Origin of the sequence: Providencia sp. PROV061, from assembly GCF_011045655.1 — a bacterium.
GTDB lineage: Bacteria > Pseudomonadota > Gammaproteobacteria > Enterobacterales > Enterobacteriaceae > Providencia > Providencia hangzhouensis.
On sequence record NZ_CP042861.1, the window covers coordinates 3,056,589 to 3,114,259 of the forward strand.

Genomic DNA, 57,671 nt, shown 5'->3' on the forward strand with positions numbered 1-57,671 from the left:
GAGCCTTAAATTAAATTTAAGGCCATTCTCGGTTTGCTTAAAATAAATAACAAAGAAGTTACTTAAATTGATTATGGCATAATTGGAGCAAGTGTAGGGTTGCGTTCATCATTAAAAACACGGCCAAAACGTGGGTTTCCTTGGTTCCATTCCTCAACAGCAGCATGAATATCAGCTTTAGTTCGACCAATAAAATTCCACCACATTAGTACAGATTCATTTAAAGGCTCACCACCGAGCAATAAAATATGACTATCTGAAGCTAGCTCTACAGAAATTTCAGTGATACTTTTGCCTAAATAAATTAATTCATTACTATTCACTTGCTGCCCTTCAATAACGGCACTTCCACTTACAACAAAAATACCGTATTCAAATTCAGAGCATAACGTTAAAACTTGTCGAGCGGTTTTCTTAGCAATAATATCGAGCCCGACCAAAGGGGAAAATGTCAGTGTTGGTGCTTTATAAGTACCATATTCCCCAACTAATAAGTTGAAATGCATTTCTCCTTCAGACCATCGAGGTAGCGTAGGATAATGGTCAAAACGTGGAGAAATATCTTTAACTGCTTCCGGTAAAGCGATCCACAGTTGTACAGCATGTAATTGGCGACTTTCTCCGTAGGTATCTTCGGAATGGCTGATCCCATAACCTGCCGTCATTAAATTGACCTGTCCTGGCCGAATAACCTGTTCATAACCAAGACTATCTCGATGTAATACTTCACCTTCAATCATCCAAGTGAATGTTTGTAAAGCGGTATGAGGGTGAGGTGATACCTTCATTCCCTCTGAATCTCCTTTAAAAACCGTAGGTCCAGCATGGTCAAGAAAGCACCAAGCACCTATTAGTCTACGTTCTCTTGTCGGTAAAACTCGTGCAACAGGAAGCCCACCAACATCTTTTGAGCGTGCTGTAATTAACTGTAAGTTAAGTATTTTATCATTATTTTGAATACTCATGCTGACCTCATCAGTAATTAGCAAATATTATTGGCGGATATCATTGTATTCAGGTGTTCTATCGAATATTGCTTTTGCAAAAGGGCATAACGGAATAATTTTTCGACCCTCCTCTCTCATTCGCTCAACAACCTTAGCAACTAGTAACTTTGCAATGCCTTGTCCTTTTAAGCTTTCATCAACTACTGTATGGTCAATAATCACCAGATCATCGCCAGTATAAACAAAGGTTATCTCAGCAATGCGAGTTTGCTTGTCATCAGATAAAATAAAAAAGCTATGGTGATCAGATTGGATATTCATCATAAATAACGCCCTCTAAATTAAATCAATTTAACTTAGAGTATGTGACGTATGCTAAAAAGACAATATTCTACAATTGTCGATGTGATCCAAATATTTTGAAGTTAGAATGTGGATAAAAGGAGAAAAAATGTTGCGACAGCGCTTAACTAGAGATTAAATTTAGTTTAACGCTGTTTTTCAATTGATTAATTAATGTTCAGCACATTAATTTTCAGAAAAATTACTTATCACTGTATAGGTTAATGAGTTTTCTGAACTATCGATAACTTTTAATTTTACATTTCGATAAGAAATAATATCGCTATTCTTGAGGTTATACTGAATAGTATCGCCAAACCCTTGATTCTCAATATTCGAACCTATTTTCTGATAACTAACATCAACAACATGGCCATTTATCCCGTTGAAAATTAAGGCTTCTTCAAATGAGTTACCATCAGTATTATTTAGTTTTACTTGTTCGATTTGTGCTTTATCACTACAAACAGCAACATTAACATCTGTTACGATACAAATCTCATTAGGAGTAGAGTCTTTTTTAATTAAAAGTGAATTCCAAGGCTGCCCTAAAACCTCAACAACGACCGAACCAGAGTCAACTATTTGGTCTGGCATATAAAAATCGCCTTTATCACTTGACCCCACTTTTTTGAATACACCTGGAATAATTTTGTAAGCCAAATCTATCTGTACAGGGTTTAATATTTTAATTCCGTCTATTTCGCTAATGTTGCCTTCTCTTACTAAGGGTTGCCCTACTGTAATATGGTTCACCTGACCTATTCGGGGTTCACTAATTTTCTGTGATTCAGGAACATAGTTATACTCAGTCACTGCACATCCAGATAAAGAAACAATACAAAAAACTGGAACTAATAATTTATTCATCTTGATAAAATCCATGGCATTAAGATATTAAATATTATCTTTATAAAACAATTTCAACAAGTTACTACTTATGTTCCTGCCAGCTAATAGATAGGAAACCTTCGGCTTATCATTCACTTTGAAATTTTTCCATTTTAATGAAGCCAACAACTATAATAATAGAACTGATACATTGCCCACAAATGATTATGATAATCATTTGTGATAATAAATTTACCTTAAGGCGTTAAAAAGAAAAAGAGTTATTGAATTTATAGTCCAGGCTCTTCCGTTGGCTGAATAGGGTTTGTTACAAATAATAAAATATTTATTTTTATAACTTGTTGAAATTTTTCTTTTACCTCATAGAGTTTCCCAATCATCCTAATTTATGTGATTTACAATTTCATTTCTTACTCAATCAAGAGGTAATTATGACTTCATCATGTCAACATTAATACTTCCGTTCATTTTCAAACTTTTCATATAAAAACATAAGATGATCCCCCTATAAATTTCATATTAATTTTGTAAAAAAATAAATCTCATTTCTCTTTAATAAAATTAAATAGATAATCAAATTAAATTATGTAAGAAAAATATATGAATATGTTACATACTGTAAAAAATTGATTTACATCACAGACTTTTCATACTTAATTTTCTTGAACAAGATTTATCTAGCGTGCAAAAATACTTATACTCATCATTATTCTGATAAAAAAATCGCCATATAAACTATGAATACGCATTATAAGATTATGAATGAAATTTTCAACTAAAACACCCCATGAAAATAGAATACATTTCAAACTAAATATCACGAAATTATATTCAAATAACAATTTACATGTTGATCCTAAGTTAAATTTGTATATTATTAACAAACTAAAAAATACAACATAAAAATTTGATAGTTTAAACACCTTTCTGGGAAAAAAATTCTTAACATAGAATCTGTTCTGTGTAGGGAACTGTATGCTCTAAATTTATTATTAATTTTTAATTTAGGCATTTGAATTTATGGAATGAAGTTATCGTATACTCATACAAGGAGATTCACTTAAATGAGTAAGAAAAATCTCGGTAGTGTTGCCCCTAAAGAAAGAATTAATATCAAATATACACCTAATACAGGTGGAGCTCAGGCTGAAGTTGAACTTCCTTTAAATATGCTGATTGTGGGTGATATGACAGGTAAAACTGAAGATACCCCAATAGAAGAACGAAAAGCAATTTCAATTAATCAAAACAATTTCAATTCAGTTATGGAAAGTGCAGGTATTAATTTAAATATCAACGTCCGTAATACACTTGAAAACACCAGTGATTCTGAGCTTAATGTCAATCTAGATGTAAAATCTCTGCAAGATTTTTCACCAGATAATATTGCTCGCCAAGTTCCTGAGTTAAACAAACTTCTTGAATTACGAGAAGCTTTAGTTGCATTAAAAGGTCCTCTAGGCAATGTCCCTGCTTTTAGAAAGCGTCTTCAAGAATTACTTGAAAATAAAGAAACACGCGAACAACTTCTAAAAGAACTCGATATTGCCGCTAATCAAAAATAATGTTTATAGAGGATTATTTCATGTCACTAAATACAGAAGCTCTAGGCCAACAAGCCCCAGCATCTAACGGCTCTCTTTTAGATGAAATCATGGCTCAGTCACGTATGTCACCTGAGACTGAAGCGTATGATATTGCAAAGCAAGGCGTTGCAGCTTTCATTAGTAATCTTTTCGCAAATGAATCAGAAGACCAACAAATCAATAGATTATTAATTGATAAAATGCTGGTTGAGCTTGATAACAAACTAAGCGCCCAAGTTGATGAAATTATTCACGCGCCTAAATTTCAAGAAATTGAAGCATCATGGCGCTCCCTGAAATTACTCGTTGACCGTACTGATTTTAGAGAAAATATCAAAATCAATATTCTTCATGCAACAAAAGAAGAGTTATTAGAAGATTTTGAATTTTCTCCTGAAATTGTTCAGTCTGGTTTTTATCAGCACGTTTATTCTTCAGGATATGGACAATTTGGCGGCGAGCCAGTTGCAGCAATTGTTGGGAACTATGCATTTAACAACACAGCGCCTGATATGAAGTTAATGCAATATGTCAGCACTGTCGGAGCGATGGCACATGCGCCATTCTTATCATCTGTTTCCCCTAATTTCTTCGGCATTAATAGTTATGCTGAATTACCTGCGATTAAAGATCTTAAATCTGTCTTCGAAGGCCCTGCACATACGAAGTGGCGCTCTCTGAGAGAAGCAGAGGATTCGCGTTACTTAGGATTAACGGCACCACGTTTCTTATTACGCTTACCATACTCCCCAACAGAAAACCCAGTGAAAATGTTTAACTATTCCGAAAATGTTAAACAAGACCATGAGCACTACTTATGGGGTAATACCGCATTCTTACTCGCAAGCTGTATCAATGATAGTTTTGCACAATACCGTTGGTGCCCAAATATTATTGGCCCACAAAGTGGCGGTACCGTCAATGACCTCCCTGTACACATGTTCGAAGCGATGGGTGAATTACAAACTAAAATACCAACCGAAGTTTTAGTTACTGATCGTAGAGAATTTGAACTGGCAGAAGAAGGCTTTATTACCCTAACAATGCGCAAAGGTAGTGATAACGCGGCATTCTTCTCTGCAAACTCAGTTCAAAAAGCCAAAACCTTCCCAAATACCCCAGAGGGTAAAATGGCAGAAACTAACTATAAGTTAGGAACACAACTGCCATACATGTTTATTATCAACCGATTAGCTCATTACATTAAAGTGCTACAACGTGAGCAAATTGGCTCTTGGAAAGAGCGCCAAGACCTTGAGCGTGAACTGAATATCTGGCTTAAACAATATGTTGCGGACCAAGAAAACCCGCCAGCAGATGTTCGTAGTAAACGCCCTCTTCGTTCAGCTGAAATTAAAGTGCTTGATGTTGAAGGTGATCCAGGTTGGTATCAAGTCGCAATTCAAGTTCGTCCACACTTCAAATATATGGGCGCAAACTTTGAATTATCACTTGTTGGTCGCCTTGATAAAGAGTAACAGTGATGTCATTCAATCATGGCTGGTCCCCTAACAGCGGAGCCAGCTTATTCGATCGAATTAAGAGGAAAAATGCGAGTTTTTCCTCTCGTTCACGCACAAATACACTCATTGAATCAATTAAACAAAATTTAAATTATGTCCTGAATAGTCGGCCGAATGGTTGCCAAGGCTCACCATGTCTAGGGATACCTGATTTAAATGATGCGACTCAATCTGCGGTTGATTTTAAAACCGAATTAGAGAATAGCATTGCAAGTTGTATCCTCACTTATGAACCTAGGATCACAAGTGTTGATGTGCAATTCATTGAAAATGATGCAGATAGTTTATCTTTACAATTCAGTATTAATGCTTGTATTGACTTAGATAATCAACAGCAACTCATTGAGTTTAATATGTATTTGGATAGTAATCGTAGATATCAGTTAAAGTAACACTCTTATGTCATCAAAAAACTATTTTACGAATGAATCAGAATACTTAAAGGATTTGGCAGAACAAGTTGCGCAAGAAAAACCGCAGCTTGTTAATCTGTTATCCAATAAAATTCAAGATCCTGATAGTGCCCGTATTATCGACGGATTATCATATTTATCGGGTAATTTACGGCAGCAAATCGATAGGCAATTCCCTGAATTAACCAATAGCTTAGCAAATATGCTATGGCCAAATTACGCACGTCCTGTGCCTAGTATGACAATTGTTGAATACCAGCCTAATTATTCTGAATGCCACCACGCGATAAAAATTTCAGCAGGCCAACTCTTTAATGCAACACCTATTTATGTACAAAATGAAAATACCAACCAAGAAACTTTATTTCAATGTCGATTTAGCCAAAGTCGTGATCTCTGGTTAATACCAGCGAAAATTACGCAAACTTTACAAAGAACAACCGCCATTGAAATAACATTTGAATTGGATGGAATACAACCTCTCGCAAACATTGGTTTAAATAAATTATGTTTTTATTTAAATGGTTCTCCATTTACAACAAATCAGCTTTATTTTTTATTAAGTCAGCATATACAGAATGCCTCACTAGTCACAGATGAGCATGTATTGCCACTTAACCAGTTTGCAGTGAAACCTGTCGGTTTTCAAAAACAGGATGCATTACTCCCTTACCCAAAAAATAGTTATGATGGCTACCGCATCTTACAAGAGTTTTTCTGTTTTCCTGAAGCCTTTCTATTTTTGGATATTCAAGGAATGGATGACATTCCCTTAGCTATCCAAACCAAGCAATTCAAACTTGTTATTAATTTTGATAAAGAAATCCCCGATGGGGTTATTCTTCATAACGATAGTATTAAACTGAATTGCACTCCCATAGTGAATTTATTCCGTGCTGACAGTGAAGCAATCAATCTCACAGGAAAAGATGAGGAATATGTATTAAGCCCTAATTACCAATACGCCCACTGTTTTGATATTTTTTCCGTTAATGAAGTTTATGGATTACGCTATCCATCTGAAGCTAAAGCTTACCCGGTCACCTATACCGCATTTGAAAGTTTTTATCATCAAAACCATCACGAGCAAAATGATGGATATTATCGTTTAAAAATAACTCAAAAAGAGCGTACCTATGGTTACGCCCATCGGCTTTCTTTTGTTCGTCAACACGAACACCAATTACAACAATGCGAAGAAACGGTTTCGATTTCACTCAATTGTACTAATCGCTATATCGCATCCCAGTTATCTACACGCTCAATTGATTTAGACCGTTCATTTATGCCTTATGGGCCTTTATCAGCTAAAAATTTATTCAAACCAACAGTTCCCTTATACCCACTGCTCGATAAAACGTTGTATTGGTCAGAGCTAACTAATTTATCCCTAAATTATCAATCTTTACTGAACCTAGATTCATTAAAAAAAATATTACAACTTTATGATTTACCTTCAGTTTATGACAAGCAGACCGCAAGGCAATCCCAAAAGCGTTTAGATGCATTAGTTGATTTACATTCAGAGCATATCGAACGTATCTACAAAGGGCTGCCAGTTCGTGGTTTAAAAACAACCTTGGTAGTACGTCAGAACGCTTTTCTTTCTGAGGGAAGCTTGTTCTTGTTTTGCACTGTTATTGCTCAATTTTTTACCTTGTATACTAGCATTAATATGTTCCATGAGTTAGAGGTTCTTAACCTTGATAATAAGGAAATTTATCAGTGGCCAGCACAAATCAACCAGCACATACTGAAATAATCGATCGCTGGCTGGAACAAGCAGGCCCATCGGTTACAGAGTATAATTTTTATCAACTTGTTGAATTATTAAATAAAATGATTCATCAAGACATGGATATCACTCGTGATAGTAGCGATATTATTCGCTTTAAATCACACTCTAATGTTGCGTTCCCAACGAGAGATGTCGTGTCTTTTGAAAAAAATGCCACTCATCAATATGAACTAGAAGTTGCTTTTCTCGGGCTACAAGGAAGCCAGTCACCACTTCCTGGTTATTACCTTGATGAATTTGCTTGGGAAGATGCACAGCAAATCCCAGGGATTTCTGATTTTTTAAATATTTTTAATCATCGATTGCTCTCATTGCTCTATCGTATCTGGCGGAAATATCGCTACTACATCTGTTTTGAGAATAAAGGCCAAGATTCCTTCTCCCAATATATGTTTTCTCTTGTTGGTTTAGGAAATGGAGTTAATCGCGGACGGATTAAAATCAATCACAGCAAAATGCTCGCTTATGCAGGGCTTTTAGCGAGTCCGAGCCGTTCAGCAGATGTCATTAGCAGTCTAATATCCCATTGTTTTGACTTAGAAAATGTATCGGTTATTGGTTGGGAAACGCGCCGTGTTCCTATCCCAGAATCACAACAAAATAAGTTAGGTATTATTTCTCATCAACCCGGACAAAAATCTCGCCCTCGAATGTTATTAGGTGAAAATTTTAGTCTTGGATCTCATATACATGATTGCAACGGAAAATGCACTATAGAAATCAGCGAGTTAACTATAGAGCGTTATATGCGTTTTTTACCTAACGGTAGTGATTTCGCTCCTCTCGTCGCCTTCGTTTCTTACATTTTTCATGAGCAATTAGCTTGGGATTTACGTCTTAGTATTGCCGAAGATCAAGCTGAAGGTTTCTGTTTAGGTAAAAAAAATCATAACCAATTAGGTTGGCAAAGCTTTTTAGGGAAACCGGCTAAAAAGCCAAGTGTCACCATTACGGTATTGGAATAAAAGACATGGATAAACATCAGCCAACAATTTCATTTAGCATAACGAATAGTGAACAACTAGAAAGTGGTTACCTACCGAGTGCAACATTGACCCAACATGGCGGCCTAATTGGTAGTGGCAATCAATGTGACTGGAAAATTCAAGACGGTGATGGTGCTATCTCTGCCAGCCAGTTTACTGTTTTCTGGAAAGATCAGCATTTTTGTTTAAAAGTAAACTCAGGCTCTGTTTACATTAATCACGCGATTATACCGTTACATCTTGATGCGGTGAAGCTTGCCCAAGGAGATCAAATTAGAGTGGGCAAACTGGTTATTACAACCAATATTAGTTTAACTGGGCAGCCTGTACAAAATATGATGGCAGCGACACCGCAATCTATTGTTGCAAAAGATCATAATCCTTTAGATTCATTATTTGATATTGATACAGTAAATAATGAAAACAAAGAGTCCCCATTTGTTCCAACTGTTCAAGGTGCTCTCACTACAGATCCCTTACAAGCACTAGAAAATGAAAATCTCAGTTTAATTTCTAAGAGTCAATCCGTCGTCTCAGAACCTTCTTTATTGAGTGACCCACTCTCTTATTCACCTGCCCTTGCGATATCAGATAATCAAGAGAATACCATGGTACAAGAATTTATTGATTTACCCAAAATTACACCTTTCGAAGATGAACACATGACCGATATTGATCATGTTGCAATTAACCCTCTCATGAATGGTTTAGGTATCCATCTTAATTTAGTGAGCTCTCAACAAGCTAATGACTTTCTCATAGAACTCGGTAAAACAATGAAAGCTGCTGTTGAAGGTTTACTCGCTTTGCAGCAACAGCAGGAGAGTTTACAGGATAAGCAACTTCGCCCTATTGAAGATAACCCGCTACGTCTAAACAGTAGTTATGAAGATACGATGAAATTGATGTTTACAGATGAACGTAGCCCTGTTCACCTTTCAGCACCTTCCGCCGTCACTGAAAGTCTGCACAATATGCAGTTACATTACCATGCAAATCAAGAAGCGATATCGACAGCTTTAGCAACAATGCTTGCGGCTTTTTCTCCAGAACATTTATTAAACCGTTTTTCCCAATACCGACGTGCTTCAGATAACACGCCAATGACTGATGGCTGGGCATGGGAAATGTACAGTAACTATTACAAAGAGCTTTCTTCATCACGGCAGCAGGGTTTTGAAAAATTATTCTATGAAGTTTATTCCCATGCTTATGACCGAGCATTAAGAAAAGGCCTAGAGGAAGCTTAAAATGCAGCTTAGAACTTTCTCAGTGTTACTGTTATTTGCCTCATTTTTCATTTTGAGTGGGTGCAGTAAAACGTTACAGACAGCGTCAAAAGTGGGGCAAATTCTATTGGACCCGTCGATTCCCGTTGGCTATCCAAAAGATCAGCCATCCACTGTTGATTTAACCATCCTCGCTGAACCCTATATTAATCCTAATCAGGAAGATGAAGCTGCACCGATAAATATCCAAATTGTTTATCTTAATGAAGATTCTTTATTTGGCTCTTTAGATCATGACCAGATAGAAGCTAAAGATGGGGACTTAGAGAAAGTTCTGAAGAAAAATTATATAGACCACCAAGATTACACTATCTTGCCGGGCCAATATAAGCCCTTCCCGACGATGACACTACAGGCATCTAATCGTTATATCGGCATTATTGCCTATTATTCAGACCCTGATAATGCGGAATGGAAAAAAATAGTTAAAGCCCGAGGAAAAGGACGACACTACTTTATTTTAGCTCACATTAGAGAAAACGAAATCGAATTTAGACAAGAAGAGGATGATTAATATGTCGACTAAAAATAGAGTAATTTGGCGTGAAGGGCTATTTATCAAACCTCAACATTTTCAGCAACAGCAACGTCATCAAGATTACGTTACTGAAAGTATTTTAAAGAGCTTTATCTCTCATTTTTGGGGATTCAGTACGTTATCGTTAAGTAACGATTTATATTCGTTAGGTCGTATTGGTATTCAAGAAGCTTCTGGCGTTATGCCAGACGGCACAATTTTCTCTATTCCAAACCAAGATTTATCACCACAACCAATTGATATAAAAAACATTACTGATAGTGATAGTAATGTCATCTACCTTGCCTTTCCTTTAGCTAATGGGAACGTTGGTGAAATCTCAAATGAGCATAATGGGAGCCGTTTACTTTCACGTTATAGTGAAAGTACAGAAAATGTTCGTGATTTACATACTGAAAATGGTGATTTAAGTACTATCCACGTTGCACGATTAAACCCTATCCTCAAGCAAGGTAAAAGTGGCTTAGACGCTTACGTGGCATTGCCCATATGCCGTATTAGAGAACGTAATGCCAACGGAAGCTTAACGCTTGATAACGATTATATTCCAAGCCTCCTGAATATTCGGGCATCGCTATTACTCAATGAATTTCTTACTGAGATTGAAGGCACTTTGTATGAACGAGGTAAACAAATAGCCTCCCGAATTGGTGCCCCTGGCCAGCAAGGTGTTGCGGATGTCGCTGAATTTATGATGCTACAAGTACTCAACCGTACCTATCCACTTTATTCACATTATGCGCAAGAGCCAGTCATTCACCCTGAAAAGCTTTTTCGGGATTTATTGGAACTTTGTGGCGAGCTGCAAACATTCACGAATTCGTCTCGCTTACCCGATACCATTGCAAAATATAAGCACTTTGATTTAACAGATAGTTTTCTCCCATTAATAAAAAGTATCCGTGAAGCATTAAGTGTTGTCTTGACGCCGCGTGCAATTCCTATTCCGTTACAAATCCAAGAACACGGTATTCGAGTGGCGACTATTCATGACAAACAACTGCTCCAAAAAGCGGAATTTATTATTGCAGTTAAGTCACAGATGCCACAGGAACAACTACGCCGGCAGTTCCCACAGCAAACTAAAGTGACCACGGTAAATAATATTCGTAGCTTGGTCAGTGTTCAAATACCGGGAGTCCCTTTATCCCCTCTTTCAACTGCTCCACGGCAATTACCTTATCATTCTGGGTATAACTACTTCCATTTTGATCAACAAGGTAATGAATGGAAGGGGATCCAGCAGGATGGCAATATCGCCTTCCACGTTTCTGGCAATTTCCCTGATTTAGATATTCAGTTATGGGCAATAAGAGATGGAGCACTCTATGACTGATAATATTTTGCTTAATCACGATGTTGATAGCGGTATTTCACAGAAGAATTACCAAATCCCACTTAGGGGTAACAACATTAACCCAATGATCGATGCTGCAACGCCACTTTTAGGTATGGTTTTACGAATGAAAGCGATGTCTGAAACGCCACTTTCAGAGAAACTTTACCAGCAAGTGGTCATGGACATCACGTCTATTGAACAGCAACTGCAAATACAAGGTTACGAGCCTGGGGCCATTGTTTCGTTTCGTTATGTCTTGTGCACTTTCATTGATGAAACAGCTCTTGGATTGGGCTGGGATCAAGAAAATGGCTGGGTAAAACAGTCATTACTTGTCCACTTTCATAATGAGTCATGGGGTGGCGAAAAGGTCTTTATCTTAATTGAAAGATTATTAGGTGAGCCCAAACGTTACCTCGACCTCATTGAGTTTATCTACCTTTGTCTCTGTCTTGGATACCGAGGTCGTTACAAAGTATCTGCGGGGCAAAATGATGAATTCAACCATTTGCTTAGACGCTTACAAAAACAAATACAACAACTTAAAGGCGATGCAAAACCGATTATCCTGTTTGAAAAAGGGAATAACAAGCAGAGCCGCTACCGTTTAGGTAAGCGGTTAGGCGTACGTTACATCATCATTGGTGCGGCAATATTAGCATTTATTATTTATCAGATTTACTCATCCCAACTGAATTACCAAACACTCAGAATTGTGGAACAACTTAATACTTTACTCGGCTAGGACGCATTATGATCCAAATTGATCTCTCAACACTTGTTAACCGATTACACCCGATTGCTAAGCATGCGTTAGAAAGCGCAGCAGCCTACTGTGTAAGCCATCAACAACCTGAAATTACGATTGCTCAGTTTCTTCAGAAACTCATTGAAACGCCATTAACTGACATTCGCCTAATCAGCCAGAAGAGCACTTTGGATATTAATAAGCTGTCAGAATTATTAGATATTCAAATTCCACCTCATCAAGCCATTACACAGAGCTATCCGAGCTTCTCTCCTTTATTGGTAGAGTGGATGAAAGACAGCTGGTTACTTGCATCGACAGAATTCAACCACAGTGAACTTCGCTCAGGTGTTCTCTTTCTCACATTATTACAAATGCCGTTGCGTTACCTCCCAAAACCGGTTGCAGACATGCTTTCACAAGTTAATCGAGAGCAATTAAAACTCAGTTTTGATAAGTGGACAGAAGGGTCTGCTGAATCGCCTTTTGACGAACAAGCACCTCAAAATAACGGCAAAATCGCGTCGGACTCATTGTTAGCAAAATTTACGCAAAACATGACCGAACAAGCTCGAAATAATGAGCTCGACCCTGTTTTATGTCGCGATCATGAAATCGACCTTATGATTGATATCCTTTGCCGCCGTCGGAAAAATAACCCTGTCGTCGTTGGGGAACCAGGCGTTGGGAAAAGCGCGCTTATTGAAGGCCTCGCATTGCGTATTATCGCCGGTGAAATCCCTGAAAAATTAAGAGGATGTGAACTTCTAACCTTAGATTTAGGTGCATTGCAAGCTGGTGCAGCGGTTAAAGGTGAATTTGAGAAACGCTTTAAAGGCATCATGCAAGAAGTTTCTCAATCTCCTCACCCCATAATTCTATTCATTGATGAAGCGCACACATTGATTGGTGCAGGTAATCAACAGGGTGGCCTAGATGTTTCCAATTTATTGAAACCTGCATTAGCGCGCGGTGAATTGAGAACAATCGCCGCAACCACCTGGAGCGAGTATAAAAAATACTTCGAAAAAGATGCTGCGCTAGCCCGCCGTTTTCAGTTAGTTCAAGTTAAAGAGCCCACATCTGCGGACGCAATTATCATTATGCGTGGTTTACGCGCTATTTATGAAAAAGCACACAATGTTTTTATCGATGATGAAGCACTTCGAGCCAGTGCTGAACTCAGTGAACGTTATATTTCAGGACGTCAATTACCTGATAAAGCCATTGACGTATTAGACACCGCATGTGCAAGGGCAGCGATCAATTTATCTTCGCTGCCAAAAATGCTCTCTTCATTAAAAACAGATCTCCAGCAAATAGAGATGGAGACAGCGATATTAAAAAGAGAACATCATCTTGGCTTGGATAATCACTCAGAACGCCTTGAGGAATTAGCATCAAAAGCAAATGAGATTGAGCAAAAAGCGTCCGATATACAACAAGCATGGGAACAACAACAAGCGCTTGTTTCGCAAATTATTACTTTGCGCTCAACGTTATTAGACGATGAGAATACTGAGCCCCAATCTGAAGAAACTTGCCAAGTTGATGAGCTGAAACAGGAATTGCAAACATTAGACCAGCAACTTGCTCAACTACATGAAACACATTTGCTTGTTTCGCCACACGTCGATAAAAAACAAATTGCAGCCGTTATCGCAGAATGGACAGGCGTACCATTAAACCGATTATCGCAAGATGCTTTATCTATTGTTACAGACCTTCCCAGCTATTTAGAAGAAAGCATTAAAGGGCAATCATTAGCAATACAGTGCTTACATAAACATTTGTTAACGGCACGCGCTGATTTACGCCGCCCAGGTCGCCCTCTTGGTGCATTTTTATTGGCAGGGCCAAGTGGTGTCGGTAAAACAGAAACTGTGATCCAAATTGCACAATTAATGTTTGGTGGAACTCAATACCTAACGACCATTAATATGTCTGAGTTTCAAGAAAAGCATACGGTATCTCGTCTCATCGGTTCGCCACCGGGTTATGTCGGCTATGGTGAGGGGGGGATATTAACAGAAGCTATTCGTCAGAAACCTTATTCTGTTGTACTACTTGATGAAGTCGAAAAAGCCCATCCAGATGTTCTAAATTTGTTCTATCAAGCGTTTGATAAAGGCGAGATAGCCGATGGTGAAGGACGAGTCATTGACTGTAAAAATATCGCATTCTTCCTAACGTCTAATTTAGGTGACCATGTGATTACCGCGTATGCGGACAAACCTGATGAGCTGCAAGATGCACTTTATCCTGAGCTCACCACATTTTTTAAACCCGCCCTACTGGCCCGCATGGAAATTGTCCCTTATTTACCTCTTTCGGCTGATATTTTACGGCAAATTGTTGATAGTAAGCTGACGCGTCTTATGATCTTATTGAAACAACGTTTTAATGCAAAAATCCAGTTAGAAGAAAGCGTCCCTAATGAAATTTTACGTCGAGCTTCTCGCGCTGAAAATGGTGCTCGTATCTTAGAATCAATTATTGACGGTGCCTTATTACCGCCTCTTTCTTTGTTGCTCCTTCAATTCAGTGCCCGTAATGAAACCATCTCCCATATTCGTTTAACAACGGAAAATGATGAATTTATTGCGGAGGTTAACAAAGAAAAATGAAAGCAAGACTAAAAAATGCACTTGCTCTTCTTGAGTGCCGTGACGTAGAAGCGCTAGCCGTTCAATTTTTGACATATAGTTTTTCGCGTAGCGTATTCAGCGGGCTAATTATTTCATTGGTCAATAAAACCGAAAATAGATTAGAAAGCTGGAACATTGACCACTCACTCCAAGTTCAAAGCCATTTTTTAGACACTGATATTACTGATGCCGATCACCCTTTAATTCAACTTGTATTAAAGGGTGAACCCACATTTTGGAAGAATTTACAGCAAGGTAGCTACATTAATAACGCGTCATTACGTGATTTTATTTCGCAGCTTCCTGTTAATACTGGGCTGTATAGCTTACCACTGCATGATCTGAACCATAAACCATGCGGTGCCATTATTCTTTTAGGGCAGGCCAAAGAGTTAGAAAATTTCGAGCAAGGCATTTTCCCTATTTATTGCGAGCTCTTTCATCAGCAATTAAAACGCATTCTTAAATTGGCAAATACGCAACAAAAAATTTCGCACTTGCAATATCTCAATCAGTTGCAGAAAGAAAAGGAAGTAAGCCTCAATGAGGCCTTAAACATATTAACGGCATCAATCACAAGTATGGAACCAATAACAAATAACCCAAAAGATATTAATGATTTAGAGGCTGCTGTAGAGAGCTATGAAAAAGAAATTTTATTAAACAAGCGGCGTGAGCTAAAGGGAGATATCAACGCAATGGCAGAACACCTCAACATATCTAAGCGTGCGCTGATATATAAATTGAAGAAGTACGGAGTATAAAATGAAAATACTGAAACTCTTTTTTTGCTCTTTGATGCTAGTTTTCTTCGCTTTGTCTGGAAAAGCTGAAAGCAATATTAGCCAGAAGATCGCAGAAGAACTCACCCAGTGTCGTCTAGAATCTTCTCAGCTTATTCGCTTAGATTGCTATGACAAAATAGCGCTGTCCTCGACGCCTGCAGCAAATACTTCACCTAATATTGCTCAAATGGGGAAAACTTGGCGCCAAGCTTATGAACACGAAATGAAACGTGTCGAAAATAGTGCGGGTTTCTTAGTCTCAGTACCTGAAAATGGTGATTACCCCGTCATTATGACTATCCCTGCCATTGGTTTTCAACCTCCGCGCCCTGTTCTCATGTTGAGCTGCATCGACAACATTACCCGTATGCAAATTATTTTACCCAATAAACAAGATGCAGGCAGTGTCATGGTCTCGACTGATAGAACGCAATTCACTGCAGAATGGTTTTTACGCGAAAATGGCTATGTATTGGAATCAAGCCGTGGTTTACCTGGCATAGATGAAATCAAGCGTTTATTAAATGGCGAAAAATTGACTTTAAAATTAACTAATAACGAAAAACTAACGTTCAATATTTCAGGGATGTCCCAAGAAATTAAACCATTAAGAGCCGCTTGCCACTGGTAAAAATAATGACAAACAATACCCCTTATTCTTGGAAAGAACAGTTACTTGCCCATCTTGATGAACAGCTGGTGTGTAGTGCTGTGAACGATAGTGACCCCGACTGGGAGTATATCGATAGTGAAATGATAAAATTCGGCTCTCTCAGTCACAGCCAATTAGATGTTAAAGAAATTCAACGTCGGTGTTTGCGGTTGCTTGAAACACAGACAAAGGATTTCCGCTTAATCGTTCACTTATTACGTACCTTACAGCATGCAGGTGAACCTAAAGAATTAGTTTTAGCAGCGCAGATCCTTTCTGATTTTACGCGCCAATATTGGCATGTCTGCTATCCAACGAATATTAAGCTCAAGTTACGCTTAGCGAACCAAATTATAAAACGCTTCGAATCAGTAAACGATATTTTTTGCCGTTCTGCTAATAGCAAAATGCGTGATGATATCCTGGGATCTTTTGCCTATTTAGCTCAATTTTGGCATGAACAGAGCCCCGAACTTTCTGAACAAATTGATGCATTGAGTCGAGGTTATCAGCGAATTGAAGAAAGCGAACAGCCCATAGTGTTAGCTTCAGCGCCAAAAGAAGCCGCAATGCCTATTACTGAAACTGTACAACCACCAGCAAATAGCTTTGTCATGCCAGCAATCAATATAAATCAGCATGACGAAAGACAATGGAAGCAAACGCTACTCCAAGTTTCAGAAGTTATTTGTTTACAAATGCCTGAAAGTTCAGTTGGTTATCGCTTACGACGTTATGCTATCTGGCATTCCATTACAATGTTGCCCCAAGCCGATCGTCAAGGTAAAACCCCCTTAGCGCCGGTTTCGATAGATCGCATAATGGATTACAAAGCCCAACTTTCTCAACCATCAAACTCCCTATTAAATAATGTAGAGCAAAGCTTATCACTATCGCCTTATTGGCTAGAAGGCCACATGCTCGCAGCACAAGCAGCAGCTAAACTGGGTTATTCAGAAGTCGCGAATGGTATCGCAGAAGAGTTACGTCTTTTTTTAGCTCGCCTTCCAAACCTCGTCAATTTGCATTTTTCTGATATGAGCCCTTTCGTCCCCGACAGCGTGAAAGAATGGTTAGAAGATTGTCGCCAAACAGAGAGTGGCCAATTATCTCATTCAAATACCACATTATTACAGCAAGACGTTTTACTGTGCTATGAACAACAAGGGCTTGAAGCCGCATTGAAGCTCATTGAATCAAGCCTTGTAACTGCAATAGAGCCTAGAGATAAATTTTATGGGCAATTATTGTCAGCGCAACTATTCGAGCTCTCAGGAATGGGCTATATGGCGGCCCACTTATATCAGCAACTTTATACCGCTACTTTACACTTTTCACTCGAGGATTGGGAACCCAGCCTCGTAAGACAACTCGTTCAAAAAACAGACAAAATACCAGAAACAACAATGACTATGGATAGGGATCTACAATAATGAAATTACCGTTTTTCTCCATTTCAAACATAACCAATTCGGTAAAAAAACTGTTTTTTGCTGATAGGCCAAAAATTGCCTCCTTTTTCCTATTTTTATTAGCGTTACTCCCTGCGCTCGTCATTGTGTGGATTTGGTGGTGGGGGCCGACATTCACTTATCAAGACTCAATGCCATTTAGTACACTCACCTCACGCTGGCTTGCTACGCTAATTATTATTTTGCTTGTCGTCAGTTGGATAGGTTTAGTTACATGGCGTCGAGTAAAAAAACTTGAAGCGTTAAAACTCGATGTTGAGTTAACCGTTGTTGACCCCGTTAGGCAGGATATTGACTTCCAAAATCGTTATTTAGACTATTGGAAATCTCAATTTACTCGTCACTTAAATGGCCATTCTAAGGCTGTTTATTTGCGCCCTTGGTATTTTGTTTTAGGTGCAAACCAAAGCGGAAAACATAGCTTATTGAAAAATACGCTGAATCCATTGGATATCGCGCCAAGTGACAATATCGTTAATGAACAAAAGCTGCCTTTAAATATTGAGTGCTTGTTGACGGATAGTGCCGTTCTTTTTGTTCCTAACGGCAAGCTATTGACTCAACCAAATGAACATAATGAGAAACCTCAACTCTATCATCGGTTGTGGGAAGAGTTACTTAATTGGATAAAGACTAATCGCTCAAGACAACCCATGAACGGGATTATTTTAACGGTAGATACCTTATCCCTACTCACCAATACGAAAGAGCAAAACAGCCAATTGATTGCTGACCTGCAAATGCGTATTGAAGAAATTAGAATGACTTTTAATAGTCAACTACCATTATATATCGTATTAACGAAGCTCGATTTACTACGTGGTTTCGATTCAATGTACCAGTCATTGGATGCGCAACAACGTAACCAAGTACTGGGTGTTTCTTTCGACCTTAAATCTCAAAAAGATTGGAAGACGGGTTTAACGCACTTCTGGTTACAGTGGGTTAACCAAATGAATAGCGCACTACCTGAAATGATGCTACAACGAGCAGAAGGTAATCAACGTAGTGATTTATTCAGCTTTGTACGTCAAATAGAAGGGTTACAGAGCCACGTTATAACATTAATTAATGCACTGTTGATTAATAACGAACAACATAACATTTGTTTAAGGGGTGTTTATCTCACCTCTGCATTACAGATTGGCCAAATAGACGATGTCTTTAGCCAAACGGCATCCGTGCAATACCATTTACCGACAGCCCCACTAACAACTTGGCCAATCAATGATAGCCACCCTTACTTTACACATAATTTATTTGACCAAGTCCTTTTCAGTGAGCCCAATTTAGCAGCTGAAAATCAATATTGGGTCAAAAAACACCGTTCTCGTCTCTTAGTCACAACACTGGCCAGTTTTGCCGGTTTAATTGCGCTTTGGAGTGGTTGGAATCACTATTATGATAAAAACTACCGCGCCGGTGAGAGTGTGCTTAATGAGGTTAAAGCCTTTAGAACGATAGATAATAACGTCCAAAAAGATACTGATGGTAGCTTACAACTTCCCGTCCTCAACCCATTGCGTGAAGCGACACTTGCCTATGGGAACCACCGCGATAAAAATGCACTGTTTTCTGATATGGGGCTGTATCAAGGCCAAAAAGTCGGCCCACAAGTTGAGCAAGTTTATCTGCAATTACTGACCGAACGTTTCTTACCCGCAATTATGTCAGGGCTTTTAATTGAACTTAATAATGCAGATAAGGGCAGTGAAGATAAACTCGAAATTTTACGCATTATGCGCATGTTAGAAGATAAAACAGGGCGCAATAATGGCATGGTTGAAGACTTTATGGCGAATTATTGGAGCCATCTCTTCACTGGGCAACGTGAAAAACAAATGCTATTAAAAGCACACTTACGTTATGCGCTTGAACACACGGATTGGAAAACGGAAAGAGACAACGGTCTGATGACTGCGATTAAGGCCTTCACGCCTTTTGCGACCCCCATTAAAAATGCCCAGAAAGAACTCAGTGTGTTATCGCTTTATCAACGTGTGTACCAGGCATTACGGCTAAAAGCCAACCAAGAACTTTCAGCGCCTTTAAATTTGCAATATCAGATAGGCCCAAGTTTTAATACTGTTTTTACCGCTATTGATGAGGATAAATTAGAAATCCCACAGTTTTTAACACGTTCAGGATTATTAAACTATTTTATTCGCCAAAATGACAAATTAGTTGAACTCACGTTGCTTGATGCTTGGGTGCTCAATCTCACATCAAATACCCAATATAGTGAGAATGACCGTAAAGAAATTCAACGTCAAATCAGTGAGCAATATATCAGTGATTATATCGCTCAATGGCGTAACGGAATGAGTAATTTAGAAATTCGTGAATTTGACTCAATCCAAGATGAAATCATCGCTCTTGAACAAATCATCAGCGGAGAACAGCCTTTACGTCGTGCCTTACAAGTTTTGCGTGATAATACGGTTATTCCATCCATTGATGAAAATTTACCTATTGAGAAACAAAAAGCCTTGATGGCAGAACCTTCTTACCGTTTATTAACTCGTTTAGATAGAGAATTCACGCCTCAAACAGAAATACTGGTCAGTAATCAAGGAGAAAACTTACAGAATCTCAATCAAAAATTGAATGATTTGCATCGATATTTGTTGGGAATACAAAACTCTCCAGTACCGGGCAAAGCGGCACTTAAAGCAGTTTCCATGCGACTCAATGATAATAATAAAGATGCCATATTTGAACTATCACAAATGGCTAAAACATTACCTGAACCGCTCAATCGTTGGGTAGATGAACTCGCTGAACAAGCCTGGAATGTTGTCCAGAAAGAAGCTATTCGACATATGGAAGTTGAATGGAATGAAAATGTTGTAAAACAATATAATACCTATATTGCTGGTCGCTATCCGTTTAATCCAAACTCAAAACAAGATGTTCCATTAAGTGAGTTCGAACGCTTCTTTAAACCTAATGGCACACTCGATAGCTTCTATCAACAGAACTTACGTTTATTTGTTGAAAATAACTTAGTCGATAATAGGGATAGTCAATCACTGATCCGCTCTGATGTTTTAGCGCAAATTGAAACTGCAAATCGCATAAGAGAAACCTTCTTTAATGCACAAGGTAATTTAGAAGCACAATTTGCAGTTGAACCCCTTTCATTAAGTGGCAATAAACGCCGTAGTATCTTAAATCTTGACGGTCAGCTTATTGATTATGCCCATAGCCGCAGCCATGTCACGCATCTCGTTTGGCCAAACTCGATGCGTTCAAATATTGAAAGTAAACTGACTCTAGTTCCGCTTTCCGGCGATAAATCGCCTCGTTCAATTAGTTTCTCAGGACCGTGGGCACAAATGCGCTTAGTCGACAGTGCGAAGTTAATGAATATCAAATCCAATTCATTCGATATTCGTTTCACGATTGATAGCGGAGATATGACTTATCGAGTACTCGTTGATGAGTCTAATAATCCTTTCTTCGGAGGATTATTCACAAAGTTCCGTTTACCTGAAACCCTTTACTAATGTGATTGCCTCCACTTTATGTGGGGGCATAGGATATTCAACGAGATGAAATCAGAACATTTAGTCATTAAAATCGGGAGCTCCCCTTTAGATACTCCTGAATTTATTGCTCTTAAAACAGAATTTAACAAGTTAAGTCATCCTGCACGTCCGGAGGTCAGTTGGACGCTTATTGAATCACTTTGTTTGTCTCTTTTTAAAAATCATGGTATTGACCTACAAAGCGGTGCTTATTACACAATTGCACGACTACAACGCCATGGACTCAGTGGCTTTACTGAAGGCTGCGAATTATTAGCGAGTGTTATTGTTACTCATTGGGATGCGTTATGGCCTGAAAAACCGAATCAACGAACAGAAGCACTCAACTGGTTTAATACAAAGGCTAGCGCCCTGCTACGCCAGCAAACCTATGAAACAAAAGACCTCCGTTTGGTTTACCGCTCAGAACGCGCGCTACAATTAATCATTGATAAACTGGCTAAAACAACGTGGGAAAAACTGCCTAAAATTGAAAACTTGTTATGGTTCTTTCAAAATTTAGCCAAACAACTTGAAAAACAGGAAGAATATGCAAAACAGAATACATCCGAATCTGTTACGCTCCCGCCTTTAGTGTATATCCAACAACCTGCTAAACAGGTAGAGCAACCATCACCAACATTTATTTTTGAACCCCCAGAGCCCGCATCAACATTAACAGTAACAACTAAAAAAATGAGCGCTATCCGTGGTTTTATATGGGGTTGTGTGCTTAGTAGTGCACTCTTTTTAGTCAGTGGATTTAGCGCCTATGTTTATTTTAAACATGAGATGGAGGCTATAACGTCCATTCCTGAAGGTGCTGTTGCCAAATGGTTATTTAAACCCGAAATAAATACCTATGAATATCATTTAGCTTTGCTCGAAAAGCGTTCCCCTCTCGCTAACTTGAAACTGATCGAGAACATGCAAGAAAAAGCAAAATCTTATTGGCCTGCGGATGCTGATCAGGCTTACTTCAGCCGAAATTGGCAAAACCAATATGAGGCGCGTTTAGAAAATATGCCTATTAATGATAGTTGGTCTGAAACAGCAATGTTGTTGCAGCAACTTTCAAATAAAATTATTCAACAAGAAAAAAACCGAGGTAGTTTTACATTATCCTATTTAAAAACTGCCATCTATGACATTCAAAAGCAGCACAATAAAGTGGAGCCTATTGAAGAAAAGCTCCGTCAATTATCGCTACAAATTAAAAATGGGCAACCGGTTCCCCCTGCCACACTCATCAATATTGATAATAAAATTAATGGATTATTAGCTCGTTACTATGAATTACAAAAACAAGCAGAGCAAAAAGGTTTAAAACCCAGCTCATATTCATCTTTTGGATTAAGTCATGAGTGAAATAAAATATATTAAAGAAAAGCAATACTTACAAAAGCTATACAGTGAATATGCAGATAAAAAGCCACATTTAGCTGATGTATTAGATCCTCAAGATCCGCAGACAAGCTACCTATTAGAAGGGTTTGCTTTTTTATCTGCGCGTTTACAGAATAAAATTGACGATGCATTTCCTGAAATTACATTGCCCCTACTGCAACGACTAGACTCCCAAGCTATAAAAGGGCTTCCAGCAACGACTATTGTACAAATTGACCAAAGTGAATTGCTTTCTTTTCCAGTAGAGATAAATAAAGACCATCTTGTCTTAGGTAATAATGGGGCTCGCTTTAGTTTTTGTCATGAATTCGTCGTAGCACCCTATAGCCTTCTCGCTAGAAAAGTGATTCAGCACCCAAATCGTTCTTGTATTTCACTTGAATTACAGTATCGAGGTGAAACTAAATTTCATTCAACAAGTTCACTTGATGTTTTTTTAGGAGCCAATAAAAAAACATCAGAAACCTTACTACTCGCATTTAGCCAGTATTTTGAAAAAATTGAAGTCGTCCATAATCATATTCGCTATGAGGGAGATCCACTTAACTACGCTTTCGAGCCCAAAATCGGAAAACCCTATAAAATATTCCCACAAGAAAATGCATCACTCAGCGCTCCACAGCAATTATTGGAAGGCCTTTATTTACCTCATGTTCATCATTTTGTTGAGCTCAATATTCCCCAAGTTGTCACTGAGTTAGATTGGGAGCAAGAAAGGCGTTTTACAGTTAACATCTATTTCAATCAACAGCTTCCTTTAACACAAGAGGAATGTGAAAATAGCTTTTATTTAAACTGTGCTCCGGCAATGGATACCGAAGCACAACACACCTTGCTAATTGATTTTAAAGAAAATAAATCAAGTTATTTGCTTCCTATCCCTAGCCATCACTACTTGGCTGACCTCTTTGAAATTCAACTTTCACTTGAGCCACATGAACAAGAGAGAGGCATATATTGTCATTTTTATCCTACGACAGAATTGACGGCATCTTCACGCCTTATGCCTCAATACCATAAAACCCTTTTTTACTCCTTAACGATGGAGAAAAATATCACGGGGCATACCCTTTATTATTTAAACTTTTTTGATAATAAAGGCGCCCCTATGGTAACACCGCCCAGCTTACATTTTTCATGTGTTTATATAGGCTTTGAACGTAACCAAAAAAACGAAATTGGCTTATTAAACCAACACAGTGAAAAAATGCCTGACGGAATTAAAACAGGAAATATCACATTATTGTCACCTTGCTATCCTCCCATCGTTAATAACCACCATTTTTGGCAATTACTATCCCATTACAGTGCTAATGCCTCAATGCTAATGTCGTTAGAAAGCGTAAAACACTTAATTGCTGATTATATTCTCTATCGAGATACAGATAGGCAAGTGACACGAAGATGTGAGCGATTATTATCTGGGCTCATTGAGCTGAAAACACATTTATATGACCATATCTTAAAAGGTAAACCCTACCGGTGCTTATCTTTATCTCTACTACTTGATAACGCTCAATATGAAAGCGAAGGTGAAGCCTTTGTATTTACCACTCACCTCTATCACTTTTTCCCATTTTGCCTATCCGCGAATATGTTATTAGAGATGTCGGTGACACTGAATAACGAGAAAAAAACAAGGTGGCATTTATCCCCATCCCCCCTAAAAGGACATAAGTCGATGATTTAACTATATCTTAATGAGTAACTAATTAAAGTATCCCAAAGACTACCTCAATATAGTAAAGGGGAGCATAAAAAGTGTGGCGCAAAAACGCTTCAATTGCATCCCCACCCCATGAATCTATGAGGTAGCGTTGCCTGCTTTTAAAGTTTCAAGGTTGCAGTGACTTGCTGTTGTAACGTGCTAATAATCCTATCTCTGTTTAATGGCTAGAATTCATAAAGCCCATCTCACTACAGCGAAGGTATTCTTGCCCAAACTCATTGTTCAGCTCGCAATCACAAGAACTCAGTCTATTATTTAATTTATATTATTTCAGTGAATATATTATTGTAAATAGAAATGTTATTTTAAATAAATTTGACTGCGGGTGTAATTATTTTCCTTAATTCTAATAAATAATCAATAGCATTTACTTTGTTAGACGCATTAAAATTTAATGTTTCTACTTTTTGGATAATGGGATCAAAGCAATAAATTTCATTTTCATTTAATGCCCCATGTTTTTCAACTAAAAAAAGAAAAAAGACCATATTGATAACGACTCCAGCCTTCATTTACCCAACAATTAAGTAAATTATCGGGTAAAATTGTTTTCCACTTTGCAATATACTCAAGTGAAACATAACGAGAGGCTGTTGCTTCACCAAGACTTTCAATTATTGATGAAAAATAAGAATCTCTCATTATATTTTCTCTTTGAATCTAAAAATTAATTTCATTAATTTCTGGTTCAGCCAATTGGGCTAAAATAGACAAATGAATACGCGCATCAACTTTTTGTATGTATTTAATATCAGGTTCCCCACCTAAAATAATCGCAGGTTCAAAACCAAATATTTCATTATCACCAAGAGGCCCAAGTTTTTTTACCGCTTTTTCAAAAAGACCTTCTTTACTATGTCTATCTATCTTAGAAAATGCAAATAGAGTCTCTATACTAATGTTTAAACTTTTTTCAGTATGCTGTTTTTTCAATTCTTTAGTTTGTACAAATAGAGTATTAAATGCCGTATTAATAACTACACACTGGCCAGTTCTTTCACCGCATAAATAGATATTCCCAAATCCATTAATGGCAATCGCATGAAAACTATCAATTTCCTCTAAATAAGTGTTTTCCAACCACTCATCGACAATATCCTCATAGTCATCAGGATCTACAATTGTAAATAATCCATTATAATAACTACTCCATCCTTCATTGTGCCAATAAGTCAAAAGTAATTCAGGTAACTTACCACGCCACTGGTTGATTTTTTCCTCTGAAACAAAACGAGATATAGTGGCTTCTCCAAATTTTTCAACAAATAATTCAAAAGCTTCATCGCGCATCTTATTTTCCTTTTCCTCGGCAGACTTCTATTAACTATAAGGCCTAACAATCTTATGCCATGCCGTCCCATCATAAAGGTCTACACTATAATCACCCGCTACCACTAAAATACCGTCACGCACATCCATATGACCAGACAGAAGAACGGTTTCATCACCATCCATCGAGCGTACCATTTCATTGCCGTCCCAACATTGCAAGCGGTAGTCGTCACAAGCCCAAACTTTATCTTCAAACCAGCGCAGCTGATTCAGTAAAATCGTCGAGCCACCGTGGTACAATTTTTCCCATTGAAATTTACGACCACGCCATAAGCTGCTGCCTTCACCACCGATATATACATAACCATCCAGCGCGCACAGCACACCATGCGCGAGCTGATGGCGGAGTCTATCAGCGGCTAAAGGGAAAGCTGAATGGACCTTAAAAATGAAGAAGCCAGAAGATCGAAGAATCTTCTGGCCATTCTTAATCATTTAATTAGTATGCTATCTCTAATTTCTCTAACAGCTGGAGTTAATTCAAAACAATTTTCTAATGATTCATCATCTAAAGACCAGTGTTCTATTAGTTGTAAATGAATTTGATGATTATCAGATAATAAAGTCAAAACTTTTATTATCAAATCATCTTTCTTACTATTTTGAAGCAATAAATCATTTACAATATCAAGCATTAATTCCATTAATTCATTCTTTTCAAATGTATTATATTTATCATTCGAGTATGCTTGAATGTATTTCTTTAGCCATTCTTTTGTTCGATATAGTTCTGGTAATTCATAGGCCCAATCTTGAGTGTATTCATCTCCCATTGGCAACCCTAAGTCCATAGCTAATTGATTGATACACATAAAATAAAACCTCCATTTAATTGGGATGAGATGAGCTATATGGAAACGATGTCCTAATCGAGCCATCAGGCTTTACAACTACTCTAGCCATATCCGGTTTTATTTCTACTCCATTAGGTAAATATCCACGACCGCTTATATTATTGGGCAAGGGGACATCATGTACACCAGGTCCTTTTTTAGCAACATCAGAAATAAAATTAGCAGCCGCATTATCATCTAAATACTGCCCTATCTGATGATTTTTAGCCCTGGCTCTATCCATAAGTTGCTGAGGTTTTAATTTTTGACCATGATCAATAAATGTATGTCCATAAGTTGGTTTGCTTTTAGGATTTCCCCACTTCAGCTTATCACAACAGTCTCCCGCCAACCCAAACGGATCAACAAACCCTGTCGGACAATGCACATACCCATAAGGATTAAACCCACCCAGTAGCCCTATTGGGTCAGGGGAGATATACTGCCCACTGTCCCTATCATAATACCGAAAACGATTGTAATACAAGCCAGATTCCGAGTCTTCATATTGACCCGCAAAACGAAAGTGGCACTCCGTATAATTGGGGTCATTGTCAGCAAGGCCATCGCGGGATTGCCAAAACTGCATCTGCCCCCACGTATTCAGCCGCCCTGCCCAACTCGCCTTGCCCGCTTCGGTAAAAATCTCTCGGGGCGTCCCTTGGTGGTCAGTCACCACATAATGCAACTTGCCATTTTGATAGCGCGCCGTCGGTGTGATTGCACCCGGTTCGTACAGCCATTGCACTTGCGAGTTATAAGCGATTGTCCCATCCGCATAAATCGGCGTTTCTTCCACCAGCTGGTCACCCGACCACAAATAGTGCCATGCCGTCACTTTGGGCTTAAGTTGGGGAAACAGTGGATTGACATAAGCCGCTTGGCTATCCACGGTTTGCGTTTTACTCAGCCTGCGACCAAACGCATCGTAGGTATAGCGCCAACAATCCCCTTTTGGTGTGAAACACGCGGTCAGTTGGTTTTGTGTGCTCCACAGATAGCGCCATTCCTTTGGGCGGTAACCATGTTCATAAACGATTTTCTTCTCTAGCCGCCCATTCACATCGTAGTGGTAAAGTTGATACCCCCTTGCCGTATCTCGCCGCGTGACACGCCCTGCTTGTTGCTGCTGGAACAACTGCAACATCGCCCCTTGCGCATCTGACGGTAATGTCATGTGTTCGGTGAGATTCAGGTTTGCATCATAAAGAAACTTTTCATCGCGATTGCCAATTTGGTTACTGTATTGGGTTTCGGTGATTTGGTCGTTCGCGTTATACCGATAAGTGGTTTGCTTCCAACGGTCATCTTCAATACGCACCACATTGTGTGCACGGTCGTATTGGTAAGAACGGTGCACATCGGTACAAAATGGCGGCTGCTGCGGATCCTGTTGCAGTGATTGCAAGAAGTTTTCACTGCCACGCCCCGCCCGTTGATGGGCGAGTAACCCGGTGGCGGTGTAATGGCTAGAGTTAATCGATGGACAAGGCTCACTCTCAGAAAAACCAGCCCACCGCCCGCAATTCACCTTAAAGGGCAGTGGCTAAAAGACGCAGTTTTTGAGACAGGCTTCACGTTCACAGTGAAAATCTTAAACGGCTGTTTGGTATTGCTCCCCAACAGCGAGGACACCCGAGCGATAAAACAACAAAACCAACAACAGCAAGCTCAACTGAGTGAGATAAAAAACTCAATGCGCGGAGTGATGGCGGAGTATGTTAGCGACTAAAAGATAAACTAGGCGGCTCTTAAAAATAAGCCAGAAGTATATTTCTGGCTTATTAGATCAACGTTAAGTAATTATCTTCTTTGTGATTGTATATTCGTACAAAAATCACAAAAAGATGGTGCTATATCAATGATGTTATTTAAACAATCAATATCTGTAGACTTAGTATATTTGATTTTTCCCGTTTCAAGATTAATCCAATAATCACTATCCCCTGCATCTCCAGCAAAAGGAATATGTAATTGAGAAAAATCAAGAAAAGCCTTAGAGACATTACATCTATATTTCAATACATCGGACACTGAAAGCAAATAAGGAGAATCGACATCATTTATTGGTATAAAATTAAATGATTCAATTTCCATCAGGTTGTAATCATTATCTTCTATTTTATAAAAATTATCACGATAGATAAAAGCACCGCCATAAAAATAACCACCGTTGAAGTGCTCATAAAATTCAATAAAGAAATTCTTTCCACTAAAGTCTTGAGGAATAAATGTATTTATTTCCTCTGATGTTAACCCGTGTAGTGATTTTTCAAATTTTAAATGAGGATCTGTAAAAAATTTACTCAACGTTTTATCCCTCCAGGTTTGCAATTCAATATGGCACTATTTCGTTTAGTTGCTTCATCGATAGCATCTTGAGTTCCATATTTATGTCCAGTTTTTTCCTCAAATTGATGAGCACCTCCAACATGAGGGTGGCTATGATATTCAGGATTTACCAATTGCATTGTCATCTCATTCGTTGCTGGATTATAGCTTACATGGTGACTAATCCATTTACGTGAAGGATACTCATCTATACCAGCCGCTTTATATAATGCTAACTTATCATCCGCATAGCTACCTGTAGCTTTTATTGTAAATAACCCTTCAGGATTTTGAGCTGAAACGGTTTTAGGGTGTAGTACATCACCACCGTCAGGTAGGAAAATAATAGGCTCTTTCGCCAATCCAAACGGATCAACCCACCCAGTCGGACAATGCACATACCCATACGGATTAAATCCACCCAGTAGCCCTATCGGGTCGGGACTAATATACTGCCCACTGTCCTTATCATAATAGCGGAAGCGGTTGTAATACAACCCCGTTTCTCGGTCTTCATATTGACCTGCAAAACGGAAGTGACATTCGGTATAAGTTGGGTCATTGTCAGCAAGACCATCGCGGGATTGCCAAAACTGCATCTGTCCCCACGTATTGAGCCGCCCTGCCCAGCTAGCCTTACCCGCTTCTGTGAAAATCTCTCGGGGTGTCCCTTGGTGGTCGGTCACCACATAATGCAATTTGCCATTTTGATAGCGCGCCGTCGGTGTGATTGCACCCGGTTCATACAGCCATTGCACTTGCGAGTCATAAGCGATTGTCCCATCCGCATAAATCGGCGTTTCTTCCACCATTTGGTCGCCCGACCACAAATAGTGCCATGCCGTCACTTTGGGCTTAAGTTGGGGAAACAGTGGATTGATATGAGCCGCTTGGCTATCCACTGTTTGCGTTTTACTCAGCCTGCGACCAAACGCATCGTAGGTATAGCGCCAACAATCCCCTTTTGGTGTGAAGCATGCGGTCAGTTGGTTTTGAGTGTTCCACAGATAGCGCCACTCTTTTGGTCGATAGCCATGTTCATAAACAACCTTTTTCTCTAACCGCCCGTTGACATCGTAATGGTAAAGTTGATACCCCCTTGCCGTATCCCGCCGCGTAACACGTCCTGCTTGTTGTTGCTGGAATAACTGCAACATCGCCCCTTTCGCATCCGACGGCAATGTCATGTGCTCGGTGAGATTCAGGTTCGCATCATAAAGGAACTTTTCATCGCGATTGCCAATTTGGTTACTGTATTGGGTTTCGGTGATTTGGTCGTTCGCGTTATACCGATAAGTGGTTTGCTTCCAACGGTCATCTTCAATACGCACCACATTGTGTGCACGGTCGTATTGATAAGAACGGTGCACATCCGTACAAAATGGCGGCTGCTGCGGATTCTGTTGCAGTGATTGCAAGAAGTTTTCACTGCCACGCCCCGCCCGTTGATGGGCGAGTAACCCGGTGGCGGTGTAATGGCTAGAGTTGACAAAACCCGCCTCACTGCGGCGAAGGTATTCTTGCCCGACCGCATTGTAGCCGAATTCCAGTGGCGCATGCTGATTGATTTGCAGTGAGGTGAGTTCGCCGAGCTGCCCAAAGGCATAATGAAGTTCACGATCACCGAAAGTGGTACGCGTTAACGTCGAATGGTCGCTGTCCCAATCATGTTTGATTTCTTGACCATTGATTCGCTCACACGTTAAACGCCCCTGCGCATCATATTCAAATTCAACCACTGAATCGGGGTTGGTGGCTTTCACCAATTGCAAACGTGCGTTGTACTCATAGGTCGTGGTCGATAAACATTTATTTTCAACGCCATTATCCAGCCATTCACTTTGTTCAACAACCAACCCAGATACATCATAACGCCAACGTAATTCGTGTTGGTCTGGATAACGTGTTGCTATTCGGCGACCTAACTGATCATAACGGTGCTCTTGCACTCGCCCTGTAAAGTCGGTTTCACGAATAATTTGCCCTGCGCGGTCACGCTCGTAGGTGTATTTATCCCCTGTAGCGTTAATCACCGCTTTTAAACGCGTCAAAGAGTCATATTCAAAACGGACTTCTGTACCGTCGGGACGTACCATCGCCAGCAGTAAATCAAAGGGGCCATAACGATAACGGGTGATTTTGCCTTCACCGTCCGTGACAGCAACCACACGGCGTTCGCTGTCGTACTCGATATGTTGATGAACACCGTCAGGTAAAAGAATATCACTGACACTGCCGTTTTCACTGGCATGCTCTTGGCTATAGTGGTAACGCGTCGTGTGTTTCAGTGCATCGGTATATTCTTGCAAGCGCCCCAGCTCATCAAACTGATATTCGGTGCTATTTTGGTATGGATTCTTTGTTTTGATTAATTGATGGGTGCTGTTGTATTCATATTGCCACTGCGCCCCATTGGGGTGAATGGCTTTAAGCAGTTCACCGTGTTGGCTGTATTCGTAGGCTTGAATGTGACCCTGAGGGTCAGTGAGGGTCGTTAGGTTACCTTGAGTGTCATAATCAAGCAGCCATTTTTCTCCCGATGGCGACGTGTAGGAAATCAATTGCCCCAGCTCATTATAGTCATAGTAAACATGACGCCCATCGGGAAGGAACAGGTAAGCCAATTGGCCATCAAAATGATAGCCATACTCTGTCTTTTCACCTAATGAATTGATTTCTGAGATTTTTTGACGCTGCTTCCACTGCGTATGGGTTTCACGCCAAAGAGGGTCAATCACCCGAGTAACTAGATTATCTTCATTATAATAATAGCGTGAATACCCGCCCTCTCCATCAATATAGGTGGTCATTCGTTGGGTATCATCATAGATAAAACGATCATGCCAATACCCTGAAGAGGAGTGAGTTGTAATGACACGGCCTTTATCATCATAAGTGAGTGTTAATTCAGTTTGATCGGTATCCCCCCACTGAACCATTAAGCCATCAGTGGTATAGCGGTGCCAAAGGTGATTTTGTTGATAGGCCTCACACTCCGATAAATACCCTTGGGGATCATACGCACACACAGCAAAAACATGCTGCTCATGTTTCTGTTTGCCTCCAATGATGCGCTGCAATTGACCTTTTTGATATTCAAGCTCTAAAAGGAAGCCATCATTTCTTCTTATTTCGACTAGCTGGTGAGTGTCATTATAAATAAAATGAATGCTATTTTGGTTCCGATCCGTGATAGCACTTAAACGGCGATAGTCACCGTCAATGTGAGCAAAAGATAAGGTATGTTGCTGTATGCTATCAAAAATCGTCAATGATTCATTTTTAGACCCCGTCAACAAATAATGCGGTGCGTGAGTATTTCGGGAGCGAACAGTATTTTCTTTAGCAATAAAATCAAATTGAGCGCCATCGCTGTCTTTAAAAATAATTTTGTCGTTGTCAATTCGTAAACAACGTGACCATTCATCCGTCCATTTTGGACCAAAAAGACCACTGGCAGCAGATGTTGACTGATATGTTCGATGCAAGATAATGGGTAATAACCCGGGAATACGAACAACTTGCCACTGCTGAATAAAATCCCCTGTTGCAACATTAACAGGTTCACCTTTACATGTTGCGCCAGCAGTACAAGTCCCCCCTACATCATCACTTTTCTTCGGTGCGGGGTTTTCAGCTTTCACATCGGTGTTTTTAGGTGTCCCTAATGGTTTTTCAGCTGCAGCCTCAACCTTCGGTGAAATACGGGGTCCTGGCGCAGGTAATGCTCGTTCCGCATCTTTCGCGATCTCAGTGATTGCTTGAATTGATTTTTCAGCAACTTGCGCCTCTTTTGCGGCAATAGCGGCCTCAGCCGCTCTTAGCTCCTTCAGGGTTGTAATGCCTTTTGACGTATCCGCCACCGCGTCAAGAGCCCTAGCCCCTTTGATGGCATTTATACCTTCCCCAGCTTTACCTACCGTACCTGCTTTGCTCGCAGGTAATAATATTGTCGCAATTTCTAATATTCCTCGGGACACGATCTCCGCTTTATCACTGGTGCCTTTATCCCATTTATTCTCCAAACGCTCCATCGCGTCACTTACTGCTTTTTTGGTATTTTCCCATGCCTCTTTAGCACTCTCAGACATACTTTCTTGGCAAACATTGCCTAAACGAGTATTTTCGAGAAGGATTAAAGCATCTAGTGTATTTTCAGCATTTTTAACCATTTGAATGGGGTTTATTGGGATAGCATCAGACATATGTACTAAACCGATACCCGTGTCTTTCACAAGCCCTAGCGTAGCCCGCCTTGCTCCATCTCTAACATCCCGATAAAAATTAAACGCATCCCCCGCCCATCCCCATCCTTCAACAGGCTCAGACCGAATACTGTCAATTTTCTCATCAAGATATTTATCCGCCTGATTAACCGCATTCTCTTTTGCAACTATTGCTTGACTGACAAAGCTTTGCTGTAGCGCTTCTTTTTCCGTGACCAAGTTTCGTAATAAATCAGAAATTACTGGGGGGTCATTACACGGTATTTTATTACTTTCAACAGGATTACCAGGGGACGCTTCATTCGTGATTAATGTCCCTAACGTATTTTTATTGTTCATGGCGACAAGCGAACCATGCATCGCCGCTGGCTGCCCCTCAATACGTACGGAAGTACTACCCGTCAGTATTATGCAGTCACCACTCCCTTGAGATGTGCCAGACATCACTCCTGAGCCCGCATTACTTTGAGAGCCTGCAATGATAGAGCCCACATTTAACGTGAGAGCTCCCCTAGCTCTAACGGATGTTGCAAATTTTTTGATATGATTGAGGCTTTGATAGCTATCAAACGGCACTACGGCATTGCCCACCTTACAAACATCAGGCGCACTACTGACTGCTTTAAAACCGCCTTCTGCATCACCTATGTGTTTATCCGACATGACATGCTCCTTTTGTCTGTGAAGGGACAACAACTGAAATGACAGCTTGTTTTATGGGGTATTCAGCAGGAATGCGCACCCGACGAACGACCGAAATAAATCGGTTATCAAGGTCAATGGTTAACGTGTCGAGTAAAGGTGTAACAGGAAACAACTCCCCCTCAATATCCTGAAGCAATACAAGGTACTGGTAATCGGGCAAAGCTGTGACAACCGTTGAAGATTCGGGTAACAACCCTTCCAATAAAATGGGTTCATTACCCGCTAAGAAACCGGGGTAACGTAAATGGACAGGTGCAGAGTTAAAAAATTGCTCATCAAAATCATCAGGATAAAAAGGGAACCGCGTTTCTTCCCAATGTTTGTCATAGGTTCCAGCATACTCAAGACGCCCCATCCACCAACGGGATACTGGGCCAGAACCCAATGTTAATTGCTCTTCATTAATGACGTGATGTTCTCTTGGTGTCGTTATAGTGTCCTCAATAATTTGCGGAGCTGGATATCGCTTAGATTTATCTAATGCGGAAATATCAGGATAAAAACCTATTCCAACCGGATTTGCTGCGTAAGCGTCAGTTTCTCCTTGGGTATTTATCCAACGACCACCATATGCCATTTCATGGCGCAAACTTACTCCATCAGTCAATAAAGGAGCGGTTAACTGCCAATTATCTTTTTCATATTGCCAATAGGATGGGCCCGTTAAAGTCCATGTACGAGAAAAATCCTTGACTCTGATTCCCGCTCTCCATTGTTCTGTAGGAATACCATCTTTAGGTTTTGCCACACCGCGAATGTGAATATTGGTACAAGGACGCCCAAGGACTAAATCAGTTTCATCAATAAGGCTGCTGTCTTCCGAAGTATGATAGTAATCATCCGCCATAACGAGTGGAAACTGTGTATTATTTAAATCGGAATAATGTCCCCCAGTTTTAAGTCGAAACGTTTGCCGAAACGCCAGTACATTAAATAACGCAGCTTGTTTACCGTATTTTTGATAAAGCAAATGTGGGAATGGCGTATAATTCATCACCTCAAACATCGGTTATTCCTTAATTTATATCCACATCTTTACCCGTAATCTGCACTGGGCCTGATGCTTCGAACTTAAATTCCGTGCCATTGATCGTGACATGACCGCCACTGTCCATACGTAGAACACTTGCCCCACAACGCAGTTCAATCACATCGCCCACATTGATTGATAAGGTATTCCCCACCGTGATGCTCTTGTGTTGCCCCACCGTTTCCGTATTATTTTTATCAATATTTTCAGTTCGATTGCCTTTGACCAGCATGGCTTGATTGTTATCAATAACCTCTATATGGTCATGAAGCACATGTGTGGTACGGTCATTCAGGACTTTGGTATTCATATCCTTCTGGGCATGTATAAACACTTCCTGTTTGCCGTTTTCATCCTCAAAGCGCAGCTCGTTAAACCCTTCCCCTTTATGGGTTTTCGTCCGAAACGTGGTGCGGGTTTTATTTTCAGGAAAACTGATTGGAGTCGCATTGCGACCATCATAAGTACAGCCCGTGATAATCGGCCTATCAATATCCCCATTCAGGTAACTAATCTGAACGACCGTTCCGATGCGTGGTACCGCAGAAAAACCATAGCCGCCGCCACTCCAACCCATCGCAACACGCACCCAACACGAAGCACTGTGGTCAGGCTCTCCACGTCTGTCCCAGTGAAAATGGACTTTCACCGCACCATGTTCATTGACATAGATTTCTTCACCCGGAGGGCCCACGACAGTCGCAACTTCATCACCATCCGCGGTGGGTTTATAACGATAAGGTGGCCGCCACTCTTGCGTACCAGGGATAAAAGAAACACTGTTCGACAACTGAGTACCTTCTCCGCCACCATTATCTGCCAGAGGCTGGACACCATGATGACTCACGCTAATGACTTGCCAGCTGTTATTCATCGGAAGATGCGGATGATTCGATAAGGTAAAGATTTTACCCGGCATCAAGGCAAAGCAGTTTGTTGTGGCACTACCCACCTTGCTCCCATTACGTAACTGTTCAAAACGAATTTGGGTGAGTGGTTTGCCCTCTTCATCCAATTGAAAACGGCCGTAACTTTCAAAGATGCTGTGCTGCCCACCCTTTTCCAATTTATTTTCATGTTGAAGTGGGTAGGAAGGGCGAATGAAATTATTGTCTTTATGAATGGTTTCATCCACACACAAGTATTCACCGTACTGCCATGTCATGGCGGTACTGTCGCTGATATCCGTATCCGCTTGCGGGTTATACATCAGGTTAATTCCCGCCGTCATCCCCATGTGTTCGTCACTGTAAAACAATTGGTTTTCTTCAAACCAAAAGTTAATCCCTTCCTCAAAGGCGAGACGACACCAAAAATCAAAGGCGGATTCTCGCTTTTGGGTGGTGTAAATACGTTTGGGATGTAAGTCATCACGGTAAAACTTGCAGTCCGACTTCACATGCGCTTCATCCAGCAAGGTTTTTAATATGGTCGGTACGTTTTGATTTTGAAAAATACGGCTATCTTGATTAAGGGTCATTACCCACATTTCTGGACGAATATCAAAGTGATACCACGTCTTTACGCCATCCGTATTCCCTTGAACCGCCCCGGCTAAAATGCCATTCACTTTACGGACTTGGACACCATCACGCTTGACGGTTAAAGAAGAGGCGACGCCAAGGTGTTTCTGAAAATCAATAAACGGTAAGGCACTAACAGCACTAATCGAAAGGGAAAATAACGAAGACAACCCTTCCGTTAAATTAAATTCGGTAACTTGAAAAGTTTCATCGGGTAGCCCAGCAATTGAGCATGTAAACACCAAGCCACTTTCCAGACTTCCCATGCCTAGTGCATCTAACAATGCCCCGTGAGCGGCTTGTAATGCCTGACTTTCTGAAAAAGTTTGTCCACCACCAAGTTTTAATCCACCACCAAATCCACCGCCATGGATAAGCGGGTTATTGGCTACACTGTTCAATTGGGATGTCGCCTGAGTTGCCATGGAGGCCGCAGTTGATGCCAAAGCCCCACCTTGTTGGGCTAATGCTGCCGCTTTTTGTACTTTACCGGACACCAACTCATTGACTTTAGATTGCACTTTATTTTTAACTTGATTTACCGCTTCATCTTTGACAATAGAAACGGGGTCAATGGTGGTTTTTTTGGGGTCTTTGCTAAACATCACTAGTCTCCATGACAAAATGGATAAGAAGCGGGGAACGAAATAAAAGCGATGACGAGCCCAAAAGAGCCCGTCAAAAAGGTATTACGCTTCGAGCGGTGCGCGCCAGTCATCGGCACCCGATGTGCCTGCAACCGTGTGCTCCCAGTCCACTTTGCGGTAAGACAGAGATACTTCGATTAACTGCGTGAAATCGGCTTTTGCAGGGTCTTGGCAGTGAGGCATTTGGCAGTCAATATTGACGATAGTCGCATCGGTTAACGTGGTGGTGAAGAAATGCTCTTGTTTACCTTCAACTGAGGTGCGGTACCATTTCAGTTCCACTTTCGGCAGCATCTCGCCAGACGCTAACGCGTTATACAGCAGCGGAACGGCTTTATTTAACGCAACAGTAAAACGGAACGGCTTGTGTGCACGCTGACCTGAAGGTTGGCCGGATTGTGGGTCTGTCGGTACAGTCACAACGTGAGAAAATTCTTGCACTAACATTTGGTCTTCATGACCTTGTACATAGATGTTACCCACAGAATCCGCAGTAAATGCACCGGCAGTGATGTTGCCTTGGGTTTTTCCTTCAATGGAAATATAGCATGGAGTTGGCATAGCGATATCCTTTATCAAGAATGACAAATTGAGTTAAGTAAATATAATTAACTGTTAATTTCCGTCATCTCAGCCAGTGCGCACGGTAAGATTTGAGTTAAGGATAATAAAAGCTTATGGATAGACTGTAAACCTAGCGGCCTTTTTGTATCTCCCTAGGATAAGTGACTTAGCGTAAACTGGTTGAAATATCGCTATATAATTTCAGAAAAACACTAAAAATGAATCATAACCGAATTATCATCGAACAAAAAATAGACCAAACTGCGATAAGCCCAGTAAGTTCTAATGTACATAGAAATAAACTATGTAACCAAATATTTCAATCTACAAAACCATCATAATTATATGATTTAATATAAATAAAACAAAAAACTCAAGTTATCTTCACTACTAATAAAATTATCAGCTTAAGCTGGCAGTGTAATTATCTGCTAATCTCAAATTAATAGTGATTAGTTTCACTTAAGGTGTAACAGATAATTTTCATCGGTGAGCAGCCAATTTGCCGATGAGGAAAAAGGAATTCTAATATTATTTATCCCATTCAATACCCTGTGAATTTTATCGCATTCAACTAACAATCTGTTCCGATTATAAGAAAGATGGCGTTGATTGTGGCCTGCCCGTCACTTGTTATTCTCGATCTTCCTCAGAGCCAATATTTATAATCTTAAATCCCCGTATCTCATCAGATTCTAAATATCTTAATATATAAAAAATGCGTTAGCCTATGATATAATCCGATTAAAACATGATAAAAAACGACTAAAAAAGACAAAATGAGCGACCAATATGAAAGTTATAAGTAAAAAAAATAAATATATCAGTTTTAGAAATAACGGAGTTTTTTTGATTACCGCAATAGTCAATTCAACTGCCTGCTTTTTTTTATTTGGTGTCATTGGTGGAACATTTGGTCTTTTAACAACTCTATTCTCTAATATCGTTTATGATACAAAACCTGATAGTAGTAATATTTTTTATGTGTTTTTTTTATTATGTTTGGTCATCGTTGGTGGGGGCATTGGCTTTATACTAAAGTTAACAGTTTATTTTTATATATACTTATTTATCTTATCATATTGCTATTATCTATTTTATAAAAAAGATGATTACTTAGACCGTACATTTCCATTTTTAATTATCTTTTCTTCCATGGGAACAACACTTGACTCTATTAGCATTGACCTGCCAATGGCCTATATCTCAGGGATTGCTATTAGTCTAACTATTTTTAGCTTACTAAAACATAAAAACTTTGAAAGTCATGCATTTAAAAACGGATTATTTTCAAAAGAAATATATCATAGTGACGAAAAAATATATATACGAGCTTTCTTGTTCAGTTTTTTCCTATTTTTAAGCCTTTCAATACCTGACTATCTAAATTTATATAAACCTTATTGGGCTCCCCTTACATTCATTATGTTACTCCATCCAAAAGAAATGCATATAATAAAGGCTACTTTACTTAGATTTTTAGGAAGCCTATTGGCGGCTGTTTTTGTCATTTCCATGTTTAGCATAACAAAATCAAAGGAAACTTATATTTACTTAGCAGTTTTAGCTTTAATTGTATTTTTAATTCCAACACTTTTTCGTTTAAATTATCTACTAAAAACATTTTCTATTACTGTTTTTGTTCTGCTTCTTCTTGAAGAAACTCAATTTTTACATGATCCAAGTTACTTACTACCGATATCAAGGGCATACGAGACATTTATTGGTGGTGCTATTGCAATCCTTGCTAGTTTAGTTTTAAACATTTTTAGAATTATAAAGAAAAGTGAAATTATAAATTAATAGCAAGGAAAAACAGGGAAGCTTCTTCTTAATAAACTATGAAGCTTCCCCTCTTTTTAGACCATAACAAACACAAGTTATGATAAAAAAGCGAATGTGGTTTTATCAAATTGTCGCATATACATTATTTATTTTCACGTCTCTTACAATACCAATGGCTAAACCAACGTGTAATGTAAATATAAATCAAAATAACTAATGTAACAATAAAAACATCCATATCTAGAGTTTTAGTATCAAATCCAATTATACTTATGAAGATCACGGGTGATAATATTAAAAGCATTATATCAAATAATAATTGTAATCTATAAGGCTTTGAAGTGATCCCATGCCATATTGATTTACCTATTTTCATATCAAAAACCTCTTACTCACTTATAAATTTTAAAATATCAGCATGAGAGCTAACTGTATTGTCTATTACCTACTGAATATCCGATATAAATAGCAACAAATCCAATAACGATACTTAAAACCAAATAACTCATTCCAACCAATAAAAACTGCGGAGACTTCATTATTTCTACTGCACCGTAAACGAAGCTAGAAAATGTCGATAATCCTCCCATGATCCCCGTAGCTAAAAAGGCATTCATCCCTTGGCTTATTTTATTTCTCATAAGTAAGCCTGCAACAACACCCAATAATAAGGAAGCAACAATATTTGCTACAAATATGTCAAGAGGGAAATGATTATTCATGGTAGGAACAGACACCATCAGTAGTTCTCTGGAAATTGCCCCAATTGCACCACCAATAAAAACTAAGATCATAATATTCATTTTTAGCCCCTGTTAGTTTGCTAACCAAGCACCAATAAATGCCGCAGCTAACCCAAATAAAACCGAAAGTAATAAGTAAAATAGTGCGAGTAATTTTTGTTTAGTTTGAGTCAATTTTAAAGCATCAAGTTGCATACTACTGAACGTCGTATAGCCACCGAGTAGCCCAGTTAAAACCGCTGATTGAAGAAATGTCCCATAACGGTCATCCCAATCGATCGCAAAATAACGGCTTAAAAAACCAATAACAAATGCACCAGAAATATTAATAATGAATGTGGATAATGGAAACGTCCCATGATAACGTTCCCCCACCAGGCGACCAATCCACCAACGAAGTAGTGAACCAATACCGCCACCTGAGCCAACTAATAAAATATCAATAGCTACCATTGCGGTCCTCTCTATTTAATATCATAAATTAAAGACATCATTTTTAAAATAAAATTTAAATTACACACATTAATTCAACATTATTAATCACTAGTCGTTAAATGATAATATTAAATGACCCGTAATTTTATTTAGCCTTATAAAACAGTTCATTCTGATATGGCCATATTCCAAATCGAGGTACACACCTTTTCCAATAGAAATTTATTATGGCTAAAAACAATCATCGATAATGGTCTTTCTTCAGAAAGTTGAATTAAAAACTGCCATATATCTTTCTGCAGATGCGCATCTAATTGTGCAGTAATTTCATCTGCAATTAAAACTTTTGTTCTTGGGTCTAATGCTCTTAATAAGGCAATTCGAGCAAGTTCGCCACCAGAAAGTTCACTGGGCCTTCTAGCCAACCACTCTGATTTAATAAACAACCGTTCAAGGTAGTATGGATCAGGCTCCCAAGCATCCTTCACGCTTTCACCGACTGTTCGATAAGGGTTAAAACATTTTTCAGGGTGCTGAGGAACTAACTGAATAGGGCAATACCCTTTTTGAGTTAATTTTTTTCCATTAAATAGCACATCGCCTTGCGTAGGCATTTGCCATTGGGCTAATACACGACCTAATGTTGTTTTACCAAAACCACTCGGTGCTGAAATCCCTAGACGCTCATTTTTATTCAGTGAAAATGACACTGAATCCCATAATGTACGGTTATCTTGCTTTATACATAAGTTTTTGACTTCAAACATACTGAAACTCTCTATAAGCTAATAGATGGATAACCAAACAACAGCAATAAAAATACAAATAATGGAAATAATACCACCTGATTTTGTAAACTCTAAAAACGATATTTTAATACCATGAGCTGAGGATTGCTCAACAGCAATAATCCCAGCAATACTGCCAAATATAAATATATTACCTGCAAAACAAGCACCTAAGATTAAAGCAGCACCTAATAAATCAACATTTCCATGGGGGTAAACAAACTGGATTAATAAAATCACCGTTGGTGTTGTCCCTACAAAAATACTCATCACGATGGTGACCAAAAATAACGTAATAGGACTATTTAGATCGATACCTTTACCCAATAAGTAGTGCAATACCTCCTGAGGGATACCTGTATTGGAAAATGCGGTATTAATAATAAATAGGCCCATCATTAGAAGAATTAAGTCACCATTAACATGCTTTAACATGTCACTGGATGCTATTTTTCTGTTTAACAATAAAAAACAGGCTGCCGATAATGCAACAAGCTCACGCGGAAAATCACTAAATAAAAACGCCAAAATAACAATAAATAAAACCGTAGCGGCTTTTATCGTTTCCCACCAATTGAATTCAATAATCGAAGGCTCAACATTGGGCATTAATGACTTTTTGTCTTCAGATAAATACCAACGATTACGATAAAGCAAGGTAATCACACACCATACAATAGGAACTGAAAATAAGACTGGAATGGCTGTAATATTGAGTATTCCAATAAAAGATAAATCCAATCCTTGTGCCACAACCATATTTTTAGGGCTACCAATTAAAGATCCTGCGGCACCATTATTGGCCGCAAAGCAAAAACCAAGTAAAAATGGAATAGGGTTAAGCCCACGGGATAATGTGACGGAAACTAATAAAGGTGTCATCGCCACCACCACAATATCGTTTGTAAGTACCGAAGCAAGAAGTGCCCCAACAATGATAAAAACAGCCATTAATTTAGGAGGGCTAATATTTAAGCTCGCCACTTTTTGTGCCGCTTGGTGATAAAAACCGGATACTGTAAATGATGCAGATACTACCATTAAGCCAAATAATAGCCCAATTGCACTATAATCAATTGCATCCCAAGATAATTTTGGCGAGATAATCCCAAACCCTATCATGGCTAATGCACCCGCTACAGATGCGCCAGTACGGTCAATTTTAATCCCTGGAAAAGTCCCAAAAGCCATTGCGACATACACTAAAATAAAAATAATAACGGTTAGATCCATAATAAACTCTCTATCTCTTATCTATATTTTTATTTCTTCGTATAAATGATAAAACTGTAGATACTCAAGTAGCAATTTTACCATTGGGCCCCCCAGCATATTACGAATCTAATATGTTGTTTGAAAAAATAATATTCTCCATCACTTGGTTATTAATGTTTTCACCAAAGATCATTTTAATCAAAACTTCACTTCCTAAAGATGAAAGCGAAATAAGTAAATCTGCATGTAATAGCTGCATATTTTCGTAATTTTTATCATCATTTACAGCAATGACGCTTTTAATATTTCCACCGACAATTTCTTTCGCAGCTAACATAGAGATGGTGTTTTCCGAATCAGAACCACCAAGAATAAATAAGGCTTTTGCCTGACCTAAGTTAGCACTATTTAATGCATGTTTATTGATTTGTTCCGTGGTAATAACTTGCGCATTATCTGGATAGCTCTTTTTTTGATCTTCATGGCAAAGTACCATGACGTCTAAGTCACGCTTTCTTAATCCGTGGTAGGTGTTTAAAGCTAAAGGGCTTGCGCCAACAATAATATAGTGGTTTTTCATACGGAATAATCTCTTCTTAACAATTTCTTGTGTGCTTTTTGCAAATACCCCTAGAAAATACACAATAGAGGTTGTAAAAATTGTAATACCTAAAATAACAATCGAAATTGTAAACAGTCTTGCCTCAACACTAATCGGAATAATGTCACCAAAGCCCACCGTCGTCATACATACCAAAGCAAAATAGAATGCAGATGAGATGTCAGTAACATGGGGTTGAAATTGCTCGCCTAAATATAAAGTACCAAATACAGAATAACCCAATAGTACGCTTAAGCTCATGAAAGCAACAAAGCCTGCACCAGATAAGCTATGGCGATTAAATGCTTTCCAATTTGCAACAGCAATAATCAGAACGATTAGTGAAAAAGTTCCAGTCAGGACATTTTCTCTTGCTAATACCAAGTTAATTAACATGATAATGAACAGCATAAAACAGCTAAATAACCAACCGATACGTAGACCTAAGTAAATAGGAATAGCAAGAATAATGAGTACAACGCCAATAGCAAACCTTGGAATATCTAATAATTTAACCAGCCCTAATGATTGTAGCCAATCAACAAAACCTAGATGTTGAGGATATAAATGAAGATCATAAGTTGAGATGATGGGGAGAATAATCAATATCCCATCAGCAAGTATTAATAATGCGAGCACTAAGCGTAGCATTCTCATATTTTGAATATATTTATATATTGCATTTTTTTTCATAATTGAGTACCAAAAGTTTTAGTGCCAATATTACTGTCGATGTTTAGGCATAATATCTTGGTTCGGTACTAGAAATAACCATGATGCGAGAACAAATGGCATCGTTAAGGTCGGAATACCAAATGGTTCAAGAATTATGTCGAGTGCCCCTTGAACAAATACGGTAAATATCACACCAACGATGGCATAGACGACCACGCGATAGCTCGGCTTGTTAAAGGTAGAACCTAAAGCAATTGCAGTTAATACAGCACTAAACGAATATAACCCTGTATGAATACTCGCAAAGTCACCTTTTAAAAGAGTTGCAACAATAAAGGCAAGAAGAGAACCAAATACCGCAAATATCGCTGCCCATATAGAACTAACCGCTAAGCCAATGACAAAGATGATGCCAACAATCATGCTACTAAGTAAAAAAACTTCAGAAATACCACGGAAAACATCAGCAACCAGATCGCTATGCGGAATTAATCCAATAGGTTCAATAAGTTGTTTAGGTAGTGCAGGAGTCGGTAATGCAACGCCTTCAATACCTAAGAAGTTGTAACTCGCGAGCAAAATAATCCATGATACTAAAACAAAAGGAGCTGTTAATGCTGCAACTTTCCAATTCTTAAGAAAATCCATTAAAGAGATAGTCGCTATAACCGAAACGATGCTCCCCAATACGATAGTTACCCAAACAAATGGGGTATTCTCTAAGAAAGTCGGTAATGCAACACCCACTAAACAACCATTGTAACCATAAAGCCCCGAGCGCAACGATTCAGTATCTAATTTACTAATATAAGCTGTCAGTGTAGCGACAACGGTGCCTAACAAACAGCCTAAAGCGACTTGTGGCATTCCTTCTAAAAACGCACCGATGAAAATCGCAATAAAAAATAGAAGTCCGGTTAGTGCGTTATTTTGAAACATAACTTGAGCACATCCACGCAAGACGACATCAATAAATTGAATCGTCATATTTTTGCTGGCTAACTTATTCCAAGCGTTCTGATTTATTATTTTTTCCATCGTGAAATTCCTTAATAGGAATATCAGTAGAGAATTTATAAAAATCACTCTACTGATAATATATTAATAAATTACCTTGATAACCTAGCAGGTTATTTCAGTCATTTTATGACAATCATTACCACATTGTATTAAATGCAATAAGATACATTTAATACATCGAACCATATTTAACGCCATAAAAAAGGCTCTTGTAGCGAAATACCTAATATTTCTTCTCTCGCTATTTGCCAAAAATACCTAACAGCATCCTTTACTTTTGGACTATCAACACCCAACGCTTTAAATATTAATCCACAATCATTCGGTAATTGAGTTGCACCAAAAGCAATTTCATTTTTCGGGTCATATATCGCATCTAGACGTTCTAAAATACGTTCATGGTGAATTTTAGGTGTCAATAAAATCACATTGCCAAACGTATCGAAGCTATCCATAACTGCGGTAATGTTTAGCGGTGATTTTTTTGGCTCTAAAATGTATTTCTCAACAAATAATTCTTTATTGGACGATGACTCCGCTCGAATATGTGATGAGAAAACATCAAAGCCAAACTGTTCGTCAGGATGATGATACTTTCGTCCTGACATCAATATTTCTGAGTAAATCATAGTTGCACTTGGGTGAATATTAATCCGCGTGTCAGTAATAAACCGAGAATTACGGTGAGGAATGATAGGGTCGGGTAAATATTCTAAATACCCGTCCTCCTCAACAATAATATTTTGGTACTGAGTAGCATAGTTCGCTTCCATCATATGAACTTTGGTCGCAGATTGCGTTGTCACATGAGCACAAGCACCCTTTTCAACTATAATATCAAGGGCTTGCCTATCACCTTGTAATAAGCTGCCAGAGGTAGAGATCATAGTGACGCAGGGTAGCTGGGGCATCAATTCATCCCAATACAGTGCTTTTTGCACTAAAGAGGGAACACGACGCTCCATTTCCACCAGCTCACTACGATATTCTCCCTGAGCAAACCTTAATTTTAGGTAACCACTTTTACCCACAGCACCACTTTGCATTTGCTTCGGTTCATCTTGATATGCGGCGAGTTCAGGGGCATTGCAGCCTAAAATATGAGCTTTAACACGCGTTGGAGTATTTGCTATATCTGCCCTGAAATTCGTCATCTTTACCCCCTTGGAACTTGGTGCGTAAAGAGGAATTTATCCATGATCATATCAACTAGCTCAACAACCCCTTCCCCTGTTTTACAGTTAGTTAGTACGTAAGGACGCTCCCCACGAACAACTTTAGTGTCATGCTCCATCACTTCAAGGCTAGCACCAACATAAGGCGCTAAGTCAATCTTATTAATAACTAAAATATCAGCTTGTACTAAGCCTGGGCCATTTTTACGTGGGATTTTTTCACCTTCAGCCACATCAATAACATAGATGTAAAAGTCCGCGAGTGCAGGGCTAAAGGTCAATGTTAAGTTATCTCCACCGCTTTCAATCATGATCACGTCGCTATCAGGGAAACGTTCTTCCATGTCTTCAACTGCAGCAATGTTCATACTTGGGTCTTCACGTACCGCAGTGTGAGGACATGCCCCGGTTTCAACACCTAAAATTTTCTCTTCATCAAGAATACCTTTCAAGGTACGTTTTACTTGTTTCGCATCTTCGGTCGTCACAATATCGTTTGTGATGATTAGCGGTTTAATGCCTCTTTCAATAAGGATCGGGGTGATCACTTCAATAATGGCTGTTTTTCCTGAACCAACAGGCCCACCAATTCCGATCCGAGTCATTTTTTTCATCATTTTTCCCCAAAATTTTTAGTTGTTCGCTAATTCATAAATAAACGAACAAACGATTTAGTGTGTACCGCAGCTAAGACATCAATAACAGGAACATATGAGGACATTTGCTCTATATCACCACAGGCTGCGATGTCACAAAAAGCCTTAATTTCTTCATTTAATTCAAAAAGAATATGCTGTGTTTCATAGTGTGTGATACGCATTAATCGCATCGCGGCACTTAAGATTGTCATGGCAATACCATATTGATGCATCACAACAACATCTCTTTCGGTGATCCCTTGTACCGCCATAACAATGGCTTGTATGACTGGCTGGGTCCCTGGAACCTCATTGGCTTTGATTTTCGCAAGCCACCCACTCACTTGTGGGTCATCAAAAATATGAACTGAGATTTCAGCGAGTTTTTTTCCCATTCGAGTCGTCATTATTCGCGCTTCTTCATTCAATTTGCGATTATGCACTGCCCAATCAATCTTCGCTAATGCGTCATGATCTTGTGCAAGAACGGCACGATGTGCCGCCACAATCGCAATGCAATCTGAATGTGCTGCGACCTTCAAAGACGTGTGAACAAAGGATTTCAGCGTTTCTTTGTCGTGGACAACACCTTTTTGAATGGCGGATTCAACCCCATTTGAAAATGTGAACGCACCAATTGGCAGCGCTGAATCACCAAACTGCATAATTCTAATTAGGTCAGATGCTTCCATATCACTTTCCTTACTCATGGACACGAACGTTATTTGTGTGTATGAGTGTGCCCATGGTCATGATGGTGATTATGACTGTGATCGTGTCCATGGCTGTGATCATGACTGTGGTTGTGTCCGTGGATCTGTCCTAACTCCACATGAACATGCGTATCCGTTTCCTCTGCACCACCAAATAATAAGCGTGCTTCAGAGTGGCTCAATTCAGGTAAAATGCTTTCACCCTTCACAAAGGCAAATGTTTCTTCACCGAACCCATGTGTACGCATCACTGATCCCATCACTTTTTCACTTACCGTTAATGGCACGTAAACAAGATCACCTTTTAAAACAGCTTTCCAATGTTGGTTTCCTAAAGCATGCCCTAATTCAAAACTAATACGAATATGCTCTTCTGTGCTCAAGTTTTTCAGGTGGGATAAATTGACCATCATGACGTCACGTAAAGAGATCTGAACTACCGTCATTGTGTTGGTGGCTTCATCAAATAGCAGAACGTCGCCATCAGATAACAAGACGTTTCTGTCCAGCGCGATACCCAAGTCTTGGCCTTTTTCCGTATTTTTTCGACAGCGGCTTTTCTGTGCTTCTCGTTGATCGAGGATCAACGTATCAACATCGGCATTTTTCTGGCGTGCTTGCCACATTGGGTCTTTTTTAACATTGCCAAGAATATGTTCAATAATGATCATAATATTACCTTTTATGTTAATTCTGCCCACCACTGGCAGGCAGATAATCCAAACATGTACAATTAGCTAAAGAAATAACGTTGGTTCATTGCGGCTTCGCTAATCGGCTGGCAAGTTGCATGTTCACCATTCACTTTTACAGCAAAAGTTTCAGGATCAACTTCGATATTTGGTGTTTCACCGTTACGCACTAAATCACGCTTCCCGATCGCTCGGCAGTTATTGACAGCAATCACTTGGCGTTCAAGGTCTGCTTTTTCTTTAATACCATCATCTAATGCGGCTTGTGAAACAAAAGTCACACAAGTGTCATTAACAGTTTTACCCATCGCACCAAACATTGGGCGATAGAAAACTGGCTGTGGTGTTGGTAAGGAAGCATTTGGGTCGCCCATTGCAGCCCAGTTGATCATACCACCTTTAATAACCAGTTTAGGTTTAGCCCCAAACATACGCGGGTCCCATAATACGAGATCGGCCATTTTCCCAACTTCAATCGAGCCTAAGATATGGCTGATACCTTGAGCAATTGCTGGGTTAATAGTGATTTTTGCCACGTAACGTAGAACACGGAAGTTATCATTGCCCGGTGCATCTTCAGGTAGCTTGCCACGAGAAGCTTTCATCGCGTTGGCAGTCTGAACAATACGTAACCAGTTTTCACCCACACGCCCCATCGCTTGTGAGTCACTTGAGAACATCGAAATAGCACCCATATCATGTAGTACGTTTTCTGCTGCAATGGTTTCAGGGCGAACACGGCTTTCTGCAAATGAAACATCCGACGGAATATTTGGGTTCAAGTTATGACATACCATAATCATGTCAAATAACTCTGATTGACTGTTAACACCGAACGGTAATGTTGGGTTTGTTGAGCTTGGTAATACGTTAGGTTGGCTAACAACTTTAATAATATCAGGGGCATGTCCACCACCTGCACCTTCAGTGTGATAAGTGTGGATAGTTCTGCCTTCGAATGCTTCGATGGTATCTTCAACATAACCACCTTCATTCAAACTATCTGTATGCACAGAAATTTGTACATCAAACTCATCAGCAATACGTAGCGCATGGCGGATAGCGTTCCCTGTTGCGCCCCAGTCCTCATGCACTTTCAGACCCGCTGCACCCGCAACCAATTGCTCTATCAATGGTTCGCGCGTATAAGAGTTGCCTTTCCCTAAAATACCCACGTTGATTGGTAAGCCTTCGATTGCACGTAACATAGAACGCATGTTCCAAGGACCTGCGGTTACTGTTGTACCGTTAGTTCCATCTGTTGGACCAATACCACCGCCAAAGAAGGTTGTCACACCGTTTGATAACGCCGCATAAGCTTGCTGAGGAGAAATTAAATGGATATGAGTATCAATACCCGCAGCTGTTAAAATTAAGTGTTCACCAGAAATAGCATCTGTTGATACCCCAACAACCATGCCCGGTGTAATGTTATCTTGAATATTTGGGTTACCACTTTTACCGACACCAACGATTTTACCCGCTTTAATCCCCACGTCCGCTTTAATCACGCCTAAACGCGCATCGACGATGGTGACGTTAGTAATTACTAAATCTAAAACGCCATTATCGCTAGTAAAAGTATTATTCGCGCCCATACCATCGCGTAAAGATTTACCACCACCATAGACAGACTCTTCGCCATATCCACGTAAATCTTTTTCGATTTCAATATATAAGTCAGTATCGCCTAAACGAATTTTATCGCCAACTGTTGGCCCGAATAAACCGTTGTATTCTTGTCTAGAAATTTTTGGCATGTTATTTACCTTAATGTGAAGAAGGTGAATTGTTATTTATCATTACTGACATCTAACGCGCTTACTGTTCCTTATGCTTAAAACCACGAGCAATTGCTTTATTTAAGGCGATTGCTTTAGCAGGACGTTCAGTAGCGGCAACGTTATCACCCGCCCAACCATCAACAAGGTTATTAAACCCATATACACTTTGTTTTCCGCCGTAAGGGATCAGTGAAACTTCAACTTCATCACCTGGCTCAAAACGAATTGCCGTTGTAGAGGCAATATTTAAACGCTTACCGTAAGCCGCTGCACGGTCGAACTCTAATGCATGGTTAACTTCAAAAAAATGGAAGTGGGAACCAATTTGCACTGGTCTGTCACCCGTATTACGAACTTTAATTTTTGTTTCAGGTTTACCGACGTTGAACTCAATAGGCTCATCAGCAAAAATAACACCACCTAAAGGAGTCGGAACTTTAATGTCTGCTTTTGAATTACTCATGATTCACCTCTCCTTCATTTATTTAATCGGATTGTGGACTGTCACTAAGCGAGTACCATCAGTAAAAATCGCTTCAACCTGCACATTTGGAATTAAGTCCCCTACGCCATCCATAACGTCTTTTTTTGTTAAAACAGTCGCCGCTTCTTTCATTACATCTTCAACAGTTTTACCATCACGCGCCCCTTCAAGTGCCGTGACTGTAATAATGGCAACAGCTTCTGGATAATTTAATTTCACACCACGTGCACGGCGTTTTTCAGCCACATCTGCGAGTGTATAAACCATCAATTTTTCAATTTCTCTTGGGGTTAATTGCATAACGCCTCCTCAATTGATAAAACTTAACATTGTTAATATTGATAAATAATCATTTTCCGAGCTAATACTCACTTTGTTTATAAAATATAAATTGAGTTAAACATCTAATAACGACAAATTAAATAAAACTCTAACCAATAAACATTCCAATTTAATTAATCAAAATAAGACTGGATATACATTGGCTATTCCTTATGTTTAATTTTTAAATAGTATTAGTCCAATTCATAAATTGTTGTTCAGGCAAAGAATTCCATAGAGATTGAAACCATTTCCCGCCTCCGCCTTGCTTTAATCTTTCACTACTGAGTACTTCTTCTAAAACACCATTACGTAATAACGCAATGCGATCAGCGAAACGAACAGCCATTGCAAGGTCGTGAGTAACCCACAAAACACCTTTACCATCAAAGCAAAGAGACTTGATATGTTGTAGAAGTTGCATCGCATGTTCATCGTCTAGCCAAGATGAAATTTCATCCGCAAGAATATATTCAGCTTGGGAAAGTGTCGCGCTACAAGCCAGAACTCGTTTTGCCATTCCCCCGGAAAGCTTATTGGGATAACTATGGATTAAATCTGCTTGTAAATTATATTGTTGTAAGTGCAACGCGACGTCGTGCATTTGAATATGCTGCCCACTTAAGACAGCGGCACGTTCAAGTTGAGGCCCTATCTTAATGAGAGGGTTTAATGCGCTAACTCCTTGAGGGATATAGCATAATGAATTGCCGCGATATTGCTGTTTTGACTTTTCTGTTAACTGACTTCCATTTAACACAATATCACCACGGCAACGCATATTTTCAGGTAACAAACCTAAACTGCTTTGCAGTAGTAAACTTTTCCCTTCCCCGCTTCCTCCTACCAATGCAACCATTTCACCTGGAGCCACATCCAATGAAATATCTTGTAAAAGCGGAGACCACTGTTTTTTGCCTAGCCAGCGAAATTTCGCTACATCAATCGTAAGGTTATCAAAACTTAGCATCAATCGCTCCTCAACCATAATTGTTGTACTGCTTTAGCAAATTGATCGAATAACAGCACTAAACCAACTAATGCGATGCCCGGAAACATGGCTAACCACCATGCTCCTGTGCTCAAGTAACGCAAGGCATCGGAAAGCAAAATACCTAACGATGCTTCATGTGGAGACAAACCAAAACCCAAAAAACTCAGTGCTGCACTGTGTAATATCGCATGTGGGAACATCAATAATGTCCCCACCAACCATTGTGAAAGGATCATCGGTAAATAGTCATACCGGCATCGGTAGAGCGCACTATTTCCAATCCGTTTCGATAACATGATGTAATCTGTTTGCTGCACTCGGAGCAACTCGGAACGTAAGATCAACGTCAACTTTGGCCAATGTGTCAACGCAACCGCCCAAATTACACCCACTTTGCCACCACCTAATGTAAAGCAAATCAATATCAGCAATAACAAGTGAGGTAGTGCTAATAACGAATCAATACATCCACGTATAACATAATCCATCGTCTTACTAAATGAGGATAAACTTGCCATCACGAGTGCTATCGCTCCGCTCGATACGGCTGCGATGGTGCCAATTTGTAAGCTGGTCGCTATTCCTTGGAATACTCTATCCCACAAGTCTCGACCTAAATTATCAGTACCAAATAAATGTATCCACGATGGCGCTTGTCGACGGTCGAGTAAATTCACTTCTACATCTGTTTGGGAAAGCCATGCTGCATAAGCCCCTAAAGCGAATAAACACAACAAGGATATAACTAACTTAATTAAAGCCTTATTTGGGTTATAAGTCATGGCTCTCGGAGTACCCCTTTATTCACGCTCTTGAGCATCATGTCAGAAATACTGTTACTAAAGAAAATCACTACCGCACATAACATCACAATCCCCATTAATAAAGGGATGTCACCCCGCAAACCCGCATCAATGGTTGCTTGTCCTAAGCCAGGGTAAGCAAACACCTTTTCTGCTAGCAATGCGCCACTGAGCAATTCTCCCATTGAGGCAAACTGTAAACATATTGCAGGTGTAACCGCATGTTTTACTACATGAAAGCTGACCATCGGCCACCCTTTATCCCCTTGTGCTTTCGCATAGTGGATAAACTCGCTGTTCATCACCTCAGCAACTTTCGAACGAGTATGCAGAGCTATATTACCAATGCCTAACATCCCTAAAGCCACTACAGGTAACACAAGATGATGCACTTTTTGTGACAATGTTGATGTTTGTTCATCTAAGCCTATCGGCCAAGCGCAACAAATTGGCGCCCACTGTAATGAAACAGCAAAAAGTGACAATAAAAGTAAGCCAACCCAAAAAACAGGAATTGAAGCCAATAAATAAGACAGTGTTGAAATGACTTTATCCGGCCATCTATTTAGGTAACGCCCGGCTACCAACCCCAAACCAAAACCCATCGCCCCAGAAAATAGCCATGCCGATAATAACAAAGCTAATGAAGGCGCTAACCTATCAGCAATCACCTGTGAAACAGGGGTGTTATAGAGCATGGAGTACCCCATATCACCTTGTAATAACTGAGAAAACCAATGCCAGAACTGCATCCATAATGGCTGATCAAGCCCCCAACGAGCTGCAATCAATGGATATTGCTCGGGGGGAACATGCATTAAATCATTGCCAATGTAGGCTTTAATTGGGTCTATTGGTGAATAGCTTAGGAGAATAAAAACCCCAAATGCTGTCACTAATAATAAACAGACAAACCGCAATAAAAGCCCGATGGTTGTCCGCATTATTTACAGGTCCACGCCCAATCATCCACATTATTCAATACTGACCATGAACCATGAATTTCAGGTGCCCCCTTACCTAGTTCAACACAGTTATTCAATAAATAAAGATGTTGTACGTTCATTAACCAAGCCCAAGCGGCGTCACCTTGGATACCTGTTCCTGTTTTGCCATCCCAATCCACTTTTTGCCAAAATGGAATTGCCGCATCTTGGTCTGGCTGACGAAGTGCTTCTTCTATCACCTTATCGACTGCTGGATTTTTGTAGTAACCCGCGTTATAGAACCCCACACCAGCGGCTTTGCTGCTGTAGTTATGAACAAGCTCCATTGGGTCAAGACTCCCCCACCCAAATAATGTTGGGTTGGCATGCATGTACTTTTCCACGGTTTCCCAGCTGCCTGATTTTAAATCCATCTCAATACCAATTGGCTTTAAGCTAGCCCTTACGGCTTGAGCTAAATCACGACGAGTGCTATCCCCACTGGCGTACCAAAGCGTCAGTTTCGCCACTTTGCCATCTTTTTCTCTTAAGCCGTCTTTATTCAGCTTCCAGCCAGCATCTTCAAGTATAGTTTTCGCTTTTTCGACATCCCCATCTTTAAATGAAGATTGAGGGTTATTCCAAGGTAGGCCTTCAACGCCAGTATATGCAGGGATCGCAAAACCTTCTAATACCGCGTCTGCTAATAGCTTACGGTCAATGGCGTAGTTGATCGCTTTGCGAATAGCAACATCGGAAGTAATGTCGTTACCAATTGGGTCGCCTGACGCATTTTTCTCTCCCGCAGGTGGAATTGGGAAGGAAATTCCTCGGTTTTCAACACTGTGGCGCTCAATCAATCTCATGCTTTTCACATCTTTCGCATTACTCGCCACGGCAGCAGGAATACGAACAATATCTAATTCACCACTTTGAGCGGCAGAAAAAGCACCATCTTCATTCAAGAAAACAAAAACCATTTTATCGAAATCGTTTTTAGGCCCCGCATAAAATGGGTTTCTTTCAACAATTAATTGCTGACCTGGTTGGAAGTTCACTAAGCGATAGGGACCTGCTCCGATAGGATTATGGGCGTATTTTTTCGCATCATATTTATCCGCAGAAACAATCCCTAATGAACCTAATACGTTAATAAAGGTACTTTGCGGAGCAGATAAAGTCATTCTAACAGTAGATGGGTTGATTTCCTCTGCTTTAGCAAAGTTCCCCATATCGACTTTTCCACCACTTGCGGCGGCGTTGTTATAGGTAAAAACAACATCTTTTGCGGTTAATGGGGAGCCATCGGAAAATTTTAGTCCGTCTTTTAATTTTAACGTCCACTCTTTACCATCATCTGAATGCTCATATTTTTCAAGCATATAGCTATGCCAAGATAAATCAGCTTTTTGTTTTAATAATGGACTATGTAAAAGTAAATAGCTGCCGTGGCTCCAGCCTAACATCGGGTCAAACCCTTCAGTTGGCTCAGAACCAATCGCTAGACGCAAAGTTTGTGGTTGCTGTGTATCGGTCGCAGCATTTGCCCCCATCGATAGCCCCATAAAACAAATAGCCTGAATAGCTATTGCTATCTTCTTTTTCATATACCCATCCTAAATTACCAGCTGTATTTAGCAGCTATCCCAACCGGTAGTTCAAATAAACCCACCAATTAGGATAAACTGCAAGAAATAATATATTTGATAACTAATCTGCTTTTTCTCGATATGCGTCTTCATCAAATTCAACGGTATCTAAATTGTCACCAACAGCACTTTGGTCAACTCTGACTGGCGTAAATTTATTGATTATCCAAAGAATTAAGATTGTAAAGACAAAGGACCAAATACTGGTAAAGACAACGGCCACAGTTTGCTTCACAATTTGCATCCCGTTTCCTTCAATTAACCCTGCTGGCCCTTTCGCATTCCAAACCGTTGATGCAAATACACCGACTAAAATCGAGCCTGTAATACCACCAACACCGTGCACACCGAATACATCTAATGCATCGTCTAAATGGCGTCGGACTAAGAAAACACAGGTATAACAGACGATACTGGCAATAACCCCGATAATTGCTGCAGAACCAATTGAAACATAACCTGAAGCAGGTGTAATAGTGGCTAAACCGGCTACTGCCCCTGTTAAAAAGCCGACAAGTTTAGGTTTGCCTGTATGCAAGCGTTCAATAATAAACCAAGTAATTGCCGCAAATGCAGCCGCAATATCAGTAGTAATAAATGCCGAAACGGTTACGGTGTTGACTTGCAGTTCAGACCCAGCGTTAAAACCATACCAACCAAACCACAATAAAGCCGCGCCAAGTGCAATATAAGGAATATTATGAGTACCATCTGACTTAACGACTCTTTTACCTACATATAACGCTGAAGCTATTGCAGCGAAACCGGCTGTTGCGTGAACGACAATACCACCCGCAAAATCAACAACTCCCCACTTAGCAAAAATGCCATCTGGGCTCCAAACCATATGAACGAACGGTGCATAGACAAATAATGTCCATAAGGTTAAAAAGATGAGATAAGCAGGGAAATTAACTCTATTTGCGAAAGCTCCTGTAATCAAGGCTGGGGTAATAATCGCAAACATCATTTGATATCCAAAATGAACCAGTATTGGTAAACCGCCATCATTACCGGTATACATCGTTTGAGGGCTTATGTTATTCAAGAATGCATAATAAAATGGGTCGCCGACAATCCCATTAATCGAGGGACCGAACGATAATGAATAACCAACCACGAACCAAATAATTGCCACCCACCCCATAGAAAAGAAACTCTGGGACATAATGGTAATAACACTTTTACGAGAGACTAATCCACCATAGAAAAAAGCAAGTCCAGGAGTCATTAGCATAACAAGACTTGTACAAAGCAGCATAAATGCTGTATTTGGGACATCCAATACTGCAAGTATATTATTCATTAATTAATACTCTCCAATGAATGTATTCATATTTAGAATATCGAAATAGGAAATGATTATTTCATATTTATAGCAGTTTAATAATTGATTTATATATTTACAGTTCAATCACATAGTTATCTTTTTTCATAATATAACATTCAGTGAGATAATCAATAGAATTATTAACCAAAATAAAAATAATGGATTATTCATTTTAACGTTAAAAATTTAATATAAAATAGTCAATAATAAATAGTACTGGTAGATTAAATTTTAACACTGATGAAGTGTTAAAATTTAAATTAGCTCTTTAAGACTAAACGCCGCCGAGGTTCAGAGTGGCACATGGATAGAGATTTTGAGTTCGCTTATCAAACAAGCGCAACGCGGTGTTATTAAAGAAAAAATGATTAAAAAACTCACAATCACCACAGTTTGTCACTTTATGAGGATCTGCCGTCAAGCCTATTACAAACGACAAGATACATCTGATAAAAAGAGAAGTCAGATGATATTATTGTCTATTCAGTGAAATCTGAGCGCATTTTTCATGCCTCTATTAAGTGTTCGTAGTTGCACTTTATTTTCAAACAAAAACAATTAATTATTGGACGTGAACGATTATTTTCTTTATTTAAAAAACATCGATTATTGGTGCCAACTAAACGAAATTATCATCTAACAACATTAAATCATCATTGCTTTCATCAGCATCCAAATTTAATTAAGTCAGGATTTACTCCCACGCAACCAATACAATCTTGTGTCGCTTATATTACCTATTTATAAACTCATGAAGGCAATACTGATTTAAGTTTAATTACAGATGCTTATTCATAAAAAATTTGGGTTATCATTTAGATGACAACATGAGAATGAAGACGGTGAAGAAATCGTTGCTCTATGCATTAAAAAACGACATTCAGAAATACCATTGTTCCATCATTATGATCGTTGAAATGATCAACAAATTCAGTAGAAGATCTAAGCGGCATCTTTGAATTCACAATATTTTTGATGTGGTGTTAAATAACCAATCTTTGAATGGCATCGATAATAATCGTAAAACTAAACGTAATTTTCAACCTCATCGATAACAGATTGATGATTCATAAACGATAAATGATTGAGTCTTTCTGTCTTTAAACTCCTAAAAATTTTTTCCAT

The 57,671-nt window shown here is 39.4% G+C and carries 49 protein-coding genes and 1 pseudogene (1 of these 50 only partly in view); 18 read left to right on the forward strand and 32 right to left on the reverse strand.

From position 1 onward, the window contains the following. Nucleotides 1-71: 71 nt before the first annotated feature. From FVA72_RS13985 to FVA72_RS13995, 3 genes are all read right to left on the reverse strand, one after another. Entirely contained in the window at nucleotides 72-965 is an 894-nt protein-coding gene (locus FVA72_RS13985) for a pirin family protein (protein ID WP_096864199.1), read from the reverse strand. A gap of 27 nt (nucleotides 966-992) precedes the next feature. Beyond that, a complete protein-coding gene (locus FVA72_RS13990) occupies nucleotides 993-1,271 on the reverse strand; it encodes a GNAT family N-acetyltransferase (protein WP_004255982.1) in 279 nt (92 codons plus the stop codon). Between the two features lie 204 nt (nucleotides 1,272-1,475). Beyond that, nucleotides 1,476-2,159, reverse strand: a complete 684-nt coding sequence (locus FVA72_RS13995; RefSeq protein ID WP_187367839.1) for a hypothetical protein — start codon at nucleotides 2,157-2,159, stop codon at nucleotides 1,476-1,478. A gap of 1,046 nt (nucleotides 2,160-3,205) precedes the next feature. Between FVA72_RS13995 and tssB the strand changes: the two genes are divergently transcribed. The 16 genes from tssB to FVA72_RS14075 are packed head-to-tail and all read left to right on the forward strand — an operon-like array spanning nucleotide 3,206 to nucleotide 24,545. After that, nucleotides 3,206-3,706: a type VI secretion system contractile sheath small subunit gene (gene tssB, locus FVA72_RS14000; protein ID WP_004908059.1), complete on the forward strand. Its 501-nt coding sequence runs from the start codon at nucleotides 3,206-3,208 to the stop codon at nucleotides 3,704-3,706. A gap of 20 nt (nucleotides 3,707-3,726) precedes the next feature. Continuing rightward, nucleotides 3,727-5,205 carry a type VI secretion system contractile sheath large subunit gene (tssC, locus tag FVA72_RS14005; protein WP_036957880.1) on the forward strand — a complete coding sequence of 493 codons (1,479 nt, stop codon included), beginning with the start codon at nucleotides 3,727-3,729 and terminating at the stop codon, nucleotides 5,203-5,205. 5 nt (nucleotides 5,206-5,210) lie between these two features. Then, the gene (gene tssE, locus FVA72_RS14010) at nucleotides 5,211-5,642 is read left to right on the forward strand and encodes a type VI secretion system baseplate subunit TssE (protein WP_094960750.1); all 432 of its coding nucleotides are present in this window, start codon (nucleotides 5,211-5,213) and stop codon (nucleotides 5,640-5,642) included. Nucleotides 5,643-5,649: 7 nt separating this feature from the next. After that, nucleotides 5,650-7,425, forward strand: a complete 1,776-nt coding sequence (gene tssF / locus FVA72_RS14015) for a type VI secretion system baseplate subunit TssF (RefSeq protein WP_004255992.1) — start codon at nucleotides 5,650-5,652, stop codon at nucleotides 7,423-7,425. Further along, the gene (tssG, locus tag FVA72_RS14020; RefSeq protein ID WP_110591490.1) at nucleotides 7,389-8,426 is read left to right on the forward strand and encodes a type VI secretion system baseplate subunit TssG; all 1,038 of its coding nucleotides are present in this window, start codon (nucleotides 7,389-7,391) and stop codon (nucleotides 8,424-8,426) included. Before tssF ends, tssG begins: the two co-directional genes overlap by 37 nt. A gap of 5 nt (nucleotides 8,427-8,431) precedes the next feature. Further along, nucleotides 8,432-9,697, forward strand: a complete 1,266-nt coding sequence (gene tagH / locus FVA72_RS14025; protein ID WP_110591489.1) for a type VI secretion system-associated FHA domain protein TagH — start codon at nucleotides 8,432-8,434, stop codon at nucleotides 9,695-9,697. A gap of 1 nt (nucleotide 9,698) precedes the next feature. Continuing rightward, on the forward strand, nucleotides 9,699-10,250 hold the full coding sequence (gene tssJ, locus FVA72_RS14030; RefSeq protein ID WP_004908047.1) for a type VI secretion system lipoprotein TssJ: 552 nt from the start codon (nucleotides 9,699-9,701) through the stop codon (nucleotides 10,248-10,250). 1 nt (nucleotide 10,251) lies between these two features. Next, on the forward strand, nucleotides 10,252-11,610 hold the full coding sequence (tssK, locus tag FVA72_RS14035; protein WP_004908045.1) for a type VI secretion system baseplate subunit TssK: 1,359 nt from the start codon (nucleotides 10,252-10,254) through the stop codon (nucleotides 11,608-11,610). Then, on the forward strand, nucleotides 11,603-12,358 hold the full coding sequence (gene icmH / locus FVA72_RS14040; RefSeq protein ID WP_110591488.1) for a type IVB secretion system protein IcmH/DotU: 756 nt from the start codon (nucleotides 11,603-11,605) through the stop codon (nucleotides 12,356-12,358). The genes tssK and icmH overlap by 8 nt, the downstream gene beginning before the upstream one ends. Nucleotides 12,359-12,366: 8 nt before the next feature. Continuing rightward, nucleotides 12,367-14,988, forward strand: coding sequence for a type VI secretion system ATPase TssH (gene tssH, locus FVA72_RS14045; RefSeq protein WP_110591487.1), 2,622 nt, complete (start codon nucleotides 12,367-12,369; stop codon nucleotides 14,986-14,988). Then, the gene (locus tag FVA72_RS14050) at nucleotides 14,985-15,773 is read left to right on the forward strand and encodes a helix-turn-helix domain-containing protein (RefSeq protein ID WP_110591486.1); all 789 of its coding nucleotides are present in this window, start codon (nucleotides 14,985-14,987) and stop codon (nucleotides 15,771-15,773) included. Before tssH ends, FVA72_RS14050 begins: the two co-directional genes overlap by 4 nt. Nucleotide 15,774: 1 nt before the next feature. After that, nucleotides 15,775-16,425: a type VI secretion system-associated protein VasI gene (gene vasI, locus FVA72_RS14055; protein ID WP_004256010.1), complete on the forward strand. Its 651-nt coding sequence runs from the start codon at nucleotides 15,775-15,777 to the stop codon at nucleotides 16,423-16,425. Nucleotides 16,426-16,430: 5 nt separating this feature from the next. Continuing rightward, nucleotides 16,431-17,879: a type VI secretion system protein TssA gene (gene tssA, locus FVA72_RS14060; RefSeq protein WP_110591485.1), complete on the forward strand. Its 1,449-nt coding sequence runs from the start codon at nucleotides 16,431-16,433 to the stop codon at nucleotides 17,877-17,879. After that, nucleotides 17,879-21,427: a type VI secretion system membrane subunit TssM gene (gene tssM / locus FVA72_RS14065; protein ID WP_110591484.1), complete on the forward strand. Its 3,549-nt coding sequence runs from the start codon at nucleotides 17,879-17,881 to the stop codon at nucleotides 21,425-21,427. The genes tssA and tssM overlap by 1 nt, the downstream gene beginning before the upstream one ends. Nucleotides 21,428-21,472: 45 nt before the next feature. Next, on the forward strand, nucleotides 21,473-22,816 hold the full coding sequence (locus tag FVA72_RS14070) for a VasL domain-containing protein (RefSeq protein WP_243154708.1): 1,344 nt from the start codon (nucleotides 21,473-21,475) through the stop codon (nucleotides 22,814-22,816). Further along, entirely contained in the window at nucleotides 22,809-24,545 is a 1,737-nt protein-coding gene (locus tag FVA72_RS14075) for a type VI secretion system baseplate subunit TssF (RefSeq protein ID WP_110591483.1), read from the forward strand. Before FVA72_RS14070 ends, FVA72_RS14075 begins: the two co-directional genes overlap by 8 nt. A 501-nt stretch (nucleotides 24,546-25,046) precedes the next feature. Here the strand turns inward: FVA72_RS14075 and FVA72_RS22075 are convergent. The 5 genes from FVA72_RS22075 to FVA72_RS14100 form a co-directional block, all read right to left on the reverse strand. After that, a complete protein-coding gene (locus FVA72_RS22075; RefSeq protein WP_096864206.1) occupies nucleotides 25,047-25,226 on the reverse strand; it encodes a GAD-like domain-containing protein in 180 nt (59 codons plus the stop codon). A gap of 18 nt (nucleotides 25,227-25,244) precedes the next feature. Then, entirely contained in the window at nucleotides 25,245-25,874 is a 630-nt protein-coding gene (locus tag FVA72_RS14085) for a GAD-like domain-containing protein (protein WP_110591482.1), read from the reverse strand. Nucleotides 25,875-25,904: 30 nt separating this feature from the next. Next, the gene (locus FVA72_RS14090) at nucleotides 25,905-26,240 is read right to left on the reverse strand and encodes a hypothetical protein (RefSeq protein ID WP_243154709.1); all 336 of its coding nucleotides are present in this window, start codon (nucleotides 26,238-26,240) and stop codon (nucleotides 25,905-25,907) included. Between the two features lie 107 nt (nucleotides 26,241-26,347). Next, nucleotides 26,348-26,728, reverse strand: coding sequence for a hypothetical protein (locus FVA72_RS14095; RefSeq protein ID WP_110591481.1), 381 nt, complete (start codon nucleotides 26,726-26,728; stop codon nucleotides 26,348-26,350). A 16-nt stretch (nucleotides 26,729-26,744) separates the two neighbouring features. Beyond that, nucleotides 26,745-28,157: an RHS repeat domain-containing protein gene (locus tag FVA72_RS14100; RefSeq protein ID WP_243154710.1), complete on the reverse strand. Its 1,413-nt coding sequence runs from the start codon at nucleotides 28,155-28,157 to the stop codon at nucleotides 26,745-26,747. A gap of 57 nt (nucleotides 28,158-28,214) precedes the next feature. On the opposite strand from FVA72_RS14100, the gene FVA72_RS14105 reads away from it, so the two are divergent. Further along, nucleotides 28,215-28,481 carry a SymE family type I addiction module toxin gene (locus FVA72_RS14105; protein ID WP_110591480.1) on the forward strand — a complete coding sequence of 89 codons (267 nt, stop codon included), beginning with the start codon at nucleotides 28,215-28,217 and terminating at the stop codon, nucleotides 28,479-28,481. A gap of 71 nt (nucleotides 28,482-28,552) precedes the next feature. Here the strand turns inward: FVA72_RS14105 and FVA72_RS14110 are convergent, their stop codons facing one another. The 5 genes from FVA72_RS14110 to FVA72_RS14130 all read right to left on the reverse strand — a co-directional run bounded on the left by FVA72_RS14110 (nucleotide 28,553) and on the right by FVA72_RS14130 (nucleotide 37,772). Next, entirely contained in the window at nucleotides 28,553-29,059 is a 507-nt protein-coding gene (locus FVA72_RS14110; protein WP_110591479.1) for an SMI1/KNR4 family protein, read from the reverse strand. Beyond that, nucleotides 29,056-33,969, reverse strand: a complete 4,914-nt coding sequence (locus FVA72_RS14115; RefSeq protein ID WP_110591478.1) for an RHS repeat-associated core domain-containing protein — start codon at nucleotides 33,967-33,969, stop codon at nucleotides 29,056-29,058. Before FVA72_RS14115 ends, FVA72_RS14110 begins: the two co-directional genes overlap by 4 nt. After that, on the reverse strand, nucleotides 33,959-35,017 hold the full coding sequence (locus tag FVA72_RS14120; RefSeq protein ID WP_110591477.1) for a DUF2169 family type VI secretion system accessory protein: 1,059 nt from the start codon (nucleotides 35,015-35,017) through the stop codon (nucleotides 33,959-33,961). The genes FVA72_RS14115 and FVA72_RS14120 overlap by 11 nt, the downstream gene beginning before the upstream one ends. A gap of 10 nt (nucleotides 35,018-35,027) precedes the next feature. Then, on the reverse strand, nucleotides 35,028-37,169 hold the full coding sequence (locus FVA72_RS14125; protein WP_110591476.1) for a type VI secretion system Vgr family protein: 2,142 nt from the start codon (nucleotides 37,167-37,169) through the stop codon (nucleotides 35,028-35,030). Between the two features lie 84 nt (nucleotides 37,170-37,253). After that, a complete protein-coding gene (locus tag FVA72_RS14130) occupies nucleotides 37,254-37,772 on the reverse strand; it encodes an Hcp family type VI secretion system effector (RefSeq protein WP_004250011.1) in 519 nt (172 codons plus the stop codon). A 795-nt stretch (nucleotides 37,773-38,567) separates the two neighbouring features. Between FVA72_RS14130 and FVA72_RS14135 the strand changes: the two genes are divergently transcribed. Continuing rightward, nucleotides 38,568-39,578 (forward strand): FUSC family protein, encoded by a 1,011-nt coding sequence (locus tag FVA72_RS14135; RefSeq protein ID WP_110591475.1) that lies wholly within the window; start codon nucleotides 38,568-38,570, stop codon nucleotides 39,576-39,578. A gap of 407 nt (nucleotides 39,579-39,985) precedes the next feature. On the opposite strand, the gene FVA72_RS14140 is transcribed toward FVA72_RS14135, so the two are convergent. The 19 genes and pseudogenes from FVA72_RS14140 to FVA72_RS21740 all read right to left on the reverse strand — a co-directional run. Beyond that, nucleotides 39,986-40,363 (reverse strand): CrcB family protein, encoded by a 378-nt coding sequence (locus tag FVA72_RS14140; protein WP_110591474.1) that lies wholly within the window; start codon nucleotides 40,361-40,363, stop codon nucleotides 39,986-39,988. 12 nt (nucleotides 40,364-40,375) lie between these two features. Beyond that, the gene (crcB, locus tag FVA72_RS14145) at nucleotides 40,376-40,756 is read right to left on the reverse strand and encodes a fluoride efflux transporter CrcB (RefSeq protein WP_004256057.1); all 381 of its coding nucleotides are present in this window, start codon (nucleotides 40,754-40,756) and stop codon (nucleotides 40,376-40,378) included. Between the two features lie 149 nt (nucleotides 40,757-40,905). Further along, nucleotides 40,906-41,505, reverse strand: coding sequence for an ATP-binding cassette domain-containing protein (locus tag FVA72_RS14150; protein ID WP_004256058.1), 600 nt, complete (start codon nucleotides 41,503-41,505; stop codon nucleotides 40,906-40,908). An 18-nt stretch (nucleotides 41,506-41,523) separates the two neighbouring features. Continuing rightward, complete coding sequence (locus FVA72_RS14155) at nucleotides 41,524-42,759, reverse strand: SLC13 family permease (RefSeq protein ID WP_110591473.1); 1,236 nt, start codon at nucleotides 42,757-42,759, stop codon at nucleotides 41,524-41,526. A 100-nt stretch (nucleotides 42,760-42,859) separates the two neighbouring features. Next, complete coding sequence (locus FVA72_RS14160; protein WP_004256060.1) at nucleotides 42,860-44,035, reverse strand: ion channel; 1,176 nt, start codon at nucleotides 44,033-44,035, stop codon at nucleotides 42,860-42,862. A gap of 30 nt (nucleotides 44,036-44,065) precedes the next feature. Continuing rightward, nucleotides 44,066-45,055, reverse strand: coding sequence for an urea transporter (yut, locus tag FVA72_RS14165; RefSeq protein WP_004256061.1), 990 nt, complete (start codon nucleotides 45,053-45,055; stop codon nucleotides 44,066-44,068). Between the two features lie 170 nt (nucleotides 45,056-45,225). Further along, entirely contained in the window at nucleotides 45,226-46,191 is a 966-nt protein-coding gene (locus tag FVA72_RS14170) for an urease accessory protein UreD (protein WP_004256062.1), read from the reverse strand. A gap of 2 nt (nucleotides 46,192-46,193) precedes the next feature. Further along, nucleotides 46,194-46,826 carry an urease accessory protein UreG gene (gene ureG / locus FVA72_RS14175; RefSeq protein WP_036957900.1) on the reverse strand — a complete coding sequence of 211 codons (633 nt, stop codon included), beginning with the start codon at nucleotides 46,824-46,826 and terminating at the stop codon, nucleotides 46,194-46,196. A 29-nt stretch (nucleotides 46,827-46,855) separates the two neighbouring features. Continuing rightward, the gene (locus FVA72_RS14180) at nucleotides 46,856-47,542 is read right to left on the reverse strand and encodes an urease accessory protein UreF (protein WP_036957901.1); all 687 of its coding nucleotides are present in this window, start codon (nucleotides 47,540-47,542) and stop codon (nucleotides 46,856-46,858) included. Between the two features lie 29 nt (nucleotides 47,543-47,571). Next, nucleotides 47,572-48,234: an urease accessory protein UreE gene (gene ureE, locus FVA72_RS14185; RefSeq protein ID WP_036957902.1), complete on the reverse strand. Its 663-nt coding sequence runs from the start codon at nucleotides 48,232-48,234 to the stop codon at nucleotides 47,572-47,574. 62 nt (nucleotides 48,235-48,296) lie between these two features. Continuing rightward, complete coding sequence (locus FVA72_RS14190; RefSeq protein WP_004256069.1) at nucleotides 48,297-50,015, reverse strand: urease subunit alpha; 1,719 nt, start codon at nucleotides 50,013-50,015, stop codon at nucleotides 48,297-48,299. Nucleotides 50,016-50,076: 61 nt separating this feature from the next. Further along, nucleotides 50,077-50,502: an urease subunit beta gene (locus FVA72_RS14195; RefSeq protein WP_004256072.1), complete on the reverse strand. Its 426-nt coding sequence runs from the start codon at nucleotides 50,500-50,502 to the stop codon at nucleotides 50,077-50,079. Between the two features lie 18 nt (nucleotides 50,503-50,520). Continuing rightward, a complete protein-coding gene (locus FVA72_RS14200; protein WP_004256079.1) occupies nucleotides 50,521-50,823 on the reverse strand; it encodes an urease subunit gamma in 303 nt (100 codons plus the stop codon). Nucleotides 50,824-51,028: 205 nt separating this feature from the next. Next, nucleotides 51,029-51,814 (reverse strand): ATP-binding cassette domain-containing protein, encoded by a 786-nt coding sequence (locus FVA72_RS14205; RefSeq protein WP_004256080.1) that lies wholly within the window; start codon nucleotides 51,812-51,814, stop codon nucleotides 51,029-51,031. Next, a complete protein-coding gene (locus tag FVA72_RS14210; RefSeq protein ID WP_004256081.1) occupies nucleotides 51,814-52,620 on the reverse strand; it encodes an ABC transporter permease in 807 nt (268 codons plus the stop codon). The genes FVA72_RS14205 and FVA72_RS14210 overlap by 1 nt, the downstream gene beginning before the upstream one ends. Beyond that, the gene (locus FVA72_RS14215) at nucleotides 52,617-53,585 is read right to left on the reverse strand and encodes an ABC transporter permease (RefSeq protein WP_110591472.1); all 969 of its coding nucleotides are present in this window, start codon (nucleotides 53,583-53,585) and stop codon (nucleotides 52,617-52,619) included. Before FVA72_RS14215 ends, FVA72_RS14210 begins: the two co-directional genes overlap by 4 nt. Continuing rightward, nucleotides 53,585-55,174, reverse strand: a complete 1,590-nt coding sequence (locus FVA72_RS14220) for an ABC transporter substrate-binding protein (RefSeq protein WP_110591471.1) — start codon at nucleotides 55,172-55,174, stop codon at nucleotides 53,585-53,587. Before FVA72_RS14220 ends, FVA72_RS14215 begins: the two co-directional genes overlap by 1 nt. Before the next feature lie 103 nt (nucleotides 55,175-55,277). Continuing rightward, nucleotides 55,278-56,522: an ammonium transporter gene (locus FVA72_RS14225; RefSeq protein WP_004256087.1), complete on the reverse strand. Its 1,245-nt coding sequence runs from the start codon at nucleotides 56,520-56,522 to the stop codon at nucleotides 55,278-55,280. 966 nt (nucleotides 56,523-57,488) lie between these two features. Beyond that, nucleotides 57,489-57,671 (reverse strand): annotated as a pseudogene (locus FVA72_RS21740) (IS3 family transposase); its annotated part runs 9 nt beyond the window's last position; the annotation flags it as partial.

What these genes read in the sequence shown, in the direction of transcription:
- FVA72_RS13985 (WP_096864199.1), bottom strand. Translation starts at nt 965, where the DNA reads ATGAGTATTCAAAATAATGATAAAATACTTAACTTACAGTTAATTACA.
- FVA72_RS13990 (WP_004255982.1), bottom strand. Translation starts at nt 1,271, where the DNA reads ATGATGAATATCCAATCTGATCACCATAGCTTTTTTATTTTATCTGAT.
- FVA72_RS13995 (WP_187367839.1), bottom strand. Translation starts at nt 2,159, where the DNA reads ATGAATAAATTATTAGTTCCAGTTTTTTGTATTGTTTCTTTATCTGGA.
- tssB (WP_004908059.1), top strand. Translation starts at nt 3,206, where the DNA reads ATGAGTAAGAAAAATCTCGGTAGTGTTGCCCCTAAAGAAAGAATTAAT.
- tssC (WP_036957880.1), top strand. Translation starts at nt 3,727, where the DNA reads ATGTCACTAAATACAGAAGCTCTAGGCCAACAAGCCCCAGCATCTAAC.
- tssE (WP_094960750.1), top strand. Translation starts at nt 5,211, where the DNA reads ATGTCATTCAATCATGGCTGGTCCCCTAACAGCGGAGCCAGCTTATTC.
- tssF (WP_004255992.1), top strand. Translation starts at nt 5,650, where the DNA reads ATGTCATCAAAAAACTATTTTACGAATGAATCAGAATACTTAAAGGAT.
- tagH (WP_110591489.1), top strand. Translation starts at nt 8,432, where the DNA reads ATGGATAAACATCAGCCAACAATTTCATTTAGCATAACGAATAGTGAA.
- tssJ (WP_004908047.1), top strand. Translation starts at nt 9,699, where the DNA reads ATGCAGCTTAGAACTTTCTCAGTGTTACTGTTATTTGCCTCATTTTTC.
- tssK (WP_004908045.1), top strand. Translation starts at nt 10,252, where the DNA reads ATGTCGACTAAAAATAGAGTAATTTGGCGTGAAGGGCTATTTATCAAA.
- icmH (WP_110591488.1), top strand. Translation starts at nt 11,603, where the DNA reads ATGACTGATAATATTTTGCTTAATCACGATGTTGATAGCGGTATTTCA.
- tssH (WP_110591487.1), top strand. Translation starts at nt 12,367, where the DNA reads ATGATCCAAATTGATCTCTCAACACTTGTTAACCGATTACACCCGATT.
- FVA72_RS14050 (WP_110591486.1), top strand. Translation starts at nt 14,985, where the DNA reads ATGAAAGCAAGACTAAAAAATGCACTTGCTCTTCTTGAGTGCCGTGAC.
- vasI (WP_004256010.1), top strand. Translation starts at nt 15,775, where the DNA reads ATGAAAATACTGAAACTCTTTTTTTGCTCTTTGATGCTAGTTTTCTTC.
- tssA (WP_110591485.1), top strand. Translation starts at nt 16,431, where the DNA reads ATGACAAACAATACCCCTTATTCTTGGAAAGAACAGTTACTTGCCCAT.
- tssM (WP_110591484.1), top strand. Translation starts at nt 17,879, where the DNA reads ATGAAATTACCGTTTTTCTCCATTTCAAACATAACCAATTCGGTAAAA.
- FVA72_RS14070 (WP_243154708.1), top strand. Translation starts at nt 21,473, where the DNA reads ATGAAATCAGAACATTTAGTCATTAAAATCGGGAGCTCCCCTTTAGAT.
- FVA72_RS14075 (WP_110591483.1), top strand. Translation starts at nt 22,809, where the DNA reads ATGAGTGAAATAAAATATATTAAAGAAAAGCAATACTTACAAAAGCTA.
- FVA72_RS22075 (WP_096864206.1), bottom strand. Translation starts at nt 25,226, where the DNA reads ATGAGAGATTCTTATTTTTCATCAATAATTGAAAGTCTTGGTGAAGCA.
- FVA72_RS14085 (WP_110591482.1), bottom strand. Translation starts at nt 25,874, where the DNA reads ATGCGCGATGAAGCTTTTGAATTATTTGTTGAAAAATTTGGAGAAGCC.
- FVA72_RS14095 (WP_110591481.1), bottom strand. Translation starts at nt 26,728, where the DNA reads ATGTGTATCAATCAATTAGCTATGGACTTAGGGTTGCCAATGGGAGAT.
- FVA72_RS14105 (WP_110591480.1), top strand. Translation starts at nt 28,215, where the DNA reads ATGGCTAGAGTTAATCGATGGACAAGGCTCACTCTCAGAAAAACCAGC.
- FVA72_RS14115 (WP_110591478.1), bottom strand. Translation starts at nt 33,969, where the DNA reads ATGTCGGATAAACACATAGGTGATGCAGAAGGCGGTTTTAAAGCAGTC.
- FVA72_RS14120 (WP_110591477.1), bottom strand. Translation starts at nt 35,017, where the DNA reads ATGTTTGAGGTGATGAATTATACGCCATTCCCACATTTGCTTTATCAA.
- FVA72_RS14125 (WP_110591476.1), bottom strand. Translation starts at nt 37,169, where the DNA reads ATGTTTAGCAAAGACCCCAAAAAAACCACCATTGACCCCGTTTCTATT.
- FVA72_RS14130 (WP_004250011.1), bottom strand. Translation starts at nt 37,772, where the DNA reads ATGCCAACTCCATGCTATATTTCCATTGAAGGAAAAACCCAAGGCAAC.
- FVA72_RS14135 (WP_110591475.1), top strand. Translation starts at nt 38,568, where the DNA reads ATGAAAGTTATAAGTAAAAAAAATAAATATATCAGTTTTAGAAATAAC.
- FVA72_RS14140 (WP_110591474.1), bottom strand. Translation starts at nt 40,363, where the DNA reads ATGAATATTATGATCTTAGTTTTTATTGGTGGTGCAATTGGGGCAATT.
- crcB (WP_004256057.1), bottom strand. Translation starts at nt 40,756, where the DNA reads ATGGTAGCTATTGATATTTTATTAGTTGGCTCAGGTGGCGGTATTGGT.
- FVA72_RS14150 (WP_004256058.1), bottom strand. Translation starts at nt 41,505, where the DNA reads ATGTTTGAAGTCAAAAACTTATGTATAAAGCAAGATAACCGTACATTA.
- FVA72_RS14155 (WP_110591473.1), bottom strand. Translation starts at nt 42,759, where the DNA reads ATGGATCTAACCGTTATTATTTTTATTTTAGTGTATGTCGCAATGGCT.
- FVA72_RS14160 (WP_004256060.1), bottom strand. Translation starts at nt 44,035, where the DNA reads ATGAAAAAAAATGCAATATATAAATATATTCAAAATATGAGAATGCTA.
- yut (WP_004256061.1), bottom strand. Translation starts at nt 45,055, where the DNA reads ATGGAAAAAATAATAAATCAGAACGCTTGGAATAAGTTAGCCAGCAAA.
- FVA72_RS14170 (WP_004256062.1), bottom strand. Translation starts at nt 46,191, where the DNA reads ATGACGAATTTCAGGGCAGATATAGCAAATACTCCAACGCGTGTTAAA.
- ureG (WP_036957900.1), bottom strand. Translation starts at nt 46,826, where the DNA reads ATGAAAAAAATGACTCGGATCGGAATTGGTGGGCCTGTTGGTTCAGGA.
- FVA72_RS14180 (WP_036957901.1), bottom strand. Translation starts at nt 47,542, where the DNA reads ATGGAAGCATCTGACCTAATTAGAATTATGCAGTTTGGTGATTCAGCG.
- ureE (WP_036957902.1), bottom strand. Translation starts at nt 48,234, where the DNA reads ATGATCATTATTGAACATATTCTTGGCAATGTTAAAAAAGACCCAATG.
- FVA72_RS14190 (WP_004256069.1), bottom strand. Translation starts at nt 50,015, where the DNA reads ATGCCAAAAATTTCTAGACAAGAATACAACGGTTTATTCGGGCCAACA.
- FVA72_RS14195 (WP_004256072.1), bottom strand. Translation starts at nt 50,502, where the DNA reads ATGAGTAATTCAAAAGCAGACATTAAAGTTCCGACTCCTTTAGGTGGT.
- FVA72_RS14200 (WP_004256079.1), bottom strand. Translation starts at nt 50,823, where the DNA reads ATGCAATTAACCCCAAGAGAAATTGAAAAATTGATGGTTTATACACTC.
- FVA72_RS14205 (WP_004256080.1), bottom strand. Translation starts at nt 51,814, where the DNA reads ATGCTAAGTTTTGATAACCTTACGATTGATGTAGCGAAATTTCGCTGG.
- FVA72_RS14210 (WP_004256081.1), bottom strand. Translation starts at nt 52,620, where the DNA reads ATGACTTATAACCCAAATAAGGCTTTAATTAAGTTAGTTATATCCTTG.
- FVA72_RS14215 (WP_110591472.1), bottom strand. Translation starts at nt 53,585, where the DNA reads ATGCGGACAACCATCGGGCTTTTATTGCGGTTTGTCTGTTTATTATTA.
- FVA72_RS14220 (WP_110591471.1), bottom strand. Translation starts at nt 55,174, where the DNA reads ATGAAAAAGAAGATAGCAATAGCTATTCAGGCTATTTGTTTTATGGGG.
- FVA72_RS14225 (WP_004256087.1), bottom strand. Translation starts at nt 56,522, where the DNA reads ATGAATAATATACTTGCAGTATTGGATGTCCCAAATACAGCATTTATG.